The sequence below is a fragment of the Nocardia arthritidis NBRC 100137 genome (assembly GCF_001612765.1).
Lineage (GTDB): Bacteria > Actinomycetota > Actinomycetes > Mycobacteriales > Mycobacteriaceae > Nocardia > Nocardia arthritidis.
In genome coordinates this window covers 1-57671 of sequence record NZ_BDBB01000008.1, presented here as the reverse complement: position 1 = coordinate 57671, position 57671 = coordinate 1, and the positions used below count along the sequence as shown (strand labels likewise).

The 57671-nt window shown below is 67.4% G+C and carries 47 protein-coding genes and 2 pseudogenes (1 of these 49 running past the window's edge); 23 read left to right on the top strand and 26 right to left on the bottom strand.

Annotated features, from left to right (window positions below):
• From NA8_RS08000 to NA8_RS07985, 5 genes and pseudogenes are all read right to left on the bottom strand, one after another.
• On the bottom strand, positions 1 to 668 hold the 5' portion of the coding sequence (locus NA8_RS08000) for an SCO2522 family protein (RefSeq protein ID WP_063049733.1). Its footprint begins 343 nt before the window's first position; only the first 668 of its 1011 coding nucleotides appear in the window; it begins with the start codon at positions 666 to 668; the stop codon falls past the left edge of the window.
• Positions 669 to 1583 carry an SCO2523 family variant P-loop protein gene (locus NA8_RS07995; RefSeq protein ID WP_063049732.1) on the bottom strand — a complete coding sequence of 305 codons (915 nt, stop codon included), beginning with the start codon at positions 1581 to 1583 and terminating at the stop codon, positions 669 to 671. It abuts the gene before it with no gap.
• 8 nt (positions 1584 to 1591) lie between these two features.
• The gene (locus NA8_RS07990; protein WP_063049731.1) at positions 1592 to 3442 is read right to left on the bottom strand and encodes an SCO2524 family protein; all 1851 of its coding nucleotides are present in this window, start codon (positions 3440 to 3442) and stop codon (positions 1592 to 1594) included.
• 182 nt (positions 3443 to 3624) lie between these two features.
• Positions 3625 to 3837, bottom strand: a pseudogene (locus NA8_RS34895) (enoyl-CoA hydratase/isomerase family protein); the annotation flags it as partial.
• 444 nt (positions 3838 to 4281) lie between these two features.
• A complete protein-coding gene (locus NA8_RS07985; RefSeq protein ID WP_063049730.1) occupies positions 4282 to 4752 on the bottom strand; it encodes a DIP1984 family protein in 471 nt (156 codons plus the stop codon).
• 641 nt (positions 4753 to 5393) lie between these two features.
• Between NA8_RS07985 and NA8_RS07980 the strand changes: the two are divergent.
• Positions 5394 to 6422: pseudogene (locus NA8_RS07980) on the top strand (aminotransferase class V-fold PLP-dependent enzyme); the annotation flags it as partial.
• Positions 6423 to 6435: 13 nt separating this feature from the next.
• Positions 6436 to 6864 (top strand): pyridoxal-dependent decarboxylase, encoded by a 429-nt coding sequence (locus NA8_RS35685; protein ID WP_369690248.1) that lies wholly within the window; start codon positions 6436 to 6438, stop codon positions 6862 to 6864.
• A 141-nt stretch (positions 6865 to 7005) separates the two neighbouring features.
• Here the strand turns inward: NA8_RS35685 and NA8_RS07975 are convergent, their stop codons facing one another.
• The gene (locus tag NA8_RS07975) at positions 7006 to 7554 is read right to left on the bottom strand and encodes a hypothetical protein (protein WP_063049729.1); all 549 of its coding nucleotides are present in this window, start codon (positions 7552 to 7554) and stop codon (positions 7006 to 7008) included.
• A gap of 237 nt (positions 7555 to 7791) precedes the next feature.
• Between NA8_RS07975 and NA8_RS07970 the strand changes: the two genes are divergently transcribed.
• The gene (locus NA8_RS07970; protein WP_063049728.1) at positions 7792 to 8550 is read left to right on the top strand and encodes a zf-HC2 domain-containing protein; all 759 of its coding nucleotides are present in this window, start codon (positions 7792 to 7794) and stop codon (positions 8548 to 8550) included.
• Positions 8551 to 8563: 13 nt separating this feature from the next.
• Positions 8564 to 10822: a heavy metal translocating P-type ATPase gene (locus NA8_RS07965; protein ID WP_063049727.1), complete on the top strand. Its 2259-nt coding sequence runs from the start codon at positions 8564 to 8566 to the stop codon at positions 10820 to 10822.
• 18 nt (positions 10823 to 10840) lie between these two features.
• Here NA8_RS07965 and NA8_RS07960 read toward each other — a convergent pair whose 3' ends face one another.
• Positions 10841 to 12793 carry a cytochrome c oxidase assembly protein gene (locus tag NA8_RS07960; RefSeq protein ID WP_063049726.1) on the bottom strand — a complete coding sequence of 651 codons (1953 nt, stop codon included), beginning with the start codon at positions 12791 to 12793 and terminating at the stop codon, positions 10841 to 10843.
• 242 nt (positions 12794 to 13035) lie between these two features.
• Here NA8_RS07960 and NA8_RS07955 point away from each other — a divergent pair, with 242 nt between their 5' ends.
• Together NA8_RS07955 and NA8_RS07950 are read left to right on the top strand one after the other, a co-directional pair.
• Positions 13036 to 14262: an MFS transporter gene (locus NA8_RS07955; RefSeq protein ID WP_218019422.1), complete on the top strand. Its 1227-nt coding sequence runs from the start codon at positions 13036 to 13038 to the stop codon at positions 14260 to 14262.
• Positions 14263 to 14368: 106 nt separating this feature from the next.
• Positions 14369 to 15421 carry a hypothetical protein gene (locus NA8_RS07950; RefSeq protein ID WP_218019421.1) on the top strand — a complete coding sequence of 351 codons (1053 nt, stop codon included), beginning with the start codon at positions 14369 to 14371 and terminating at the stop codon, positions 15419 to 15421.
• Positions 15422 to 15428: 7 nt separating this feature from the next.
• Here the strand turns inward: NA8_RS07950 and NA8_RS07945 are convergent, their stop codons facing one another.
• Complete coding sequence (locus NA8_RS07945) at positions 15429 to 16604, bottom strand: acyl-CoA dehydrogenase family protein (protein ID WP_063049725.1); 1176 nt, start codon at positions 16602 to 16604, stop codon at positions 15429 to 15431.
• A 123-nt stretch (positions 16605 to 16727) separates the two neighbouring features.
• Between NA8_RS07945 and NA8_RS07940 the strand changes: the two genes are divergently transcribed.
• Both NA8_RS07940 and NA8_RS07935 read left to right on the top strand, forming a co-directional pair.
• Positions 16728 to 18527: a CoA transferase gene (locus NA8_RS07940; RefSeq protein ID WP_063049724.1), complete on the top strand. Its 1800-nt coding sequence runs from the start codon at positions 16728 to 16730 to the stop codon at positions 18525 to 18527.
• The gene (locus NA8_RS07935) at positions 18524 to 20161 is read left to right on the top strand and encodes a class I adenylate-forming enzyme family protein (protein ID WP_063049723.1); all 1638 of its coding nucleotides are present in this window, start codon (positions 18524 to 18526) and stop codon (positions 20159 to 20161) included. Before NA8_RS07940 ends, NA8_RS07935 begins: the two co-directional genes overlap by 4 nt.
• A 53-nt stretch (positions 20162 to 20214) precedes the next feature.
• Here NA8_RS07935 and NA8_RS07930 read toward each other — a convergent pair whose 3' ends face one another.
• From NA8_RS07930 to NA8_RS07905, 6 genes are all read right to left on the bottom strand, one after another.
• Positions 20215 to 21003 carry a metal ABC transporter solute-binding protein, Zn/Mn family gene (locus tag NA8_RS07930; protein ID WP_063049722.1) on the bottom strand — a complete coding sequence of 263 codons (789 nt, stop codon included), beginning with the start codon at positions 21001 to 21003 and terminating at the stop codon, positions 20215 to 20217.
• The gene (locus NA8_RS07925; protein WP_218019420.1) at positions 20982 to 21824 is read right to left on the bottom strand and encodes a metal ABC transporter permease; all 843 of its coding nucleotides are present in this window, start codon (positions 21822 to 21824) and stop codon (positions 20982 to 20984) included. The genes NA8_RS07930 and NA8_RS07925 overlap by 22 nt, the downstream gene beginning before the upstream one ends.
• A complete protein-coding gene (locus NA8_RS07920) occupies positions 21821 to 22456 on the bottom strand; it encodes an ABC transporter ATP-binding protein (RefSeq protein ID WP_063049720.1) in 636 nt (211 codons plus the stop codon). Before NA8_RS07920 ends, NA8_RS07925 begins: the two co-directional genes overlap by 4 nt.
• Positions 22456 to 23097 (bottom strand): RNA polymerase sigma factor SigC, encoded by a 642-nt coding sequence (gene sigC / locus NA8_RS07915; RefSeq protein ID WP_084466624.1) that lies wholly within the window; start codon positions 23095 to 23097, stop codon positions 22456 to 22458. Before sigC ends, NA8_RS07920 begins: the two co-directional genes overlap by 1 nt.
• A gap of 403 nt (positions 23098 to 23500) precedes the next feature.
• Positions 23501 to 24007, bottom strand: a complete 507-nt coding sequence (locus tag NA8_RS07910; RefSeq protein WP_157106575.1) for a hypothetical protein — start codon at positions 24005 to 24007, stop codon at positions 23501 to 23503.
• Positions 24008 to 24206: 199 nt separating this feature from the next.
• Positions 24207 to 24842, bottom strand: coding sequence for a DUF8020 domain-containing protein (locus tag NA8_RS07905; RefSeq protein ID WP_157106574.1), 636 nt, complete (start codon positions 24840 to 24842; stop codon positions 24207 to 24209).
• A 436-nt stretch (positions 24843 to 25278) separates the two neighbouring features.
• Between NA8_RS07905 and NA8_RS07900 the strand changes: the two genes are divergently transcribed.
• Positions 25279 to 27291: a polyprenyl synthetase family protein gene (locus NA8_RS07900; protein WP_063049717.1), complete on the top strand. Its 2013-nt coding sequence runs from the start codon at positions 25279 to 25281 to the stop codon at positions 27289 to 27291.
• Between the two features lie 64 nt (positions 27292 to 27355).
• On the opposite strand, the gene NA8_RS07895 is transcribed toward NA8_RS07900, so the two are convergent.
• The 4 genes from NA8_RS07895 to NA8_RS07880 all read right to left on the bottom strand — a co-directional run bounded on the left by NA8_RS07895 (position 27356) and on the right by NA8_RS07880 (position 31064).
• Positions 27356 to 28174 carry a hypothetical protein gene (locus NA8_RS07895; RefSeq protein WP_063049716.1) on the bottom strand — a complete coding sequence of 273 codons (819 nt, stop codon included), beginning with the start codon at positions 28172 to 28174 and terminating at the stop codon, positions 27356 to 27358.
• Positions 28171 to 28776, bottom strand: coding sequence for an ABC transporter ATP-binding protein (locus NA8_RS07890; RefSeq protein WP_063049715.1), 606 nt, complete (start codon positions 28774 to 28776; stop codon positions 28171 to 28173). The genes NA8_RS07895 and NA8_RS07890 overlap by 4 nt, the downstream gene beginning before the upstream one ends.
• A gap of 180 nt (positions 28777 to 28956) precedes the next feature.
• A complete protein-coding gene (locus tag NA8_RS07885) occupies positions 28957 to 29910 on the bottom strand; it encodes a DNA polymerase domain-containing protein (RefSeq protein ID WP_063049714.1) in 954 nt (317 codons plus the stop codon).
• A 227-nt stretch (positions 29911 to 30137) separates the two neighbouring features.
• Positions 30138 to 31064 carry an AraC family transcriptional regulator gene (locus NA8_RS07880; protein WP_063049713.1) on the bottom strand — a complete coding sequence of 309 codons (927 nt, stop codon included), beginning with the start codon at positions 31062 to 31064 and terminating at the stop codon, positions 30138 to 30140.
• A 128-nt stretch (positions 31065 to 31192) separates the two neighbouring features.
• Here NA8_RS07880 and NA8_RS07875 point away from each other — a divergent pair, with 128 nt between their 5' ends.
• Both NA8_RS07875 and NA8_RS07870 read left to right on the top strand, forming a co-directional pair.
• A complete protein-coding gene (locus tag NA8_RS07875; protein ID WP_245663712.1) occupies positions 31193 to 31885 on the top strand; it encodes an NAD(P)H oxidoreductase in 693 nt (230 codons plus the stop codon).
• Between the two features lie 192 nt (positions 31886 to 32077).
• Entirely contained in the window at positions 32078 to 32893 is an 816-nt protein-coding gene (locus tag NA8_RS07870; protein WP_063049711.1) for an SDR family oxidoreductase, read from the top strand.
• 456 nt (positions 32894 to 33349) lie between these two features.
• Here the strand turns inward: NA8_RS07870 and NA8_RS07865 are convergent, their stop codons facing one another.
• The gene (locus NA8_RS07865) at positions 33350 to 34570 is read right to left on the bottom strand and encodes a toll/interleukin-1 receptor domain-containing protein (protein ID WP_063049710.1); all 1221 of its coding nucleotides are present in this window, start codon (positions 34568 to 34570) and stop codon (positions 33350 to 33352) included.
• Between the two features lie 248 nt (positions 34571 to 34818).
• Here NA8_RS07865 and NA8_RS07860 point away from each other — a divergent pair, with 248 nt between their 5' ends.
• Positions 34819 to 35862, top strand: a complete 1044-nt coding sequence (locus NA8_RS07860) for a glycerophosphodiester phosphodiesterase family protein (RefSeq protein ID WP_245663711.1) — start codon at positions 34819 to 34821, stop codon at positions 35860 to 35862.
• A 93-nt stretch (positions 35863 to 35955) separates the two neighbouring features.
• On the opposite strand, the gene NA8_RS07855 is transcribed toward NA8_RS07860, so the two are convergent.
• On the bottom strand, positions 35956 to 36651 hold the full coding sequence (locus NA8_RS07855; protein WP_063049709.1) for a type 1 glutamine amidotransferase domain-containing protein: 696 nt from the start codon (positions 36649 to 36651) through the stop codon (positions 35956 to 35958).
• Positions 36652 to 36952: 301 nt separating this feature from the next.
• On the opposite strand from NA8_RS07855, the gene NA8_RS07850 reads away from it, so the two are divergent.
• The 5 genes from NA8_RS07850 to NA8_RS07830 all read left to right on the top strand — a co-directional run bounded on the left by NA8_RS07850 (position 36953) and on the right by NA8_RS07830 (position 40553).
• The gene (locus NA8_RS07850) at positions 36953 to 37627 is read left to right on the top strand and encodes a PAS and ANTAR domain-containing protein (protein WP_063049708.1); all 675 of its coding nucleotides are present in this window, start codon (positions 36953 to 36955) and stop codon (positions 37625 to 37627) included.
• A 159-nt stretch (positions 37628 to 37786) separates the two neighbouring features.
• Positions 37787 to 38068: a hypothetical protein gene (locus tag NA8_RS07845; RefSeq protein ID WP_245663710.1), complete on the top strand. Its 282-nt coding sequence runs from the start codon at positions 37787 to 37789 to the stop codon at positions 38066 to 38068.
• Positions 38069 to 38230: 162 nt separating this feature from the next.
• On the top strand, positions 38231 to 39436 hold the full coding sequence (locus NA8_RS07840; RefSeq protein ID WP_063049706.1) for a sensor histidine kinase: 1206 nt from the start codon (positions 38231 to 38233) through the stop codon (positions 39434 to 39436).
• 144 nt (positions 39437 to 39580) lie between these two features.
• On the top strand, positions 39581 to 39781 hold the full coding sequence (locus NA8_RS07835; RefSeq protein WP_063049705.1) for a DUF7489 domain-containing protein: 201 nt from the start codon (positions 39581 to 39583) through the stop codon (positions 39779 to 39781).
• 100 nt (positions 39782 to 39881) lie between these two features.
• Positions 39882 to 40553, top strand: coding sequence for a response regulator (locus tag NA8_RS07830; protein WP_063049704.1), 672 nt, complete (start codon positions 39882 to 39884; stop codon positions 40551 to 40553).
• 417 nt (positions 40554 to 40970) lie between these two features.
• Here NA8_RS07830 and NA8_RS07825 read toward each other — a convergent pair whose 3' ends face one another.
• The gene (locus NA8_RS07825; protein ID WP_063049703.1) at positions 40971 to 41912 is read right to left on the bottom strand and encodes an NAD-dependent epimerase/dehydratase family protein; all 942 of its coding nucleotides are present in this window, start codon (positions 41910 to 41912) and stop codon (positions 40971 to 40973) included.
• Positions 41913 to 42065: 153 nt separating this feature from the next.
• Between NA8_RS07825 and NA8_RS07820 the strand changes: the two genes are divergently transcribed.
• Together NA8_RS07820 and NA8_RS07815 are read left to right on the top strand one after the other, a co-directional pair.
• Positions 42066 to 42752 carry a TetR/AcrR family transcriptional regulator gene (locus NA8_RS07820; protein ID WP_063049702.1) on the top strand — a complete coding sequence of 229 codons (687 nt, stop codon included), beginning with the start codon at positions 42066 to 42068 and terminating at the stop codon, positions 42750 to 42752.
• Positions 42753 to 42978: 226 nt separating this feature from the next.
• Positions 42979 to 44643, top strand: a complete 1665-nt coding sequence (locus tag NA8_RS07815; protein ID WP_063049701.1) for a sulfatase-like hydrolase/transferase — start codon at positions 42979 to 42981, stop codon at positions 44641 to 44643.
• Between the two features lie 3 nt (positions 44644 to 44646).
• Here the strand turns inward: NA8_RS07815 and car are convergent, their stop codons facing one another.
• Positions 44647 to 48120 (bottom strand): carboxylic acid reductase, encoded by a 3474-nt coding sequence (gene car / locus NA8_RS07810; protein ID WP_157106596.1) that lies wholly within the window; start codon positions 48118 to 48120, stop codon positions 44647 to 44649.
• Between the two features lie 256 nt (positions 48121 to 48376).
• Between car and NA8_RS07805 the strand changes: the two genes are divergently transcribed.
• The 4 genes from NA8_RS07805 to NA8_RS07790 all read left to right on the top strand — a co-directional run bounded on the left by NA8_RS07805 (position 48377) and on the right by NA8_RS07790 (position 54255).
• Positions 48377 to 49825 (top strand): MFS transporter, encoded by a 1449-nt coding sequence (locus NA8_RS07805; protein ID WP_084466599.1) that lies wholly within the window; start codon positions 48377 to 48379, stop codon positions 49823 to 49825.
• 773 nt (positions 49826 to 50598) lie between these two features.
• The gene (locus tag NA8_RS07800) at positions 50599 to 51093 is read left to right on the top strand and encodes an SLATT domain-containing protein (RefSeq protein WP_063049700.1); all 495 of its coding nucleotides are present in this window, start codon (positions 50599 to 50601) and stop codon (positions 51091 to 51093) included.
• Between the two features lie 39 nt (positions 51094 to 51132).
• Complete coding sequence (locus NA8_RS07795) at positions 51133 to 52365, top strand: methyltransferase domain-containing protein (protein ID WP_063049699.1); 1233 nt, start codon at positions 51133 to 51135, stop codon at positions 52363 to 52365.
• A 93-nt stretch (positions 52366 to 52458) separates the two neighbouring features.
• On the top strand, positions 52459 to 54255 hold the full coding sequence (locus NA8_RS07790; protein ID WP_169810468.1) for a 5'-methylthioadenosine/S-adenosylhomocysteine nucleosidase family protein: 1797 nt from the start codon (positions 52459 to 52461) through the stop codon (positions 54253 to 54255).
• A gap of 78 nt (positions 54256 to 54333) precedes the next feature.
• Here the strand turns inward: NA8_RS07790 and NA8_RS07785 are convergent, their stop codons facing one another.
• From NA8_RS07785 to NA8_RS07770, 4 genes are all read right to left on the bottom strand, one after another.
• Complete coding sequence (locus NA8_RS07785; protein WP_063049697.1) at positions 54334 to 54819, bottom strand: glutathione peroxidase; 486 nt, start codon at positions 54817 to 54819, stop codon at positions 54334 to 54336.
• 105 nt (positions 54820 to 54924) lie between these two features.
• Positions 54925 to 56517: a succinic semialdehyde dehydrogenase gene (locus tag NA8_RS07780; protein ID WP_063049696.1), complete on the bottom strand. Its 1593-nt coding sequence runs from the start codon at positions 56515 to 56517 to the stop codon at positions 54925 to 54927.
• Between the two features lie 139 nt (positions 56518 to 56656).
• Positions 56657 to 56854, bottom strand: coding sequence for a ferredoxin (locus NA8_RS07775; RefSeq protein ID WP_063049695.1), 198 nt, complete (start codon positions 56852 to 56854; stop codon positions 56657 to 56659).
• Positions 56855 to 56863: 9 nt separating this feature from the next.
• The gene (locus tag NA8_RS07770; protein WP_063049694.1) at positions 56864 to 57670 is read right to left on the bottom strand and encodes an SDR family oxidoreductase; all 807 of its coding nucleotides are present in this window, start codon (positions 57668 to 57670) and stop codon (positions 56864 to 56866) included.
• Position 57671: the final 1 nt, after the last annotated feature.

The following is a 57671-nucleotide window of genomic DNA, read 5'->3' as shown; positions in this document are numbered from 1 at the left end:
CAGACGGCGGCCAGGAACGGGCACGACCAACGAGTGACCGTCACCCCGTCGACGACGTGCCTGCTCCACAACTCCACGTCGAGGAAGATCGAATGCTCCCGGCGGCCGAACTCCTCCGGTGGCCGATAGGTACGCCGGCGCATGGCTTGATTGTGTTCGTCCTCCGAGGAGCGGCGTCCGTTGCACAGCCAGCCCGATTCCGCGGTCGGCGGCCTGCGGCCGGTACTCGGCGGCGCGGGTTCTGCGACGATGCGCGCGGCCACCATCTCCGCCACGGGAATCGGCTCACCGAACGCCACACCGTCGACGAACTTCGAGGCCCGCCAGCAGCCGGACTCGCGCGCCAGGTAGTCGATGACCAAGCCGGACTCCTCCGCGGCGTCCAGCAGCTTGGTGAGGATGGCGGAGGGATCGGTGTCGGGGTGGAAGTAGTCGTCGATCAGATAGCAGGTGCTCACACGGGCGTTCGGGCCGAACTGCACCTTGGCCGACTCGATGAAAGCCGACACCAGGGGGACGATGCGGCGGAACTCCGCGGTGACCCGCTCGAGGTCGGAGGTGATCTCGTTGAGGTAGAAGTGCCCGACCTCGATAGATAAGTGCGACAACGGAACCGAAGCGATCCGAGGCTGCTCGGTCGCCTCGCTGTAACCCTGTGTATCCCGCATCTACAGCCTCTCCCACGTGGCGATGTCGACCAGTCGGCGAGCCAGTTCGGCATAGGCCAGCGCGGTCTCGGCGTTGGCGATCTGGGCGTTCACGTCCGCGTCGAGGATGAGCTGTTCGCGCCGCTGCAACACCGGTTCCATCGGAGTGTCGCCGAGCTTCGCGGTCGTGCCAAGCCGTTTGGCGGTGGCCAGCCTTCGCAACGCGGTGTCCTGCTCCTGCAGCCACGCCGCCTGCGCCGGGCGCTGCGCGACCCCGTCCCAGTTGGCGTCGGGTACGGCGGTGCGCACATAACGCACCGAGCCGAGCAACTCCTCCGGGTCGTGGCCGCATTCGGCGCCCGCCTTCAGCAGACCGTGCGGGCCGTACACCAGACCGGCGGCGGCCACGATGTGCTGGCGAGTCCAGCGGTGGAAGATCAACCAGCGGGCGGTGCGCCTGCGCAGTTGCGGCAACGCGGTGGCCTGCAGAGCGATCTGCAGGGCGGCCGACCGGCCCGCGCTGAGATCCACGATCACGACGCGGAACTCCTGATCCAGCGCCACCAGCAGTTCCGCGCAGCGCTCCACCACGGCGTCGTCGCCGGTGAGGAACTCGGCGCCGCCCTCGTCGCCGGGCAGCAGCACCAGCCGGCCGGAGTTGGGACCGATCCGGCGCAGGTCCGGCCGATCGGTCGCCGCGCCCACGTCGATGCGCGCCACGGTGCCGCTCTCGCCGAGCAGGTAGGAATGCACGCCGCCGCGCGGTACACCGCGTTCGGCCGCACCGATCTCGAACAGCGCGCCTGCGGTGGGTGAGCCGAGGTCGAAGTCGGCATAGGCGACGTCGAGGCCGGAAAGACACAGCCGGTAGGCGATGTTGCAGCTGGTCACCGAGCGTCCGGTGCCGCCCTTGTCGGAGGTGGAGAACACCAGCATGCCGGCCCCTACCGTGTCGCGTCCCGGCGGGCGTACGCCAGTTCGTCGAGCTGGACCAACGCCTGGGTGGCGAGGCTGTACGCGGTGCCGGGACGCTCGCGCAGCACACCGCGGGCTCGGTCGAGCGATTGCCGGATCCGGTTGACAGCGGCCTGTTTCGGCGAGAAGTCCTGGCCTTCGACCTCCAGTTCCTCCTGATTGAGCAGATGCTCGGCCTCGCTGAGCAGATCCACCGCGCGTGCGACCATCGCCTGGGGAGCCAGCGGGGGTTGCTCGAAGGTGCTGTACGCGATGACCAGGCACTCCATCATCCGCTCCGTGACGAACCAGGACGGCCCTTCCAGCCGCGTGTCCGCCGCGCCGACCACCCGGCCGATGTCGTCCCACAGGCCGATCACCGAGCCGTCGCGCAGCACTCGCTGATCGAGATGATCCATCGCGGCTTCGGCCAGCGCCATCAGCCGGTCGCGGGTATCCACGTCGGTGCGCAGGCGCGCGGCCTGCAGGCAGCGTTTGAGCAGCATGGTCGCGAAATCCGGCACGTACCAGACCAACTGGGTTCCCTCCGCGGCCTCCTCGCTGCCCGCCAGGTTCAGTCGCACACCCGGATAGTGCAGCGGCGCGGCGGGATCGCCCACGGTGAACCGACTGGTGATGCGTCCGCGGCGGGCCAGTTGGTCGAGCACCGCCACCGTGCGGCTCAGATCCTCGGTACTCTCCCGGTAGACCAGGTCCTGGATCAGCACGGCGGTGACCACGAGACTGAAGTACTCCGATTCCTCGCCGTCGGCGGTGCGCCACGGGATGTCCTCCAGCGGCCAGCGGCCGTTGCCGAAGCGAGCGACCTTCGACCAGTAGTTGCGGGTCAGCTCGAAGCGCAGTTGCAGCGCGTCGGCGAGAGTGCGCTGTTCGTCGGTCAGCAGATCGAGTTCCCGGATGCGCTGCGAGGACAGGTCGATGATGCCGTCGAGAGCGACAGCGGTGAAATACAGATACGGACGGGGTTCGGCGTGCCCGGTCGCGCTGCTGACCCGGCCTGGCACGAGGTCGATGGGTTCGGCGCTGCGCACGATGCCCCAGCTCCAGCCGCATTCGAACAGCCGCCCGTCGTCGGCGATATCGACCTCGGTGGTCTGGCTGAGCCTGACCTCGTTGGCCGCCTGCACCCGCAGGCGTTCCAGCTGGGTCGACAGCCGTTCGATGATCTCGTCGGGCGGCGTGCGCGTCTGGTTGAGCATGTAGATGATCGACTGCCCGAACTCGGTGTTCGGCTCCGGTGTGTGGATGACGAAACTGCGGACCAGGCCCGCCATCGCGGCGGTGAGCCGCTTGCTGACCAGCTCGATCACCGCGGGGATCCGTTCGCGCAATTGCCGGGCCTCCAGCCGGACCTCGCCGCTGACGAAGCGCAGGAATCCGCGCAGGAACCGCAGCGCCGCGATGCACAGACTCAGCGACATCGAGTAGGAGTCGACCACCTCCACCGCCGATTGCGCGGCGGTGAGCGTGCTGCCGTCGCCGGAGCGCAAATAGGAGCCGCTGGCGAAGACCGGCTCGCCATCGGGTCCGGTGTAGCGGCGCAGGTAGTCCTCCACCAGGGCGACCAGAGCCCCGCCGATGCGGGTCTCCTCGCCGAACGGGGCCAGCGCGGACCTGACGTCGGGACTCATGTCGTTCGGTTGGTCCAGCGCGAAGGCTTCGATCTCGGTCGCGGGATACAACAGACAGAGCAGCTGTTCGGCGTCGCTGATGGAATTGGCGCCGTCCCGTCCGCCCCAGATCCACGTTCCGTCCGGATAGGAACAGGCGAGCACCGCTCGCCACAGCTCGAGCAACTGCTGCCTCGGCCGAATCCTCATATGCTGTCGGACCTCGCCCCCGAGTTCGACCGGCCGCGCCGGACGTCGTTACATAGAGTGTGCCCCGCGGAGGTTCACTTGGCCAAGCACAGTTTGCGGGGGCACGGGTTGCTACGAGATATCCTGCGGGGCATGTCCTTCGCGTTCACTCGGTGCGAGCGATCGCGGCCGGCGATCCGGCGTCACTCCCGCCCCGCGGTGAGCGCGGTGATCACCGCCCGGAAGTCCGCGGTCTGGAAGGACAGATCCTCCGCGATGGTCGCGTAGTCCAGGGTTGCCAGCACCCCACGCTCCAGGTGCAAGTTCAGCATCCGCTTGGTGCTCTCGACCGCTTGGCGGGGCAGTTCGAGGATGCGTTTCGCACAGGCCAGCGCTTCGCTGCGCGGATCGGCGAGCAGTACCGCGCCGCCCGGCAGATCGGCATCGACCCGATCGGCTGCGCAAGCGGAACATGTTGCGCCGTAACGCGTTACCGTGGGCGAATCCGAACGGCATGACCTTGGACGTGGTCGTCGAGTCGGGCGCCCACACCAAGTTCGTGATCACCGTCGACGACAACGTCCGCCCCCGGCCTGCGGCCTGCCTCCCCTGCCGTGCGGGGACTGCGGGAATGACGAGTAGTGGAGTGCCCCTTGCCCGCCCTCGTCGTCACGGATCTGCACATGGTGGTGTGCTGTGTGCTGTGCACTGTCTCCTGTGCGCGGTGCTGGGCTGCGGTGTGAGAAGGGGAGTCGAACCCCTCGCACTGCCCATCGTGCGCCGGAAAGTGGCCGGAATATCCCGTCCGGCCCCGGGTTCGCGCACGCCTCCGCGACGACTACCTGCTCCACTACCTCAGGTCAATCCAGCAGCTCGACCTCCCAGTTGGAGCGCTGGATGCGCACGTCGAGTTCACGCAGCTCCCTGGCGAGGTCGTCGGCCTGCCCGCGCAGTTCGGCCACCGGCAACGCCGACAACATCTTCAGCTCCGACCGCAGCTGGCGCGCGTACCCCGGCTGCCCCTTGCCCGCCGCCGCGTCGGCGGCGGCCGTGACCAGGGAGTGCCGCAGGCGCAACGCGTCCCGGCGGGCCAGTGCGTCGGTCAAGGTGCCGTCGGTTCCGATCCGCGCCGCGGCGTTGGTGCGATTGATGCGCCGGATCAGCGTCTCGTACTCGCCGAGCACCTCCTGTGCCTCGATGAGCAGTGCCGCCGCGTTCTCGGCGGGCTCCTCCCCCTCCTGGAATCGCGCATTGCTCACAACGCGAGCGCGCAACTGCTCGATCCGCCGCGCCGCATCCGCGCGCAACGTCAACGCCTCCGCCAGCTTCAAGTCCCTTACCTCCCCGATATCGACTCGTGCGGGTCGAGTATGTGTCATTGGGCGGCACGAGTCACGCGAATTAGTCACCGCCCTGGGCTCTTCGAATCCGCGCTCACTGCCGCCAGGTGCACTGCTCTGTCGCCGAGCCGATCGCCGAGACCGCGGCGGTCAATGCGGCAGCATGTCCGTCCAGCAGCCCCGGCCGGGCGGAAACGCCAGGTCGCTCTGCTGGTAGAGACGGCCGTCCGGACCGAGGTAGTTACCGGTCCGGGGGTCGTATCGGGCGATGCCGATCGAGGGGCGGTGCGGGGTTCGCGGGAGCCCCCGCGGGTGCGCCGGTGGTGGCGCGCCCGGGGACCAGCGTGAATCCGGGGGTATACCCTGCCCTTCCAGGCCAGGATCGCACGGGTAGGGGCCCAGCAGGGGTTGCTCGGTGGCGAGAGGCCGGAACTCCTCGTCGTCACCGGGTGTCCTCGTCGGTCGAATCGTCCGAGCGACACGCCTTGCGGCCGAATCGACAGTCATCGGTGCAGCGACCTCTAGCCTGTGACTGTGGCGACCACCCTCCCAGAACTCCACCCAACAAGGACGTGAGCGCGTCCTGGGCTCCGGGCGCGCAGCCCGTGGACGATGCGCCGCCGCCTCGGCATATGACGGCGGCGGAATTTCGGGAACACGGTCGCGCGGTGGTGGATTGGGTGGCCGACTACTGGGAGCGGGTGGAGTCTCTGCCGGTGTCGTCGACGGTGGCGCCCGGTGCGGTGCGTGCGCGACTGCCGTCATCGCCACCGGAGCAGGGCGAGCCGTTTCCCGACCTGCTCGACGATATGGATCGCATCATCGTGCCCGGCCTGACGCATTGGCAGCATCCCGGTTTCTTCGCCTACTACCCGACGGGTGCCTCGGGCCCGGCGGCGCTGGGCGATCTGCTGGCCTCCGGATTGGGGGTGCAGGGGATGCTCTGGCAGACCAGCCCGGCCTGTACCGAGTTGGAACAGCATGTCCTCGACTGGCTTGCCGGGCTGATCGGCCTGCCCGAACGCTTCACCTTCGCCGGCACCGGTGGCGGGGTCGTTCAGGACGCCGCCACCAGCGCGATGCTGGTCACGATGCTCGCGGCGCTGTACCGGGCCTCCGGTGGGCAGGTGGCGCGTAACGGTATCGGCCGCGGCCGCTACGTCGTCTACACCTCCGCCGAGGCCAACTGCGGCTTCGAGAAGGCAGCGCGCGTCGCCGGTCTGGGCTCCTCGGCGGTGCGCTTCGTCGAGACCGGCGACGACCTGGCGATGGACCCGGAGGCGCTTCGCGCCGCAATGGAACACGACGTGGCCCTCGGTTTCACCCCCGTGCTGGTGATGGCGACGGTGGGCACGACGTCCACCGGTGCGATAGATCCGGTGGCCCTCATCGGCCCGGTCTGTCGCGAATACGGCGCCTGGCTGCACGTGGACGCGGCGTACGCGGGCGTCGCGGCGATCTGTCCGGAGCTGCGGTGGATCCATGCCGGCGTGGCCGAGTTCGCCGATTCGTATGCGACCAATCCGCACAAATGGTTGCTCACCGCCTTGGACTTCGATGCCTGCTACGTCGCCGATCGCGGCGCACTGACCGGCGCGCTGTCGGTGCTGCCGGAATACCTGCGCAACGCCGCGAGCGAATCGGGCGCGGTGGTGGACTACCGGGATTGGGCAGGTGCCGCTGGGACGCAGGTTCCGGGCGTTGAAGCTGTGGGCGGTGATCCGCTGGTACGGCGCGGCCGGTTTGCGCGAGCATATTCGGCACAGTGTGGCATTGGCCCAGCAGTTCGCCTCCTGGGTCGAAGCGGACGACCGCTTCGAAGTGCTGGCGCCGCATCCACTGTCGCTGATCTGTTTTCGGTTGCGCGGCGACGATGCCGCGAATCGGGAACTGCTCGATGCGGTCAACGCGACCGGGCGAGTGTTTCTGTTACACACCAAGGTTCGTGGTGCATTCGCACTCCGGCTGGCGGTCGGCGGTACTGCCACCCGGCGGGAGCATGTCGCCGCCGCGTGGGCGCTGCTCAACGAACGCGCGGACATCGCCCGGCACCGACCCGGCCGCGGTGATCAGGTCGGTGCGGCGTTGCCCGAGACCGTGTAGTACGGCCGGCGGACCATGTGCCGGTCGGTTCGAGGTCAACTGTCCAGCGCTAACACGGCACTCCGGTACGGGCGCGCTGGACACCGCGTGGCGAACGCCGCTGCAGCACCCTTCTGCGGCGTTCGCACCTACCTCGGGAACTCAGTAGACGGTGAATGCACCGATGAGATTCGCTTCGGTGACGCCGGGGCAGGATTGTTCGGTGGTCACGGTGTTGTCATCGGATGCCGTATGTCCCGCGTAGGTGCCCGATTCGATCACGATCGGGAACGAGGCCGGGCCCGAGCCCTTGGATTTGCTCTGATTGCCCGCGGCTGCGCTGCTGATCGTGCTGGTGCTGCCATCGGACCAGGTGATGATTCCGGTGCCCTGGTGGATGCTGACTTTCCCGTCGCACGAGGCGACTTCGAAGCCCCGCTCGGCCATGCTCACCGGGTACGGCTCACCCTCGTCGACGGCGGCCCCGGTACAGTCGGTGAAGTCGGCGGTAGCCGTCCACTCGACCTTCGAGGGCATCGCGCCCAACCCCGATCCGGCCCAGTTGACGGTGCCGTCTTCGGTGCAGGTGACCAGAGGCGCCCTGGTTTCGCCATCGGGCGGCGCAGCGATGCCCGGGGCGGTGGACGAAATCACCCCGAGCGACGCGCTTGCGAGAACAACGGCTCCGGCCAGACGATATCGAGTGAACATGCGTCTCCTTGGTCGTTCCTGCTTGCCTGATGTCCGCTGCAGACATTAACCCGCTACCGACCGCGGACCCGGTTCCCCACGCCCTGCGGCGTTGCGTTGACGCCCGTGCACCGGGCGCACGCAATCGGCCCCGGCCGGGCGGGACTCGCCGCTAGGTTGCACACGACCGGCCGGCGATGGAGCCTTCCCAGCCGTGCGATGCGGCAGTCGTCGTCCTCAGGGAACTTCGGTGTCGGCATGGACGACAATCTGGACGTGGAGTGCGAAGTTTGCCGGACCGCACTGTCGGCCCGGATCGACGGCGAACGCGAAACCGTCCCCTCGGCGCGGGTGGACGAGCACCTGGCGCGATGCCAGGAGTGCTGTTGCTGGTATGTCGCGGCCATGGAAGTCTCGAAGCTGATGCGCAGCAGTCGATCCCACCCGCCCGACCTCACCGATGCGATCTTCGCCGCCGCCGAAATGCAACGTCCGGGCCGATCGGTCCCCTCGCTGTCGCTCGGCGCCGTGCCGAGTTCCCGCATCGGCGTGATACGGGTGCTGCTCGGAGTGCTCGGCGTCCTCCAGGTCGGATTGGCGGCGGCTCAGCTGGCCGGCCTGGACTTCGGGATGAGCCATCATGGCGCGGAGATGACTCGCCACTTGCTCAACGAAAGCACGGCCTGGAACTCGGCGATCGGGGTAGGACTGCTCTACAGCGCCATCCGCCCCTCGGCCACGGCGGGCATGCTGCCCGTGCTCGCGGCACTCGTGGCCACGCTCAGCGCCTTCGTCGTCGCCGACCTGCATTCCGGGGTGGTGTCGGTGTCACGCGTCGCCCCGCACAGCGGATTGGTCGTTGCGCTCGCGTTGGTCACTATCGTCCACCAAGCCCGGCGGCCTGATTCATCTCCCCCGGTCGGCGACCGCGCGCCAAGCGAACTCGTCGTGCCCGCAGGCGCCCGGCTGGGCAGGCGCACAGGCCATCTCCGCTCGACCCGAGATCCCGCTGCGTAGCGAAGGGACTCGCATGATCATCGAGCTCGGCCCGGCAAGCGATGTGCCCACTCGGATCTCCCTGGCGGTCACCGGAATGAGCTGCGCCGCATGCGCGAACCGGATAGAGCGCAGGCTCAACAAAGTCGACGGCGTCACCGCGTCGGTGAACTACGCGACTGGCGTCGCGACGATCGACGCGCCCGACGGCGTCAGCCCCGAACAGCTGTGCGCAGAAGTCGACGCCGCGGGCTACGGCGCGTCGCCCATCATCGACTACGCCGAGGCGATCAGTGCGGCCCCGGAGGACGCCGAGGTCAGGAACCTACTGCGACGCTTGGCCGTCGCGCTGCTGGCGTTCTTCCCGCTGGCCGACCTCTCGGTGATGTTCGCGACCCTGCCGTCCACCAGAATTACCGGCTGGCAGTTCATTCTCACCGCGCTGGCGCTGCCGGTAGTGCTGTGGTCCGCCGCGCCGTTCCACCGCCGCGCGCTCGCGGGAGCGAAAGTGTGCGCCACCAGCATGGACACCCTCGTCTCGGTGGGCGTACTCACCGCCACGCTGTGGTCGCTGGACACGATGTATCTGCATCCATCCAGAACCGGACCGGCGCCGGAGGGAGTTTGGGCCGCGATCTGGGCCAGTGACGCCATCTATCTCGAAGTCGCGGCGGGTGTAACCGCGTTCGTGCTGACGGGGCGATACTTCGAAGCGAAGGCGAAGCGCTCGGCGGGCAGCGCGTTGCGGGCGCTGGCCGCACTCGGCGCCCGCGAGGTCACGGTGCTCACTCGCGACGACCGCGAGATGCGCATCCCGATCGCCGAGCTCGTGGAGGGGCAGCGATTCGTGGTACGCCCCGGCGAGACGATCGCCACCGACGGACTGGTGATATCAGGCGAATCCAGCGTCGATGCCTCGGCGATGACCGGGGAATCACTTCCGGTCGACATCACGACCGGCATGGCGGTGATCGGTGGCACCACCGCACTGACCGGACGGCTCATCGTCGAGGCCGCCACAGTAGGCGCGGACACCAAACTCTCCGGCATGATCAGGCTCGTCGAGCAGGCGCAGACGGGCAAGGCGCGAATGCAGCGCGTGGCCGACCGCGTGTCCTCGGTGTTCGTGCCCATCGTGTTCCTGGTCGCGGCCGCGACCTTCGGAGCCTGGTGGATATGCGGGAACGGAGGTGACCGCGCGGCCTCCGCGGCGCTGGCGGTGCTGGTCGTCGCCTGTCCGTGTGCGCTGGGCCTGGCCATACCGACCGCACTGCTGGTGGCATCGGGACGCGGTGCGCAGCTGGGCGTGTTCATCAAGGGCCACCGAGCGCTGGAGGCCACTCGCGATGTCGACACCGTGGTACTGGACAAGACCGGCACGGTCACCCACGCGGCGATGAGTGTCGTCGCCGTGACCGTCGAGGGCAGGTACACCGATACCGAGGTACTGCGCCTGGCCGGGTCGGTGGAAACCGCCTCCGAGCACGCGGTCGCGGCGGCGATCACGCGGCGCGCACTACAGTTGCACGACACTTTGCCTCCGGTCGAATCATTCGAGGCACTACCGGGATTGGGCGCGCGCGGAACCGTCGAAGGCGCCCGGGTGTCCGTGGGAAGGCTCCGGCTCCTCCACCAGCAACGCATCGACGTGCCGCAGACCCTGGTGCGGGAAGTCCACCGTCAGGAGCGGGCCGGACGCACCGTTGTGCTGGTCGCGGTGAACGGCTCGGCCGTCGCGCTCGTCGCCGTGGCCGACACCGTGAAAGACACCGCGACCACCGCGGTAGCGCGATTGCATCGGCTCGGATTGCGGGTGCTGATGTTCACCGGCGACAACCCGTATGTCGCGCAGTCCGTCGCCGATGAGATCGGCATCGACGAAGTCGTCGCCGAGCTGCTGCCCGAAGGCAAGGTCGAATTGATCGCGCGGCTGCAGGAGCACGGACATCGAGTCGTCATGATCGGCGACGGCATCAATGACGGCGCGGCATTGGCCACCGCCGACCTCGGCATGGCGATCGGCGCGGGCACCGATGTGGCGATCGCCGCCGCCGACGTCATCCTGGTGCGCGACGATCTCGCCGCGGCCACCGATGCCATCGAGCTGGCGCACGCGACTTTGCGCACCATCAAAGGAAATCTGTTGTGGGCCTTCGGCTACAACGTCCTCGCGATTCCGGTTGCTGCTCTCGGGCTGCTGAATCCTCTGATCGCGGGCGCGGCGATGGCGTTCTCGTCGTTCTTCGTGGTCTCCAACAGCCTGCGCCTACGCCGGGTACGGCTGGGTGGCTGACCGTTTGCCGGTGCGAGGTCACCGACGGGTGCGGGCCAGCTGCTCGAGCATCGCGTTGTAAGCGGCGAGGTCGGAATCGCCGTACTCGTCGTCCTTGCGATCGGAGCGCACCGCGATGCGCCGATCCTGCGCCACCCACTGCGTGAGCAGCGCACCCACCACAAGCAGAATCGGGACCTCACCGGAAACCCACGCGATGCCACCGCCGACGCGCTGATCCGCCAGCAGATCGATCGTCCACGGCAGCTGGAGATTGCTGTAGAGGCGTTGGCCGACAACGGCGTTCATCGACATCATCGCTATTCCGAAGAACGCGTGAAAGGGCATCACCGCGAACAGCATCCCCAGCCGCCCGATATGCGGCAGCCTGCGCGGACCCGGATCGATGCCGATGATGCCCCAGTAGAACAGGTATCCGACGACCAGGAAGTGCACGTTCATCACCACATGCCCCCAGTGATAGCGGATCAGGCTCTCGAACAGCGGAGTGAAATACAGCCCGTACAACGAGACAACGAACAACGCGATCGCGGAGCCGGGATAGGCCAGCACGGCGGTCGGCCTGGCATGCAACAGGGCCAGCACCCACTCGCGCGGCCCGTGCACCGCGCCCCGAGCGGCCGGCGGGACAGCCCGCAGCAGCAACGTCACCGGTGCGCCGAGTACCAGAAGCACCGGCACGAACATGTTCAGTGCCATATGGGTGATCATGTGCATGCTGAACATCGCCAGACCGTAGGTTCCGACGCCCGAGGACGTCGCGACCAGTAGAGCCAGGCAGCCACCCGTCCACGACAGGGTGCGCCAGCGCGACCATCGGTCGCCGCGGCGACGGAGCCGCAGCACACCGAGTATGTATGCCATGACCCCGACCAGCGCGACAGTGCCGAGCACGAAGTCGAAACGCCACAGGGCCAGCAGCCGCCACAGGGTCGGCCGATCCGTCAGCTCGAATCCGAGGAACACCTCCTGGGCCGTGAAGGACCGGTCGGCGAAGGCGGGCGCCGGTTGCACGGCCATCGCCACCAATCCACTGAGCGCGACGGCGGAAAACGCTGCGCCCCAGATAAATACGGAAACCGTCCCGCTATTCGGCACGCGTGTGCGGTAGACACACCACAGCATCCGCCCGGTCGCGACCAGCCCTGCGGCCACTAACAGCGCCAGCCTGCCGTACCCGGTATTCACCACACACGACCATGGCAACAGCACGACTACGAGCACCAGCCCGCTGAGCACCGTGCTCACCAGGCACAGCACACCGATGACCGTTGCGCGCCGGACCGCGACCGCCGTGTCCGAACCACCGCGCCGCAGTTGCTCGGCCACGCACCAGAACAACCCTGGCACAACCGACACCGCGATCTGGAAGATGATCATCGCGCCCGTGCTGTAGTCGTGGCCGGGCCCTTCCCCCGCGTTACCGACCAGCGCCTGCGGCAGCACGGCCGCGGCCGCGGGCATCGTCAGCACGGCGGCGCCGGTCCAGGACAACGTCAGCCGCGCCCCGAGACTCACCACCGCGGCCGACACCGCGACGGCGATCCACGCCTTGGGTTTCTCGCTCGCCTCGATCAGGGCACCCAGCGCGCCCGTGCGCACCAGACCCGAAACGCTCAGCCCGCCCACATTCGCCGCCGTCACCGGTATCAACACCAGGGCCGAGACCGACCATATCCAGCCTGCGCGCTCGGCCAGCAGCACGCCCGCATAGCCGTCCACCAGGATCTTCCCTTGCGCGGAGACCCGCGTGCAGCACACCGCGTAAACCAGGGCGCCCAGCGTAACCGCGCCTGCCAGCGCGGTCACCGTCCGCAGCAACGCGTAGCACAGCGCGGACGCGAGCCCGGGATAGGCCGTGCCCGCCGCTCGATAGGGTGCCTCACCCATCGCCACGACCGCGCCGACGACCAGCGACAGCGACACCACGACGGCGATGAACCGAATACAACGGACATCCCAGCGATTCATCTCCACCGTGGATCCACCCGACCTTCCAACCGAACAGCGGAAACAGCTCGCGCGTATTGGTCGGGGCGGGCGCACCGAAAGTTCCCGGAGCTTGCGTACCGGCGACAGTGCTCGAACAGTAGTTCCCTCGGCCCAGGGAATCAGGCAGTCGAGAACTCCCATACCGGCGGAACTGCCCGCGCCTGCCCCACGACTACCTGAGCTCAGGGCCGCTTGCGTGCGGCGTGGCCGGGAGGACAGCAGTGCAGAAACACCCCACGATCGGACGGGACCGGCCGACAACCGTCTCGGTGACCGGCGTGCTGACGGCAACCATGGCCTTTTCCATGCTGCAGTTGTTCGTCATCGGTGCGCTGGGCCCGCGAATCGTGCCGGATCTCGGCATGTCCACCACGGCATTGGGCTCGACGACCACCATGGGCTTCGGGACGGCGGCTCTACTGTCGCCGCTGGCGGGCCGCGCGGTGGACTTGCTCGGCCCCCGACGATGCCTCCTTGCGCTTCTGCTGGCTGTCGCAGTCGCTCTGGGGTCGATCGCCGCCGCGACCGGCTATGCGGTGCTCCTGGCGGCGGTGGCGCTCGGCGGTGTCCCGCAGGCATTGGCCAACCCCGCGACGAACAAAGCGATTCTGGCGACGATCTCACCGGCCGACCGGGCAGGGGTAACCGGCGCCAAGCAGTCCGGTGTGCAACTCGGCGCGGTCGCGGCCGGGTTGCCGCTGACCGCGCTGGCGGCCTCGGCAGGCTGGCGTGCGGCGGTGTGGGCAGCTGTGGGCGTGGCGCTGCTGGTCGCGCTCTGGGTGTGGCGCACTCTGCCCGCGGACCCGCCGCGACGTCAAGAGGCCGGGTCGAATCCAGGCTCCGGTGACGGCCAGCAGCGGCAAGGTACCGACAGCGTTGTGCGCTGGCTGGCGGGGTACTCATTGTTCCTCGGGGCCGCGATGGCGTCGATCAACACCTATCTGGCGCTGTTCGGCGAACGACGGCTCGGACTCGGTGCGGCAGCGGCGGGAACACTGGTGGCCGTGCTCGGCGTAGCCGGCATCGCGGGCCGCATCGGCTGGGCTCGCGTCGCGGGGAATCCGCGTGTTGCTGTGGTGCTGCCTGCGGGCTTGGCGTTCGGGTCGGGAATCGCGGCGCTGCTGCTGGCTGCCTCGGCGCTGGTGACCGGGGTGGTGTGGGTCGCGGTGATCGCAGTAGGCATTTTCGGCATGGCGGGCAACGCCGTGTCCATGGTGCTGGTAATCCAGCGCTCGGCTCCCGGACGCGCGGGACAGGATTCGGCACTGGTATCAGCGGGATTCTTCGCTGGATTCGCCAGCGGGCCATTAGTTTTCGGCATCGTTGTGCCCTCGATCGGATACAGCGGCAGCTGGCTGATCGTCGCAACGGAATTCGGTGTCGCGGCGACGATCGCGGCGCTGTGGGCGGTGCGCGCCCGAGCTTTCAGCGTTGGGGCGCGGGTATGACGGCATGGCATCGCATCTGCGGCCTGGATGACGCAAAAGTATCGCGACCGCAGACGGAGTCCTACCGACGTGTGCATTCGCGAGAATGGCGATGGAGTGCGGTTTCGTGACGGATTGGGCGCGAGCGGCTCTCGAAGCCGTGTTGCACCGTGTATCGAGCACATATGACGCTGTCGGCGCTCGGTTTCCGCTGTACGCCGACAGCACGTCGGGAGTATGGACGACGACTTCCCGCGGTTCCTGGACCGGCGGCTTCTGGGCGGGCCTGCTGTGGCTGCGCGCGTTGAGCAGCGGCGAGCCCGCAGACCGGAGCGTCGCCGCGGAAACGACGGCACGGCTCGCCGATTGGGTGACCGCGGACACTTCAACCCGTGGGTTGATCCTCTGGTACGGAACCGCTCTGGCCACCGGGCCAGGTGGAGACCCTGACGCCCTGATACTTCGCGAGGCTGCCGCACGGCACATCCGTGCCGACTTCGACCACGACCTCGGGATGCTGCCATGGGGTTCGGCCTTCGGTGGCCCGCGTCTCGTCGCTCGCGTGGACGGAGTTCCGGGCGTTGTGCCGCTGCTGGCCACAGACCCGAGCCCCCGCAGCGGCGACATCGCACGACGGCATCTGCGCACCCACTCGAGCCGCTGGCATGCGAAACCGGTCGCCACCCCGGCATGGACATGGTCGAACGGCGAATGGGTCCCCGGTGCGCAACCGCGACCAGGGTGGAGCCGAGGCCGGGCTTGGCTTCTGCTCGCCCTGGCCGATGCCTGCTGGCATCTGTCCTCGGAGTTCATCGTCGACGCGAAGGTACTGGTGGACATCGATCGACCGCTGGTGCCTGCCGCGGAAGATCACCCCGACGCGCCACCGGACACCTCGGCCGCCGCGATCGAAGCGGTAGCGCTGCTCAAACTCGCGGCGGCCCAGCCGCTCGCGCCGCATGTCCCGGCTTTGCGAAACAGAGCCACCGAGATCATCCGACGGCTCGCGACGGAACATCTGAGCGGCCCAGGCGCGCCGGGACCGCTGGGCAGGTTGTGCGGCGGATGCTACGACTTCGAGCGCGGACTGGCCACCAGCCACGAGTTGATCTGGGGCGATTTCTTCTTCGCACTGGCCTTGGCCATCCATACCGGATCGGTCGGCGCATTCGACATCTGAAGCGACGTCAGCGCAGTACCGATCCGGCCACGGAGGCGATGTGCCACTCGTCCGGACCATCCAGCAACCGCGCCGTCCGCCCCATCCGCAGCAGCCCCGGCAGCGCGGTGTCCGGCCCCAATCCGGCAGCGCCGTGCACCTGGACCGCGGAATCGACCACTTGCTGGAGCGTCCGCGCCGCGGCCACCTTGGCCAAGCCGGATTCCACGCGGGCGTCATGGCCCGCGTCCAGGAGTGCGGCCGCCTTGTGCACCAGAGGCCGGGTGCTCCGGATGGCCAGCAGCGACTCGAAAACATGCTGCTGCACCAACTGCCGTTCGGCCAACGTTCCCGACGACTGCCTGCGCGTCCGTGCTCGCGCGCACATCAGGTCATAGGCGCGCTGCGCCTGTCCGAGCCAGCGCAGGCAGCGCAACGTCCGGCCGAGCTGCAGTCGCTGCCCAGCGATCGGCAACGCGCGGCCCCGCTCGCCGATGAGATGGTCTTTCGGCAACCTGACCTCGTCCATGGCGATCTCCCACTGCCCACCCACGCCCAGAATCGGCAGCTCACGCACGAGCCGGAAGCCCGGTGCATCGGTGGGCACGAGCAGCAGTGAGAGCCCCTCGCGGTCGGCTGCCCGCCCCTCGGTGCGAGCCAGCACAGTGATCACGTCGGCGTCCCCGGCTCCGCTGACGAACCATTTGCGGCCGGACACGATCCAGGATCCGTCGGGAGCCGTCGTCGCTCGTGTCGCCGTCAGGGTCGGATCGGTGCCCGGTGTGTCGGGTTCGGTCATCGCATACGCGGCACGCAGCTCGCCCGAAACCAAGCGCTCGAGGTAGGTCTCTCGAACACGGGCACCGCCATGACGCTGCAACATCCGCACATCCAGCAGCGACGCCGAGCCCAGCACCGACGGCCCGTGATCACTGGCGCCTTCTGCCTCGGCCAAGCACACGTACTCGGCGAATGGGAGCCCCTGGCCGCCCAGCTCCGTGGGCAGCGGCAAGGCCCACAGTCCCGCCGCCCGGGCGGCCTCGGTCAACTCCGAACGCGCTGCCGCAGCGACGGCGCCGCCCGCGTCGAGACGGGGCTCCTGCGGCATTACACGGTCTGTCACAAAGAACTCGACGCGCTCGCGTAGTGACGTGCCGTCGACGGCCGCGTCGGAGATACCGGTGTGAGATGCGAACGAGTCCATGGCTTCTCCTGGTCTGCCGGGAACTCGATGTCCCCGCGCTGCGACTGCTGTTGTCCGCGGGAGTGGTCGGGGGCGATCGCCACCGAGTTCCCGCGGCGGTCACTCTGTTCGAAAAGGAGAGCCATGACACTCGGCGCTACCCGGACCTCCGACAACAAAATGACGGCGAAACCTCTCCAGGGGGCGCGGGTTCGGACCGGCGGTCCGCCGGGACCGAACTCGGTGGCCACGTGGCACCTGCGGTCGCTGGGCGCTGAAGCTTCCCCGGACGACCACGACGCGCTGACCCTGACCGATCCCGACGGCGCGACGATCGAGACCCACCTGTCCTGGAGCAGCACCACCAGCGAGGTATGCGATGAGGCGACCGCCCAGGCCGCGGCCGGGCTGATGCTCGTGCACGGACGCCGCGACGGTGTTCCGCGTGGCCTGGCCGTGGACTACGTTTCCACCGCCGCAGGCGTGCTCGCCGTTCAGGGCTTGCTGGCCGGGCTCATCGGCCGCGCGAGGGGCGCATCGGTCACCGCTGCGGGTGTCTCGCTCGATCACGTTGCGCTGCTGACCATCTCGCAGTACCTCGCCGCGGCATGCGCCGACGACGACGAAGCCAGCCCCCTGGCACCCGGTGGGCCACCGTTCACCACCTCCGACGGCATCCGATTCGAACTAGAAGCGCTGGACGTCGCGGTATGGGCGGACTTCTGGCAGGCCATGCGAGCACCGATCGCCGCGGCACGAAAAGGTTGGCGACCCTTCCAGTTCCGATACGCCACCGCGTGCGCTCCGATCCCCGAGGAGTTGCATCGGACGACACTGAACCGCACATGGGCGCACGTGCAGGCAGCTGCGGACGAATCCGGAGTGGATGTCTGCCGGTTGCATACTCTCGCCGAACGCGCCGGGGAACTCCACGGTGGCGCGGAATCGACGCGACCGTGGGAACTGGCCCCGAACCCGGCGATGCCGGCGGCAGCGCGGGCACGCAGCCGATGTAGCGCCGAGCGCCCGCTGGCAGGCTTCACCGTGTTGGAGGCAGGGCGTCGGGTGCAGGCTCCGCTGGCCGCGCATCTGTTGGGACTGCTCGGCGCGAACGTCGTACGAATCGAACCGCCCGGGGGTGATCCACTACGCGGCATGCCACCCACCACTTCGGACATCTCCGCACGCTGGCTGGCGCTCAACCGGGGCAAGGACGCGGTCGAAATCGACATCAAGTCCGCTGCCGACCGAGATCGACTGTGCGAACTCGCCGCAGACGCCGATGTGTTCTTGCACAATTGGGCGCCGGGCAAGGCCGAGCAACTCGGACTCGACGCCGATACGTTGTCGGCGGCCAATCCCGGCCTGATCTATGCCTACACCAGCGGGTGGGCAGGCCGGATCGTCGGTGCGCCCATGGGCACCGACTTCATGGTGCAGGCCCGCACCGCTGTCGGGGAAGCGGTCCGCCCGGCCGACGAACCTCCGACACCCTCACTGATGACGCTGCTCGACGTGCTCGGCGGCATGCTGGGCACCGAAGCGATACTGGCCGGACTGCTCGCCCGTGAGCGCACCGGCCGAGGCGTCCGCGTCGAATCCTCGCTCCTCGCCGCAGCGCAGGTGCTCACCGCGCCGGCACTCGACCGCGCCCGCCACGGTCGTCCACCACGACGCCCCGCGGGATTCCGTCGACCACTACCGACCGCCGATGGATTACTCGCACCCACCGATGAACATGCCACGGCAGCAGCCGGGTATACCGCGCGGGTGCGTGCGCTGTCCACCGACGACGCCTGCGCGATGCTTCGCGATCACGGCGTCCTCGCCACTCCGGTGACCACCGATCTCACCACCTTGCCCGACGATCCGCGCTTCACCGGGGCCATGACGCGCGACGAACACGGCGCGGTCGCGGTCTCGACGCCGTGGAGGTTCCGATGAGCGTCGTCCTGAATGATCTGGTTCCTCGGGCACTGCGCCGATCCTGGGCTGCCGACGGCAGTTACCCCGATCTGGACCTGTATTCGCTGTTCCGGGCACGCCGCTGTCAGGACCCGCACCGGACGGCGTTGTCGGACCACCAGGGCGAGTTGAACTACGCGCAATTGGATACTCTGGCGCGGAAGCTGGCCGCCGGTCTGGCTGCCCGAGGCGTTCGTTCGGGCGATGTCGTCGGCGTTCAGCTGCCCAACTGCCGTGCCGCTGTGATCACCGACCTGGCGTTGGCCGCACTGGGCGCTGTCGCCCTGCCCTTTCCCGCGGGGCGCGGCATGCGCGAGGCCGAGTCACTGCTGCGGCGCGCGGAAGCGGTGGGTGTCCTGGCCGCCGCGCAGTTCCGCGGAAACGCCCATGCCGCGGAACTTGCGCAACTGCTCGACCGGTTGCCCGCGCTCCGCTTCGTCGTCGCCGTCGGCACCGGCCCGGCGGCCGGTCGTTGTGTGCCGTCCGCTGAGCTGTTCGAGTACGACGATCACGACTTCGTCCCGACCCGCCCCGATCCGGACTCGGCTGCTCGCATCCTGGTGTCCTCCGGGTCGGAGTCGGAGCCGAAAATGGTCGCCTACTCCCACAACGCGCTCGCCGGCGGGCGTGGCAACTTCATGGCCTCGTTGTTGAGCGACGGCCGACCGCCGCGCAGCTTGTTCCTCGTACCGCTCGCAACGGCGTTCGGCAGCAACGGCACGGCCGTCACACTGGCCCGCCATGGTGGCTCGCTGATCCTTCTCGACCACTTCTCGCCGGTAGAGGCGCTCGCGTACATCGAACGTCACCGTCCCACCCACGTGCTCGGCGTCCCAACCATGATCCGGATGATGCTCGAGCACGGCGCGGCGCAGACCGACACGTCCTCACTGACGGCGCTGGTCCTGGGCGGTTCGCAACTCGACGCCACCACAGCGCAGGAGGCGCAGCGAGCATTCGGATGCGCGGTGGTGAACCTCTACGGTTCGGCCGACGGCGTCAATTGCCACACCGAGCTCGATGAAGTAGACGCCCACAGAGCGGCTTCCGGAGTTCTCGTCGGGCGGCCAGACCCGCGCGTCGCTCAGATCCGCATCGACCGAGTCGACACCGGTCAGACCGCGGCGCCAGGGGAAACCGGAGAGATAGTCGCCAGGGGTCCGATGACGCCCCTGTGTTACGTCTCGGACCCGCGGTTGGACGCGCGCTACCGCACCAGCGATGGATGGGTTCGCACCGGCGACCTGGGCGTACTCGACCTCGAGGGGCGCTTGCACGTGGTCGGACGGCTCAAGGAAATCGTCATACGCGGCGGCGCGAACATCAGCCCCGCCGAGGTCGAGCGCGTACTGGCGACCCATCCCGACGTCCGCGACGTGGCGTGCCTCGGTGTCCCGCACGACGTGCTCGGTGAACGCCTCGCCGCCTGCGTCGTTCCACGGCCGGGCAGCGCGCCCGACCTGGCAGGGCTGTGTGCTCACCTGGCAGCCAGTGGCATGGAGCGCGGCAAACACCCGGAATCGCTCCTGCTGCTCGAGGCCCTGCCGTTGACACCGGCAGGAAAACCCGACCGGGCGGCGCTGCAAACGCAGTTCACGGCGATCGGGCACTGAATGTGCTGCGGGGCAGCCGCTTTCACGGCTGCCCCGGCACTCTGTGGGTGTTGTCAGGAGCCGGACAGCGCCTTCTTCAGCGCGGTCGCGGCATCACGATAGACGGACAGCAGATCCTTGCCCTGATCGGGGTAGTTCACGATCGACACCTGTTTCACGCCAGAGTCCGGCAATACTGTGCCGGTGGACATGTGCGCGTTGTCGAGAACGAACTGAGGCTTCTTCGCGGTCAACTCGGCCAGCTGACCCGGGGTGACCGCTTCGGGCCCATAAGTGCCGAGAATCCGCGCGCCCGCCAGGTCGGCGGCCCAGGTGGAGAACACTTGGGCGATGACCGTCGGCTGTTTGCCACCCGGCCATTCCGAGCTCACCTCACCCCTGAGTCTGTCGTACTCGGTGCCGAACGTCGCGATCCACGCCTGCGCTGCGTCGGTGGTGCCGAAGCGCAGGCCGAGCGCCCGCACCTGGGCTTTCACCTTCTCCGCCGAATTGTCCAGACCGACTTCGACCAGTTCGGCCGTCGATCCGGCGGCCTCCTTGATCTTGGCCGCGAACGGTTCGAACGGCGCGTAGAGCACGAAGTCCGCCTCCGCCACCGCAGTCAGATCAGAAGGCTTGGGATCGTAGTCCGGAGCATGATGAACCGACGGCGGCACAATGACTTTCACGTCCGCCGCGCCTGCCGCTCTCGCGAAAGCCGCCTCCCAGGTGGTGGTGGCCACGACCACAGGGTGAGCATGGTCGTGCCGGTGCTCGCTCTCGGCACCGGAACATCCGCCGAGGAGCACGGTCGCTGCCGCGACCAGCGTGATGCCGGCCGTCAATGGCCGGAAGCGTGCCATGAGATCGTTCTCCGTTCAGGAATCAAATGAGCCGCGAAGGCAACTGCCCCGGCGGCAAGGACCAGCACTGGGCCCGGGGGTAGATCGAAGGCCAGCGCCGAAAGGAATCCGACGAGATTCACGCAAACGCCGATACCGACAGACCAAGAGATGATCGACGTCAGCGAGCGGCCCAACCGGCGCGCAGCCAACGCGGGCAGCAAAGTGAGCGCGTCCACGAGAAGCGCCCCGGTCAGCCGGATCGCTCCCGCCACCGCCACCGCGATCAACACCAGCAGAACCAGCGTCAGCCGCCCCACCGCCACGCCGGAAACCAACGCCAATTCGCGATCATGCAACAGCAGCGAGAGATCGCGCCTTCGCCGCCAGAACAGCGTGGACACCACCGCCGCGAGCACGGCCAAAACGACGACGTCCTGAACCCGAACGGCGAGAATGGAACCCCACAGCAGCGAGAAGGCCGCCGAGGCGTTCACTCCCGCCACCGCCAATACCAGCAGCGCCGCCGCGACAGCCAGACTCATCAGCAAACCCATTGCGCCGGACAATGTTTCCGGCGCGCGGGCCAGGGGGCTGATCGACGCCCCGGCGGCCGCGCAGGCGAGCAGACCACACAACGCCGGATCCAGTCCAGTGAGCATGCCGACCGCGGCGCCCAGCAGCGCGACGTGCATCATGGCGAACCGGACCGCAATGATGTCCAACCCCACGATCGCGACACCGATCATCGGTAACCCGACCGAGCCCACCAGCAGCGCCACACCGGCGCGGCGCACCGACTCCATTGCCAGCAAATCGATCACATCAGCAGGCCCGTTCACGACAGCTCCCGTACCCGGCCCGCGGCCATCTCGAGCACGCGGTCGCAACGTCGTGCCAGTGCCCGGTCATGGGTGACCACGATGAGGGTGACCGGCAATTCCGCCAGCACCTCTGCGGCTTCCTCTTGGCCCGCGAAATCAAGTGCCGCCGTAGGCTCGTCAGCCAGAACGATCCCCGCACCGGCCGCAACGCATCCGACCGCCCGGGCCAGATGCATACGCTGTAGCTGCCCGCCCGAAAGCGTGTCGAGTGGTCGATCAAGGAACCCACCCACGCCCAGCCGCGTGGCCATCGCCCGCGCGTGCCCGGCTTCTCCGCTACTGGCCAACAGTTCACCGGCCAGCAGCGGGAAGCGGCCCGCCGCCGGCCGTTGCGGAATCCAGCCGCACACCCGTCGCCGCCACGAATAGTCCGCCGGCGCACGGCCATCGCGGCCATCCACGGAGATTTGGCCCCGCACGGCCGCGTGCAGGCCGATCACCGCTCGCAGAAGCGTCGTCTTGCCCGAACCGTTCGTGCCCGTCAAAGCGACCCGCTGGCCGGCGCGCACGTCGAGGTCGACATCGCTGACGACGTCGACACGTCCATGTCGGCACGAGACCCCTTGAAGACGAATGTCCAGCCCCGCCATCACCCCACCTCCTTATCGGCCGCCGGCCGCAGGTCGACCGGTGCGCCCGGAAGTAGTCGCACCTCGGCCCCTATCGGTTCCACGACAGCACCGTCCGGGGATACATCGATCCCCCGCACCACCGAGACCAGAGTTTCGCGGGCACGGGCCACCCGAGAGCGGATCGTCCCGACCGGACAACCCACCGTCTGCGCCGCCTCGGCATACGACATCCCCAAGACCTGGGTCAGGACGAACGCCTCGCGCCGCTCTTGCGGCAGGCTGCACAGCAGGTCGTTCAGCGCGACCTCCTCGGAGAAATCCGGTGTGCGCCGATCGGGACGCTGGTCGAGAACTTGTGACCACTCCGGCAGCTGAGTGGTCCTCGGACGGGCGGCGATACTGCGGAACCGGTCCACGACGACACGGCGCGCGATCGACAACAACCAGGTACGTGCCGTCGACTTCCCGGCGAACCGCGGCAGGCTGCCCATGGCCCGCACAAACGTCTCCTGAGTCAGGTCGTCGGCGGAATGGACGTCGGTCAGGTGCGCGACGAATCGCCACACATCCCGCTGCGTCGACCGAATGAACTGCTCCAACGCCTTTCGATTACCGGAACCCGCGGACAACGCCAGCGCGGTCAAATATTCGTCGGACATGCGGGGCCTCCACGTCGACACATCCGGCACACGCGAGAGCGCCCACCGCTTCGAGGCGATCGAGGAGAAGGACCGTTGCCGCGGCAGGAAACCCACGGCGGGGAAAGAGACAACATTCGCACAATTTCTGTTCGCGACACCACGACTCGGTGGTGCGGAGAGACCGGCAGTCGGACGCGCGCTATGCGCACACCGGCAGAGAGGACCGATTGCCGCTGGACAGGAAGGCCGACTGTTCCCATCGGCTCGTGGGACGGCGAACTGGCCGCTGACGAGCATGGATGAGACGAGAGGCTACATTCGCCACGGGCATACGGGTCCACTGCACGACGCCCGATCGGTCAGGCGAGGCAGCGTGCACACCGCAGCAGTACAAGGCATGGCTGCCTGCGCCGGCGAACTCTCAGAACCGAACCACAGCCACCGGAGGCCCACGCCGCGCCACCACATGACGCAGCACGCCCTGGCGGAGAATCTCTACGCGCGGGTCGGCTGCCACCGAGATTCGTGGGTCGCTGCCGACCGAGGAATGGACGAGAAGCAGGAGCAGAGGAGCCAGAATCCGGGTGTAAACCACCGCCAGCAACTCGAAGAAGACGATCTCCCCCCGCCACAGCCACAGGGCACACAGCAGCGCGGCCGCCGCGTGCGCGGCGAGCATCGTGCTCGGATCGCCTTGCGATACAACGGATTCGGGCACGGCGCTGTGGCCGGTCGACATCGACACCATCCCGAACCACAGGTGCAGGGCCGTCTGCATCACCACCAGTCCACCGCCGATGGCGACGAAGCCACGCTGACGATCTGCCACCGCCCACGCGATCGAACCCATCGCCGCGAACGCCACAATCAACGCCGACGCAGACACACTGTGACCCGCCGACGCCGCATGCCCCAGCGCCGACAACAACACCGCGATCCCCGCGAACAAGGTGGCACGCGCCGCCCGTGCGTCTCCGGGCACGGGCACAGTGTTCATAGCGTCGTCCATCATGACACTCGGTCGCCGACCTGCATCAGCGCCATACTGCTTGCCGTAGCCATGGGGGCCGGGAGGTCGTGGAGGGTCCGGCATACCCCGACCACGACTTCCGGACCGATCGGGTCGCTCAGTGAGTGTCGTTCCAGAACTGGATACCGGCCGCGATCAACGCCGGGACACCGACGATGACGGTGCCTGCGACGGCGCCCATGCCGGCCAACGCCGCGCCGGTGATGAGGCAGCCTCCGATCGCGGCCGGAACCGCCAGCAGGCCGATCGACACCACTCCACCGGTCGCTCCGCCGACGATGCCTCCGGCGACACAGCCGATGCCACCGCCGATCGCGCTACCCAGCAGGCTGCCGACCGTCGCGGCCGCCATCATCGACATGCTGAAATTGCCCAGGGCCGCGTTGTAATTCGGATGCGACAGTGCGTCGATCTCCTGCGCTGTCGAGGCGCTCACGGGTCGCGCGTCCGCGGGATCGGTGCTCGGGGTGAGAGTGACGGTATCGCCGTCGAGTTGCGCCGCGATCGGCAACGCGCTGTCGCCGCGGACGTAGGTCAGCGGAAGAGTCGCGACCGACGCTCCGTTCCGGTCGATGAACCGCAGATGGCCATCGCTGACAGCCAGCGCCCCGGCGTCCATGGTCACTACGACCGAACGGTCGACCACGTCGGCCTGGAAATGGACATCCGGAGTGTCCGGAGCGGGATCGGCCGCCGCGGTACCCGCCGAGATACACAAAGCCGAGATGGCCATGGCGGCCACCGCAGCGCCTTTTCGGAACATCACTGTCGTCTCAACTCCCGATTCGTTCTAGCAGCGTGGATTCGCAGCCGACAACAGGTCGCGCGAGCCGCTGAACCGGTTCCCGACCCGGAAGTGATGCACATCACACATCGGTTTTTCGAGTTGAAGAGTCCCGCCGAGTTCGGCGTTCCCCACCGAGGGGTACCGGTGAGCTCCGGCCATCCCGCGGCGCCGGCCGCCTCGGGGTTCGTGGCGTTGACGCGATCGTGCGCACTCATGTAGTCGACGGTGCGGCACACTGCCGATGTCCGGCCGAGCATTCACCGCAACGGCGGAAAAGTCATCAATTTTGGCCGATCCCAACATCTTCCGTGTCAGCGTGGTGTCGAATGGCCTTGATCGGCGGTGTTCTGGATGACCGATGCAACCAGTCAGGAGTGCCCGCGTGCCACGTGAAATAGATTCGGCTGTCTTCCCCCATCTGGATGCGGACCTGGACCGTGTCCGTGACGTTCTCGGACCCATCCGACTGGAGGGCAGGCCTGAACTGGCCGCACTCACAGACGAAGGGCCGGACACCTCTCGCCGCCTGGTCCGTCCCACATTGACCCTACTGTCTTACTACCTGCTCACCGATCCCGCGGCGCCGGCCGACGACCGGGTGGTGCGCGCCGCCGCTGCCGTGGAGTTGCTGCATCTGGGCTCGCTCTACCACGACGACGTCATCGATCACGCATACGAACGTCGAGGCCGTCCCAGTGCCAATGTGGTGTGGGGTTCGCATATGGCGGTATTGGGTGGGGATTCCGTGATGCTCACCAGTGTGCGCATGCTGGCGGAACTCGGCACGCGCGAGGTTCTCGCGGGGGCGATCGCGGGTGAGCAGATGTGCGCGGGCATGGTGATCGAGGCCGCCGACCTCTACGCGGCCTCCCGCAGCGAGCAGTCCTACCTGGACGCGATCGACGGCAAGACGGCGGCGGTGCTCTCGCTGGCATGCCGGGTGGGCGCGATACAGGCCGAAAGACCCGACGATCAGCTAGAGGCGTTGGCCCGGTTCGGCCGATACTTCGGGCTGGCCTACCAGTTGTACGACGACATCCTCGATCTGACCTCCACCGCCGCAGAAATGGGCAAGCCGGTCAACGCGGATCTGCCCGCGGGCATCTACACACTGCCGGTGATCCGCGCGGCCGCCCGCGACGAAAACCTTGGACGCCTGCTGCGCAGCAGGATGACGCTCGAGCAAGCCGCGCGTGCCCGTGAGCTCGTCATCGCCTGCGGCGCCGTGGACGAAGCGCAGGCGATGGCCGACGATTTCATGGACCGGGCCGCCGGTCAGCTCACCACTCTGCCCGTCGACCCGCCCGCCCGCCGCGCGATCACCGCCTACGCACGGTCCATCCTCGACCGGCGAACTCCTGGTCCCGCGGCCCCCCAGCGGTCGACGCAGCCGACTCGAACCCCTGGTGATGGGCTTCCGCCGCAGCTCGCGCGATGGTTGCGGAACTGGCTGGTGGACACCGGTCTTGCCGTCTCCTCAGCCGAGGCCGACTACCACCGGTGGACGGGGGCGATCCAGATCCCGGCGCAGACCTTGGCCCCAGCGGCGAATGCGGCTCGTGAACAGACCGCCTACGGTATGGCCGTGCTGGTCCTTGCCTGGGACGACCTTTTCGAGGATCCGCAGCTGAAGGACCCGGAAGCGGTGACCGCGTTGCGGCGTGGCATGGTGGCAACGCTGCGCCAAGACCCGGAGAAACCGTGGCGGCCCGGCGCGATTCCGACGGCTTGGGCGAGTATATGGCCGCGGCTGCGCGAGGGCCGGACCACCCGCTGGCAGGAGCGGTTCCTCGATGGCCTAGAGGAGTGGTTCGAAGCCGCCGAACGAGAAGCGCATCATCGCATCAGCGGCTACATCCCTTCCACGGCCGACTACCTGCCGCTGCGGATGTCGACCAGTGGGATCGAAACCGCCATCGCCTGCATGGAGGTGTATCACGACCGGGAACTGCCATCGAAGCTGCGCGAACACCCCGTGATCCGCCGTCTCGAGGAACTCGCCTTCTGGGTGACCTTCGTGGAGAACGACCTGGTGGGGCTGGATCAGGACGAGGCAGACCGAGTTCCCTACAACCTGGTGCGGGCGGTGCATCACGAAACCGGCTGCACCCGCGGCGAAGCCGTGGAGCAGGTACAGCGCCAAGTGGCGGATCAGCGCGCCCAGCTCGAGGCGGTGATCCACTACGTCCCCGCGCTCCTGCGCGTTCTTCCCGGCCTGGCGGGTCAGGGGAAGGACTACGCGGAGATGTACGTGAACATCACGAGCGTGGGGCTCTGGGGGCGGGAGAGCGATCGGTACGCGCAAAAAACCTCCGCCCCCGCAGCACCGGATCTCGAACGCTTGCGCCGTGAGGTCTACCTCCCGGCCGCCGAACCGGCTCACATCGCGTCGTAAAACCCCGGCAGGCAGAACAGGAGATGTCCCGCGCCTCCACCGTGTGGTCGCGCGGGACGTCTGGTCAGTGCTTCGCCTGCTGTCCGAACCTCGTCGAGCCGGGGATGCGCATCCACATCGTAGGCCGGAGAGAGGATCGGGTGCGCTGATGGAAAGCGATCAGCCCGACGAGTGCGCTCGCGGTGAACCAGGCCAGTTGCACGGTGAAACCCGTCAATGGCGTGGCCTCGGAGAAACCGGCCGTGGTCGAAGCCTGCATCGCCCCATAGGAGGGCAGCCAGCGCACGAATTCGCTGTCGGCACCAGCACTGGCGATGGGGTTCTGTACGGCCATGTCGAAGCAGCTGATCATCGCGATGGCGAACATTCCCTCCACCTCGCGGCGCAGCAACGCGCCGAGGGCCACACCCAACGCCCCGTAGGTCATCGCCGCGCCGAAAAGCGCCGCGGCGAGCAGGACAGGTTGCCGCGGTGACCAGTAGCCGCAGATGACCGCGGTGGCGTACACGCAGACCACCACCGAGGCCACCACAAGGCAGGCGATCTTCGCCAGGCCCAAAGCGACCCGCGGATACCCGGCCATCGACAGGCGCCGGTCGAATGCTCCGCTGCTGAAAGTCGCCGCGAACATCATGAACCCTATGATCAGCGAGACCGCCATCAGGGCGCCGCTGATCTGAGCGAGTTCATTGCCGTTGGCGCGCAGAACCAGGCCGGTGTCTCGAAGCCGGAACGGCACCTCGATGTCCGTGACCGCCACGCGGACAATGGTGATCAATATGGGAAGGAAGACAGCCACCAACAGCATGGCGAACCGGTTACGAGCATGCTCGATGAGGCCGTAGCGCGTGGCGATCACGAACAACCGCGCACCGTCACTCATCCGGCCTTCTCCTGTCCGCCTCGTAAGACGCCGTCGCACAACCGCCACACCTGATCCAGCTTGTCGGTGTCGTGAGCCAGATGCGAGACCACCAGAACCGACCGGCCGGTGTCCCGGAACTCCGCGACCAGATCCCAGAAACGCAGATACGTCTCCCAGTCGAAGCCCTGATACGGCTCATCGAGCAGCAAGACCTGCGGATCATGCATTACCGCCAGCGTCAGGTTGAGCTTTTGCCGGGTGCCGCCGCTGAGCGTGCCGACCCGCTCATCGGCATACCCGGAGAAGCGCAAGATCTCCATGGTCTCCTCGGCCCGCCGCAGGTCCGGGATCGCATAGGCCGCGGCGAAGAAGTTCAGGTGCTGACGCACCGTGAAGGCGTCGTTGAGGATCACCTGCTGAGGGCAGTAACCGAACCGCCCACGGTGCCGGACCATCCCCCTGTCCGGTCGCAGCTCTCCGGACAAAACCTTCAACAGCGTCGACTTACCCGCCCCGTTCTCACCGACGATGCCCACCAGCGCCCCCGCAGGCAACACGATGTCGATGCCACGCAGCACCGACCGTCCGCCGTATGAGTGGTGGACGTCCTCCACCTCCATCAACGCCCCTTACCCGCCGCCGATGTAGTGGCCCGACAGCGGCTGGAATGCTACCAACCGACCGCGAAACCCCGTGCCGGAACGGCTATTTCGTGATGCTCGCAAACAGACGGTCATCCCGTACATCTCTCGACTTTCGCAGTTTCGGCGGCATAGACGGGGCGCTCGATCCTGCATCGATCATTCGCTGCGCCGCGCCCTGGCACGTCGTTTGCCCTCGTGCATGGCCTGAACCCGGGCGACTGGAATCGTGTGTCCCTCTTCGACCAGATCCGCAGGAAGATGCTGCGGGGCAGGCATCTCCGACTGCCATGGATCACTGTCGCCGAGCAGGTCCGGCACGGTCCGCACAGTGAAATCAGTCGGCGTCACCTCGTCGAGGTCCGACCAGCGCAGCGGGAACGACACGGTGACACCCGGACGGATACGCGGACTGTAGGCGGCGGCCACGGTGGCACCGCCCGCACGGGTGGCGTCGAGAAAGACCTTGCCGTGGCGGTCTTCCCGGATGAACGCGGTCGTGCCGACCGACGGATCGATCCGCTCGGCTCGCGCCGCCACGGCGCGCGTCGCCGCGGCCGCGTCCTCGACATCTATCCCCGGGACTACGGGCACGAACACATGTAATCCCTTGGAACCGCTCGTCTTCACCGCTCCGGACAACCCGTCCGCAGTCAGCGCTTCCCGGATCAGTAGGGCACCTACCACCACGTCGGCAAAAGTCTGTCCCGGTGAGGGATCGAGATCGAGCACAAGATGTGTGGGTTCCGGTGCGGATTCCGCGAGGAACAGGGTCGGGTGGTATTCGACCGCCCGTTGATTACCGAACCAGATCAGAGTCCGCAAGTCGTCACAGAGCGCGTAGGAGATCTCCCGCCGCGAACTCGCCGCCCAAACCTTCGTCCGCGCCACCCACTCCGGCGTGTACTTGGGGAGGTTTTTCTGTGTGAACGGCGCCTGTCCCGGCCGCACCCGAACCACCGAGAGCGGCCGTCCGCGAAGCACCCCCAGCAACCGTTCCCCGGCGAACTCCAGATAGTCGACCAGATCCCGTTTGCTCGCCTCGGCCTCGTCGAACAACGGCTGATCGAGATTGGACAGTTCGACCCCGTGACGCAGCTCGCCTCCCGCCATCGCTCCACCCTCCCCCACCGCCGGGCGCCGGTCAATCACCGGCAGCGAGACACTCGCCTCCGAAAGGAGTCTGGATGCCACGCTGCATGGCCTTGCGCCGCAGCCCAGAGACACCAGTCGCTTCAGGTGGCTGTGGCTGGGAGGCCCGGGGTCAGCTGTTGTAGGCGGTTCCCGGCCTTCGAGGCGGCTGATCTCGGCAATTGGCTCGGCCGAACGTCTGGCGTTTGTCATTTCGATGTGGCGCGAAACTCGCTCGGACGTACGCCCCGGTGCCGTTTGAATGCCGCGCTGAAACCGAAAGCATCCGCATAGCCGACGGCCTTCGCCACCTGCGCCACGGTGAGAGTGCGGTCGGAGAGCAGTTCCTCCGCATCGTCCATCCGGCATTCGGTGAGATATGCCAGTGGCGACTGGCCCATCACCTCGGTGAAACGCCTCGCGAACAGTGCCCGCGACACGCCCGCCGCGGCCGCCAGGGACGCCACGGTCCAGCCGGCGGAGGGTTGCCCGTGCATCGCCTCCAGCGCAGGCCCGACCACCGGGTCGGCGGGTCCGCGATACCATCCCGGCGCCTCGGCGGCCTCCCTTTCGAACCAGTCGCGCAGTGTGCACACCAGCGCCCAGTCGAGCAGGCGGTCCATCAGCGCCTGGGCTCCGGCCGGCCGCGCGGCCGCGTCCGCGGCGACGGATTCCATCCAGGCGCATACCTCCACGTCATCCGACACCACCAGAACGGGTGGCACCGCACGCAGAAGCCGTTCATGACGCCGGCCCGATGCCCGATAGGCACCGACGATCAGAGCCGTCTCGCCGGCCGGGTCGTTACCCCACCGTCCGCCTTCCAGACCGGCCTCGCATTCCGCATCCGCCACGAAGCAGGCGACCTCGTATTCGGCGTGTGGCAGGTCGGCCGAATCAGGTCGGTCGGCGAGGAGGAACGGTTCGGGACCGCGCACGATCGCGGTGTCTCCGGCCGAGATCCGTTGCTGCGCACCGCCGGAAAGCAGCAGCGTGCCACCGCCGCGCAGCACCGTCACCATGGTCAACGGTGCACGGTCGGCGAAGCGGATGGTCCACGGCGCCTCCAGAACCGCGTGGGTGAGTACGGCTCCTTCGGCACGTATTCCACCCAGCAATTTACTCAAAGGATCCACGCCATGAGGGTAGACGAACTCCTATCGGATGTAGATCTTTACCCATAGATCGTCTACCGGATCGGGTGTGGAATACAACTCGACCGCACAACCGATCGTCCGGATACCGGACCGCAATGGAGGACCCCGTGCCGAGCAACTCCGTCGAAGACGCTTCGACCACTCCCACCGCGCTGGTCGTAGTCGCCCACCCCCGCCCCGACTCACTGACCGCCCATATCACCGCGCTGACCGTCCGCAGACTCACCGCGGCGGGCTACCGGATCGACCTGCTCGATCTGCACGCCGAGGGATTCGATCCCCGCATGACGGCAGCCGACCTACCGGACTGGAACAACCGGGACAAGACCTACTCCCCCGAGGTCGAGAACCATATGCGGCGCATCCTCACCGCCGATGTCATCGTCGCGGTGTTCCCGGTGTACTGGATGCAGCTACCCGCGATCCTCAAAGGCTGGATCGATCGCGTGTGGAACTACGGATTCGCCTACGGACGCAGCAAACCCCGGCTCGCGGGCAAGCGGATGCTGTGGCTGGGCCTGGCCGGCGCGGCGGACGACGACGCAGTCGTCGACCTCATGCAGCAGGCACTGAGCTCACAACTCGACGACGGAATCGCCTACTACTGCGGCCTGACACAGTCGACGGTGGGACTGCTGCCAGGAGCCGAAGAAAAACCGCAGCGCCTGGACGCCAACGGCAATCTGCTACTCGACAACGCGCTCACCGGCGCCGCGCGCGACGCCCACTTCGCAGCGCTGGAGGACCGGGCCCTGCGCTTCGTCGACGAATTCCTCACCGGCGACCGGGTACCGGCCTGAACCTCGACAGGTTGCCCCGGGGCGCAGCCGGTGGACGACGCGCCCGCGCCTCGGCATACAGCGGCGCAGTTCCGGGAAAACGGTCGCGCCGTGGTGGATCGGGTGGCGGACCAGGTACCAGGGCAACGACATCAAGCGCCCGCATCGGCTGGCAGGATGGGTTGATCAGCATTCACACCGGAGAGGGCGCAGATGACCATCCTGGTAACCGGGGCCACGGCAAACATCGGCCGCAAGGTCGTCGACCACCTGCTTGCCCTGGGAGCCACCGATATACGCGCGCTCACCACCAACCCGCGGAAGGCCGCACTCCCCTCCGCGGTGCAGGTGATCGAGGGTGACTTGCGGCGACCGGAGGCACTGGCCGCGGCGTTCGCGGGTGTGCAGCGGATGTACCTGGCACCGGCACCGGACAGTGTCACCGAGGTGCTCGCGATGGCCCGCGCGGCCGGTGTGCGGCATGTCGTCGACCTGTCCGGTGAACCGGAGAGCTGGTGGGGCAGCGTCTGTACGGCTGTCGAGGACAGTGGCCTGGCCTGGACCCACTTGTGGCCCGGCGATTTCATGGAGAACACCATGACCTGGTCGCACCAGATCCGCGAATCCGGCTCCATCCGGGAGCCGCGGCCCCACGCGGCGAGCGCGCCCATCGCCATGGACGACATCGCCGCCGTCGCCGCCACCGCCCTGCTGACCGACACCCATCTCGGCCGCGCGTTCCCGTTGGCGGGGCCGGAGATTCTCACTCGCGCCGAGTTGGTCCGGCACCTCGCCGACGCACTCGACCGCGAGATCGTCCTGCACCGGTCCTCGCGCGAGGAGACCATCACCGCCCTGGCCCCCACCATGGGCGACAGCGCGACCTGGTATGTCGACAACGTTCTCTGCGGTTTCGACCCGGACCCCGCGACTCTGCCCATCACCAGCGTCCGAGACATCACCGGCCGACCCGCGACGACGTTCGCTCGTTGGGCCGCCGCCAACGCCCCGCGCTTCGCCGCCGACTGAAACCACGCTCGCCGGCGGGCGTTCGATCCCGTGTACGTCGGAACCTTTGTCGCGGAGCATTCGGTCAGTTGTCATCTCCCGCCCTTTCCGATCGGTACGCGCAGTCGAGGCCGACATGGCCACCCACTCACCCGAGTGCCGTCGCTGTATCGGATGAATTCGCTTCTCTCGCCGAGACCGTGGCGACGCGGCGGTGGTGCGTCCATCCGCGGACGCCGATGGCCAGGGGCACCAGGACGGCGAGGCGGCGAGTGCCGACAGCACATCCACTTCCGCGCAGACACGCCCGGGCCAGCATACGTCGGCAGCTGAGCGATGCCGTCGAGGACTACCTCGCCCGTGTCGGTGTCGGTGTCGGTGTCGTCGATGATGGGCCGCGCGACTCGCACAGCTGCGGCCGCCGACAACGCGCCGCATCGCCCGGAATCCCGTGGCCACGAAACGCTGTTCGGCATCCTACGCCTGCGTACCGGTCACCAGCGGCATCGTCCGAACAGATTGTATTCCGACATGCCGGCTTCTGGTCGGCCCGCTATCCGTCGATCGGGAGACCGACACGGCCATGAGCGTGACGAGGACGGCCAGCACAACAGCGAATGCCACGCCGATCATTCTGCGCGGAATCGGATCCGTGTTCGGAGTAGGCGGTGGTAGGCCACCGAAGCCGCCGTAGGGTCTGTAGCGCTTCACCGATTCCAATACATATTCGCTCCCACCCGAATATCGGTCGGTGGTGAAGGAGATGGTTCCGCCGTCTTTACCCGCGCTGCGGTAGGCCTCGACTTTCAGATCGCAAATGAGGAGTTGGCGCGTGCTCGCATCCCAGCGGGGCCAGCCGCCGGTTTGGTTGTACTTCTCTTGCAGCAGGGGATCGACCATCCGCGCGACGAGAAAGACACTTTTTCCGGTGGGATAAATCGCCAATCGGTCGATTTCGCGCCACGAGAAGCGGTGGACGACGCCGACTTTCCGGACCTCCACTCCGCCCGCATCGATCGCCAGTTTGTCACCGCGGCTGAGCATGTAGAAGTATCCGGCGACGACGGAGACACCGAAGAGTACCGAGAGCAGATCGCGCAGTCCGCCGTGCACTCGGAATACGAACCAGACGAACAGTGGGATCGCTATGCCCGCGATCGCAACACTGAGATAATTACTGGCATTCTCGCCGGTATCGGGAAAGACGGTACCGCTGTCCACCCTGCGATCAGGGACCGCTTGGGCGACGAGACCGTCGACGATGCGGATCAGCCTGTCGGTGTCGTCGTCGTACACCTCGGACCTGATCCTGGCCGTGTTGTGCTCGAGCAGATTCCGGATACTCGGCGGCAATTCGCCCGGGTGGGGCAGTCCCGCGTCATCCACCAGGAGAGGGAGTATCACCTTCCTCAGACGCAGTGCGGTCTCGATTTCCATGCGTACCGGGTCGTCGGGGGCGTGCAACCGGCTCCTGTTGTGGCCGCTGAGCCACTCCGATCCGATGACCACGATCACCACGGTGGCCCCGGCGATGGCTTGAACAATCGCCTGACGGAAGGGCACCCCGGCGTCGATCGAGTCTCTGTCGAAGAAGGTCAGATCGTCCGGAAGCTCCTTTTCAAAGGTAGCTCGAAGCCGGCCGACGAAGTGATGCGTGCCGTCCCTGCGATAGCTGAGAAATATCCGATAGCGATTCACGTACCCCCGGCCTCCCCCCGCAGGAGGGCTGCTACCGAGCCCTCGGCACATGGCGAGATCTTCAACGGCCATCATTATGGCGTAGCCGGACAGAAATTGTCAGCCGGTGGCGATTTTCCCGCTATTTACCGAATACCCGAAACTACATCTGCGTCCCGACCGCGGCGGCGGTGAAGTTACGCCCCTTACCGCTTCTTCACCCGGGTGTGACCCTCCAGCGAGAGGATGGGCCGGTGTGGCGGATATGCGTGGCAGGGGTTCTGACGGCCGGCGTTCTGACGGTCGGCGCGGGGCCGGGAGCGGCCGATGGTCCGGCCGCGTTCGACCTGCAAGCCCATCGGGGCGGGTTGGGGCTGGTGGCCGAGAATACGTTGCCCGCGTTCGCGAACGCGTTGGAGCTCGGGGTTAGCACGCTGGAGCTGGACGTGCAGATCACCGCGGACGGGTATGCGGTGGTCACGCACGATCGCGATCCGAATCCGGCGAAGTGCACGGACACCACGCCCGCCGCTCCGGGCGACCCGAAGTTCCCCTATGTACCGGGAACCACCTACATCCGGGATCTGACCCTGGCTCAGGTCCGGACGATCGACTGCGGCTCGGTGCCGTCCGCCGAGCAACCCGAGCAGCGGAGGGCGCCTGGAGCACGAATACCGCTGCTGGCGGAGGTTTTCGACCTGGTGCGCGCATATCACGCCGATCAGGTGAAGCTGAACATCGAGACCAAGGTCGAGGCAGCCGCCCCCGAACAGACCGCGCCGCGCGAGCAGTTCGTGGACGTCGTGGTGGCGGAGATCCGCCGGGCGGGAATCGGGCGCCAGGTCACCATCCAGAGTTTCGACTTCGGCACCCTCATACGGCTGCGGGAGGCGGCGCCCGACCTGCCGATCATCGTCTTGACCGATGGTCAGCCGAAGTTGCGCGCGGGCGAACCCGGCGGCTCCCCCTGGCTGGGCGGCATGGATATAGACGACTTCCCGGGATCGTTGCAGGAAAAGTTCGTCGCGGCGGCGGCCGCAATCGGCGCCGCCGCGGTCTCGCCGGTGCACGGCACTCCGCAGAACGCCACCGTCACCGCTCCGGACTACCAGCCTTTCACCACGATGGACCTCGTCCGCGCCGCTCACCGCCGCGGTATGCGAGTGGTGCCGTGGACGGTCGATGACCGGCCCACCATGATCGCCCTGCTCGACCTCGGCGTGGACGGCCTGATCACCAACCGACCGGACGTGCTGCGCGCGCTGCTTTCCGACCGCGGGTATCGCCTGCCACCGGCCTGTCACCGCCCCTGACAGGTCCGTCGACCGGACCGTAGGGCGCTGCGTCGGTGCCGTCGCATTCGCACGCCGCGCCCGCTCAGCGGCCGGACCGACAGGTACCCGTGGTCAAGAAAGCGCTTTCAGCAGCTCGTCGGCCACGCCTGCGGAGGATGCCGGATTCTGGCCGGTGATCAGAGTGCGGTCCACGACGACCTTCGGGGCCCACGGATCGCCCTCGCGGAAGTCGGCTCCGATCGCGACGAGCCGATCCTGCAACAACCACTCGGCCTTGTCCGCGAAGCCCGCCTGGGTCTCTTCGGCGTTGGTGAAGCCGGTCAGGGCGTAGCCCGCGAAGATGTTCGCTCCGTCCGCTCCCTCCGCGGCGAGTAGAGCCGCGGGCGCATGACACACTACCGCCAGCGGCTTGCCGGATGCCAGAATGTCGGCGAGCAACCGACCGGAGTCGGCGTCGACGGCGAGGTCTTCCATCGGCCCGTGCCCGCCGGGGTAGAACACCGCCGCGTAGTCGGCGAGATCCACCCCCGCCAAGTCCACGGGGTTGTTCAGTTCGGTGCTCGTGCCGATCACGTGCACTCGATGGTCGGCGTTCTCCTGACCGCCGTTGACCTCGGGCGCGAGACTGCTCTTGTCCACGGTCGGTACGACGCCACCCGGGGTGGCCACCACGATCTCGTAACCCGCCGCTTTCAGTTTCTCGAAGGGCACCACGAATTCCTCGGCCCAGAAGCCGGTCGGGTGCTGGGTCCCGTCGGCCAGAGTCCAGCGATCGGCTCCGGTCATCACGAAAAGGATTTTCGGCATGGTCTGTTGTCTCCTCGTCCGGAACCCGGCCGGCCGGGTTCGGTCATCGAGTCCTGTCACGCTGGTCCGAGTGCTGCCGGACGCCGACCCCGCACGCCGGGATCGTCAGCGACGACACTGTCGACGCTAGCCTTCCCAATCTTCGGGATATCAAAAGACCGGGTTCGCGGCCATTCCTGTTTCACTTTTCGCCCCTACGCGGCGATGCGGCGGACCCGATCCGGGAGGTCCGCGCCACACAACGCCACACCCTCCGCCTGACCTGGGGTTGTATTCGGGCCATACTGGACCGGTGACTGAGATGGGACAACGCGAGCAGGAGACTGCACGCAGGATGCTCGGCGGTTGCCCCGATATCGGCAACTTTCGATTCTGGTTCGCAGACCAGCGGTGGGAATGGTCCGAGGAAGCCGCCGGGATCTTCGGGTACACACCGGGCGAGGTCGAGCCGTCCACCGAACTCTTGCAGAGCCACCAGCACCCCGACGACCGCCAGCGGGTCGCCGGCGCCCTCGCCGAGGCCATCGAGACCGCGACTCCGTTCTGCACCCGCCACCGGATCATCGACACCGAGGGCGAGACGCACGACGTGATCGTCATCGGCGACCAGCTGTTCGACGAGCAAGGCACTGTGGTCGGCTCCGCCGGTTACTTCATCGACGTCACCGAGACACTCGAGGGCAACCTCCAGGAAGCCCTCGACGACCTGCTGCCCGACGTGATCGACGCGCGCGCGGTGATCGAACAGGCCAAGGGCGTCCTGATGTTCGTCTACGGCGTCAACGCCGATCAGGCGTTCCGGGTGCTGCGCTGGCGCTCGCAGGAGACCAATGTCAAGATCCGCGCACTGGCCGAGCAGCTCGTCGCCGACGTCGTCCCGATGGGCGGTGCGCTGGTTCAGCAACGCACCCGTTTCGACCATCTGCTGCTGACCATCCACGAGCGGGTGGCGCCTCCGGAACCCGTCGCGGACTAGCGACGATTCCGCCGCCCCGCCCACGACGCTGGCCCTCGCTTCCAACCACTATCGTGTACGCACTGTCAGCGATCGGAATAGTTGAGGAGAACCGATATGGGACGTTTTGTCCCTCGTGTGTTGACCGCAGCGGTTTGTGTGGGATGGGGCGGTATCTGTATGGCCGGCCTCGCGCCGACCGCCGCGGCCGCGCCCTCGATCTACGAACCGAGCATCACCCCGTGCGGTCACCTGTTCACAACCCCGATCGAACCCGGCCGCCCGGGTACGAGCACCTATTGGAGCCCGTTCGGCACTGCCGACATCGTCTGCTACGACGTCGGTTCGCTGCCGGTGACCTACTACCAGCGTGACCCGGCGGGACAGTGGCACGCGATGAACCAACTGATCCCGGGCAACTACTTCATCAACATCTTCGGCTACGGCCACCTGCCCGCATAACGGTGAACACGACGGGGACCACGCCTCCTGCGCCAGGCCTGGGTCGCTGATCAGCACCGCGGGCCCCGCAGGTCGGCGAACAAATCGGCTGCCTGTCGGCGAGGGGGCTGGATGCGATGTCCGGCTCGGTCGTTTTCGACCGCCCGCCATGGCGAGATCGAGATGCTCACGTACTACCGGCTTTTCCATTCCGGGCAAGACGAGCTGGGCTTCTCGGTCCTCGTCGTGGGCGGTCGAGGCGCCCGGCCCGGTAGCGTCGGTGACGTGCGGGATCAGTGCGAGATGCGGCTGTCGCGGCGTTGGAGGGTACTGCTGGTCGTCTGCTCCCTCACCACGTTGTTGCCGGTAGCGCTGTTCGTTCCGCCCACGGCTGCCGAGCGCATCGCCGTAATCGGGCTGGTGGTGTGCCAGGCAGCCGCCTTCTGGTGGTTGGACCGCCGGCCCGTTTTCGTCACGATTGTCTCCCTGTTCATGGGAGCGTCGTTGGAACTGCTGCACGTTCGGGTGGGGCCGGGCATCGCCCTCATCGTGCTGACGACCTTTTCCTGGCTGCGCCCCGCCCGCACGTCGTTGTGGGGCCTTGCCGCGGCGGTGTTGTTCTTCGCGCTCGCGTCGGGGACCACCGGGCAGTGGCTGCACGCCCTACTGTGGTCCGGCGCCGCCCTGCTGGCCTGGAGCTGGGGCGCACTGGGACGCGCCAGATCCGCCCAGCGGGACTCCGAAGCCCGGCATCTGGTCCAGCAGGAACGTGCCCGCATCACGCGCGAACTGCACGACGTGCTCGCTCACACGGTGTCGCTGATGGTGCTCCAAGCCGCGGCGGCCAACGACGTTTTCGACACGCACCCGGACAAAGCGCGAGAGGCCGTCGCCGCACTGGAGTCCGTCGGCCGACAGGCCCTCGGCGAAGTACGCCGGCTGCTCGAGGTGATCGACCGGGAACCGACCGTTCCCTCGCCCGGACTGAAGGATCTGGACAGGCTGGTGGAGTCGATGTCGCTGGCGGGAATCGAGGTGGTCGTGAACCGGCACGGGACGGACGACACCGCTGTCGCACCGAGGGTCACCGAAACTGCCTACCGGATCGTGCAGGAGTCCCTGACCAACGTTTTGCGCCATGCGAGAGCCGATCGAGCCGAGGTCGACGTCCGGATCGCCGCCGGGCAACTCACGGTGGCGATCACCGACAACGGCGGTGGCAGCCGGCTCGATCACGGTAGCGGTCGGGGACTCGATGGCATGCGTCGTCGCGCCACCGAGCTGGGCGGACGATTCGAGGCAGGTCCTTCCACCGCTGGTGGCTTCCGCGTCGCGGCGTGGCTTCCGGTTCAGCCGTCGTGGCCGATGCCATCACCCGCTGACCGGTAGTCCTTTCGACAGCGGTCTCCGACTTTCGACAGAGGCGAATACACCCCTGCAAGGCGATGTTCCCACGGCGGGGACAGTAAACACTGGAATCACGCCATACGGGATCCCGCGGCGTGAACGCTCACCGAAACCAGGAGTCGACCAATGCAACAGCAGGAGTGGCGAGGGACGGTTGTCAAGAAGTCGCGCGGGTTGTTCGACGGGGCGAACCTGTACCGGCGCTTGACCGTCCGGCTACCGGACGGCAGTACCGTGAAGGTCCGGGTCGACCGGGAACTGTGGAAATCAGTGCAAGCCGGTGATTCGGTGACCAAGCACGTGGGAGCCGATCCGGTGAAGGAATGACGCGTCCGCAGGGCGGATCCGAACACTCGGAGGATTGGATGCTCGCCATGAACCGGCCGCCGCGACACGCGTGCACCCGGCAGACCGGATGGCGGCGGGGATGACCGTCACCGTACTGGTCGCCGATGATCAGGCTCTTGTCCGCGCAGGGCTTCGGATGATTCTGCAAGCACGTGAGGACATCCGGGTCGTCGGCGAGGCCCGGGACGGGGAGGAAGCGATACACCTGGCCGCGCGGACACTGCCCGACGTCGTGCTGATGGATCTGCGGATGCCGCGCGTCGACGGTGTGCAGGCGACGCAACGCCTCTCCGCATCCCGGCACAGGCCCGCGGTCATCGTCCTGACCACCTTCGACGAAGACGAACTGATGTACGCGGCGCTGCGCGCCGGTGCGGGCGGGTTTCTGCTGAAGGACGCCCGGCCCGCCGAACTGGTCGAGGCGATCCGGGTGGTGGCCGGCGGCGAGGCACTGCTCGCGCCGCGGGTGACGCGCAGGCTGCTCGATCGGTTCGTCGCCGACATACGCCCGGAAACAGCGGCAATGCCGGATCTCGCCGATCTCACCCATCGAGAGGTCGAGGTCCTCACACTCATCGCGCAAGCAGCATCCAACGCCGAGATAGCGGCGAAGCTGGTTGTCACCGAAGGCACTGTGAAGACCCATGTCTCGGCGGTCCTGCGCAAACTCGGCCTGCGGGATCGAGTGCAGGCGGTGGTACTCGCCTATGACATCGGCCTGGTCCGGCCACGGCAGTCCCCGAGTCCGTAACGCCGGGGCAGTGGAAGTCCTCGGCGTCCCTCCCCCCTGGTTGCATTGTCTTCGATCGATGTGGGATTGTCCGGATTTGGTGTGCGCCGACGTATTTCTCACTCCCCGGCACTCCGCACGGTACGCGGTCGGTGGACTCGATATCCTGCTCGAGGAAAATCTGGCGATGGCCGCCCGGCTCTCCGTGGCGGGCAACGAGGTGGACATCCGGGTGATCCCGAGTCCCCGCACGCGTTCACCTATCGCCCGGCCGGCATGGCCGCGGTCGCCCGTCGGGGTATCGAAATGTGGCTTGAAGACCGCTTGGCCAGGGCGTAACTCGTCGCCGACCTCCGCCGGATCGCACCGCCATTCGTCGCAGCGCCGACACATAGGGCGTCGCAAGGCTCGAGACGACCTCGCTGCTGTCCGCGTCGCTCAGCCTGTGCTCGCGGATTCTTCCGCACGAAGCGCGGCGATCGTCGCGCGCAGGGACTCCGCGGTGGGTGTCGGTTCGATGCCGAAGGCCGCGGTCGCGGCGGAGGAGTCGATGACGAACGGGCGATCGAACTGGTAGCGCATCTCGCGCATCTCGCGGGCGTTGGGATCGAACAGCCCTGCGGCCCACAGCATCGCGGTGGGCATCCGGCTCACGCGCGCGGGCGGCGCGTCCGCCACGGTCGCGGCCAGTCCGGCCAGTTCACGGATGGACATGGGCGGCGGGGTCGGCGTGTGCCATGCTCGGCCCCAAGCACTTTCGTCGGCGGCGACCGCGACCAGCGTGCGGGCGGTGTCACCGACATCGGTCCAGCTGTGCGCGGCGTCCGGGTCGGCGGGGAACTGCACCCGGCGACCCGAGAGCACGGCGGGCAGCGCCACCATGGTGAACGCCGATTTCGCTCCCGCGCCGAGGTAGTCCGATCCGCGCACCTCGGCGGCGCGGACGCGGCCCGCCTCGTGCGCGGCCAGCGCCTCGGCCCATATCTCCGCCCGAACCCGCCCCTTCACGCTGTTGGGGCGCAGTGCGTGCCGCTCACTGATCGGGCCGTCGACCGGTCCGTAGCCGTACAGGTTTCCGACGCCGAGCAGCGCGGCGCCCGTCGCTTCCGCCGCCCGCAACGCGGCGGCGGCCAGCGGCGGAAAGTCGGTCGCCCAGCGATGATACGGCGGCTGAGCGCACTGGAAGACGACCTCCGCGCCCTCGCAGTGCGGGATCAACGCCTCGGAATCGGTGGCGTCGGCGGCGACGCGTTCGATCAGCGGGTGGTCCGGACCGCTACCGCGCCGGGTGATCACGCGCACCCGGCTGCCGCATCCGGCGAGCAACTGGGCCGTGGCCGTTCCGACCGGACCGGCTCCGATGACGACGTGCAGGGACATGGCATTCCAACCTGTCTGGCGTTCTTTATAGAGAACACTGCTCTCTCATTGACAGCTAGAGCCTAAAACAGAACACCTATCCGAGTCAAGAACACTGTTCACAATCCGTGCAGACGTTCTCCTATCCGTCCTTTGTTCCCTACACTGGGAGGAATGTCCGCCCAGTCACTACGCGCCCGCGTCCGCTCCGAGATGATCGAGGAGATCAAAGCGGCCGCGCGCAACCGGTTGGCGGTGGACGGCGCGAACTTGTCCCTGCGCGGGGTCGCCCGGGACATGGGGATCGTCGCCTCGGCGCTCTATCGGTATTTCCCGAGCCGCGACGACCTGCTGACCGCGTTGATCATGGAGGCCTACCAAGCGCTCGCCGCCGAAGCCGAAGCCGCGGATACGAGGCTGCCTGCCGCCGATCTGCGCGGCCGGTGGATGGCGGTGTGCTCGTCCGTTCGGGACTGGGCGCAGGCTCATCCGGCCGAATACGGCCTGCTCTACGGCAGTCCGGTGCCCGGATACGACGCCCCGGACGACACCGTGGCCCCCGCCGCGGCCGTGGTCTTCCGGCTTGTCGCCATCGCGCAGGCGGGTGCGGAAAAACTGACGCCGCCGCCGCTTTCGTTCGCGCTGCCCGCACCCGTGCACGCCGACCTGCGCCGGCTGATCGAGCAGCAGTCCTCCGACTTGCCCGAGGACGTGCTCGACCGGGTCTTCGTGGCGTGGACCCAGTTGTTCGGCCTGCTCAACTTCGAGGTCTTCGGCCGGCTGAACGGCATCATCGATGCCCGCGCCGACTACTTCGCCCACCACATGAACGTGATGGCCGACCTGGTCGGGCTGCCGTAACGCCGGATTCCGGCTGTCGCGTCGTTCCCACCGTCGCAAGCGTCCCGACCGCAACGGGAACGGGCTCCGCAGGGTGAACCTGCCCCGACCGGCTCACCTGCGGCGATCAGCTGGCGGCGTGTCCGCGCCGGAGTGCGGCTACCGCGAGCCGGGCAGCGCTACGGTGACAGCACCGAGATCTCCGCGTGCCATTCGCCAGACGAAATCACTCATTCGTGGAGGAACATTGCCGAGCTCGTTCACTCGCAGGGGTTTTCTCTCCAGTGCGGCCACCTCGGCGACGGCCGCGGCCGCCGTCTCGACCGGAGCCGCTCCGGGCAGAGCGCGTGCCGACACCGATCCGGACAAGCCGAACATCCTGGTGATCATCGTGGATGAGATGCGGACGCCCGTGTGGTTTCCCGATCAGCAGACGTTGGACACCGTCCTGCCGAACATCGCCCGGATCCGCCGGGGCAGTGTGTCGTTCGAGAATCACTACACGGCGGCCAACGACTGCACGCCCGCTCGCGGCTGCCTGCTGACCGGCCTCTACGCGCAGCAGACCGGGGTCATGGTCGTGTCGGAGTCGACCTTGTCGCCCCTGTTCCCGACGTGGGGATCGATGCTGCGCGACCACGGCTACGACACCACGTACTGGGGAAAGTGGCATCTCGGCAGCTACCCGGATCGCACGCCGGGCGCGCTGGAAGCCTACGGTTTCCACGGCGGCACCTATCCCTCCCCGAACGGCGCGCCGGGGCAAGGGCTGCAAGCGGACCCGAAGATCGTCGACCAGTTCGCCGACTGGTTCCACAACGATTCCGGCGCCGCGCCATGGTGTACGACGGTGTCGCTGGTCAACCCGCACGACATCCAGTGGTGGCCACGCTGGACCCGGCGCGACCAATTCAACGCCGACATCCCGCGGTGGATGAACGAACTGCCGCCCAACTTCGAATCCCTCGAACAGCTCTCGCGCAAGCCGCGCCTGCAGATGGCGCTGGTCGAGGTCTCGGCGGTGGCGTTCGGGGTGGCGCCCTACGGGACACCGGAAGCCATGCAGGCCTGGATCGAGATGCGCAACCTGTATCTGTGGGCGCAGCAGCAGGTCGACATCCAGATCGGTCGCGTGCTCGACACCTTGCAGTCCCGTCCCGATGTCGCCGCCAACACCGTCGTCGTCTTCACCTCCGACCACGGCGATTACGCCGGTTCCCACGGCCTGCACGGCAAGGGCGGCGCCGCCTATGACGAGGCGCTGCGGGTACCGCTCTATGTTCACGACCCGCGCGGATACCTGAGCCCGGTGGACGGCACGACTACCAGGGACCAGCTCACCTCCAGCGTCGACTTCACTCCCCTGCTGCTCACCATCGGCACCGGCGGCAACGAATGGCGCGGCGACGGACGTTACGAACATCTCAGCGGGCGCTTCGACATCGCCGCGGTCTGCCGCGACGCGGGCGCGGCGGGCCGCCCGTGGGTCGCGCACACGACCGACGAGGCGTCGATCGAGGAAGCCGCGATCCTGTTCAACCAGGACGCCCCCGGCCACGTCGCGATGGTGCGCACCGCCGAGGCGAAGTTCGCGTCCTACTCCCAGTGGGTGCACGGCCGGATCCAGATCGATCCGACGCGCGAGCAGGAGTTCGAACTCTACGACTACAGCACCGACGGCGGACGGCTCGAACTCGACAACCAGGCGGCGACCGGGAATCCGCTGCGCGGCGACATGGAACCGCTGCTCGACAACGTCATCCGCACCGAGATCCAGCAACCGCTGCCGCCTTATCTGCGGGCCGCGCAGGACGAAGGCATCGGCGACTATATCTCGGCGCAGACGAACATCTTGGTCCAAGCCGAACGGATCGGCAATGCCCTGCTGGATGCCGTGCCGAAACCGTCCTGACTCCTACAACAGGCCCCGTAATCGCAGGTCCGTCGCGTATTTCTCGATCAGTTCCCGGGATATCCGCGGAATATCGTGCTCGGCGCCGATTTTCGCGGCTCGGACGGCGGAGCGGAATCTCTCCGCGGGAAGTGCCGAGCCGCGAACGGCCGGGGCCGGCCGCCGATAGGCGTGCAGCAAGGGCAGCACGGAGGCCTGGCGCTGCCATTCCGGGAGCGCCCGCAGGGCGGTCTCGAACCGGATGAACCACTCCTGATAGTCGGCGATCCGCTCGATCCGGTGGCCCGCGGCGATCAGCCAATCGACGAACTCGTCGAGCGACCGGCCGTCGTCGTGGGGGTTGAGTACATCGAAACTCTGGAAGCCGGTGCCTGCCGTCGCGCCGAGGGCGGTGATCGCGTCCGCGGTGAAATCGACGGGCAGGCCGTCGTAGTGGGCGCGCGAGCGGTTGCCGTCGGCGTCGGTGCGGTAGAAGGAGAACGGCGCGATCCCCGTGACGATCAGGCTCAGCAGCAGACGGGTGAAGATATCCGGCACATTGAGCTGGCCGGCGTAGCGCCGGTCGGCGAGGATCATGTCCGACCGGAATACCGCCACCGGCAGTCCGCACAGGTCGTTGGCCTCGCGCAGCAGCACCTCACCCGCCCACTTGCTGTTGCCGTAGCCGTTGGCGTAGCTGTCGTCCACCGCGCGGACCGGGCTGATCTCGCGAATGTCCCCGTCCTCGGCGAAGACGGCCGGATCGATCTGCGCGGCCACGGCGACCGTGGACAGATAGCTGAACGGCTTGAGCCGCGTGGTGAGCGCGAGGCGGATCAACTCGGCGGTGCCGACCACGTTCGGGCCGAACAGTTGCCGGTACGGCAGCACGTGATTGACCAGCGCGGCGGGATGCACGATCAGGTCGACGCGTTCGGCCAGCCGATCCCACGTCCGGTCGTCCAGGCCTAGGTTCGGCTCCCCGATATCGCCGGGGATCACCTCGAGATGCGCGGCGGCCAGCTCGCGGAATTCCCGGATGAGTGTGGGATCTCCGGAGTCGAAAGCGCTGTCGAGGCGTTGGCGCGCCGCGGCGGCGTCGGAGCCACGGACCAGGCAGACGAGTGTGCCTGCGGTGTCGTGCATCCGCCGCAGCCACTCCAGGCACAGGAAACGCCCGAGGTAGCCGTTCGCGCCGGTGAGCAGTACCGTCCGCGCGGTCTCCGTGGGACGCGGCAGCGACGGCGCCGCGGCGAGTGTGCGGGCGTCGAGGAACTTGTCGAGCGTCAGATCGGCGGCCCGGACCTGCGGCCCGGCACCGTGCACCGTGGTGTACGTGACGCTTCGTCCGCCCGAGACACGCACGGCCGCGATGTAGTCCGCCACCTCGCGCAGATTGTTGGCCGGGCTGATCACCACCGACACCGGCACCTCGACCTCGAAGATCTCGTGCAGCAGGCTCGATAGCGACAGCGCCGACAGCGAGTCGCCGCCGAGATCGGTGAACTGCGCGTCGGGACGCAGATCGGCGTCCGCGCAGCCCAGCACGGCCTTCGCCGCGCGGCTCACCGTCTCCAGCACGGGCAGATCGACCGCGGTACGGCGCAGATCGAGCAGTTCGTTCGCCTGCCCCGCGTCCAGGTCGGCGTACAGCTGCTGCAAGCGCGGCTCGTATCGCTCTTTCAGCTTGGGGCGCAGCAACTTTCCGATGCCCGACAGCAAACCATCGGCGGTGGTGAACGGCTCGGGCTCGATCAGAAAATCGCGCGGGATCTCGTAGGACTGCAGTTCGGCGTCCTTGGCGAGCCCTCGCAGCGATTCGCTCAGCGCCGTCTTCATCTTCTCGGGGTCGCCCCAGCCCAGCACGTCCTCGGTGGGCACGATCACGGCCAGGAGATAGGCGCGTTCGCTGTTGCCGTACACGAAGATCTGCTGGATCAGCGGACTGGTCGCATAGACCGCCTCCAGGTGCGAGACCGCGACGAATTCGCCCTGGGAGAGCTTCAGCACGTTGTTGCGCCGATCGACGTAGACCAGGCGATCCGGGGCGAGCTCGGCGACGATATCGCCGGTCTTGTAGAAGCCCTCGGCATCGAAGATCTCGGCCGTGAGCTCCGGCCGCTTGTAGTAGCCGGAGATCAGGGTGGTGCTCTTCAGCAGCAGCTCGCCGCGTGGATGGGGTTTATCGGTCCGGAAGTAGCCCAGCTCGGGGACGTCGGCGAGCTTGTAATCGAGCACCGGCGGCCGCTGCACCCGTTCGTCGATGACGACGACGCCGCCCGCCTCGGTGGACCCGTACCCGTCGTGCAGTTCCAGCTCGAGCACCGACTCGACGAACGATTTCATCTCCGCCGACACCGGCGCGCTTCCGCAGATCGCCATGACCATGCGTCCACCGAGGAAGTGCTCGCGCAGTTCGGTTTTCACCTGCGCTTCCAGCGCGGCCCGGTCGACGCCCGGCCCGTCGCGCCGATCCACCTCGCCCCGGAAGCGCTGGAAGATCATGTCGCACACCCGTGGAACCAAGAACAGCTCGGTGGGCCGCGCCAGCGCGATGTCGTCGAAGAGCGTGGACATATCGCTCTCGGCGGTGAAATAGGCGGTGCCGCCGCGGGCCAGTACGCCGGTCAGCGACCCGCGACCGGCCACGTGGCTCATCGGCATGTAGTTGAGGTTGATCGCGGCGACATCGCGCTGGTTCACCCATCCCCTGGCGACCAGCCGCTGGGAGTACATCGCCCCCTTGGGGGTCCCGGTGCTGCCCGAGGTGTAGATCAGCAGCGCCAGCGGGTCCGCACCCGGCTCGGCGGCGAACAACGGCGCGGGCGGCAGCGACCTACCTCGCGCGAGCACCTCGCCGAGCGGTTCCACGAACACGGAGCTGCCCGCCTCGGCCAGGCGGGCGCGGGCCGCTTCGAACGCCGAGCGCTGGTCGTCGTCTCCCGGGTGGTAGTCGAAGACGATCAGCCGTTGCGGCCCGGCCTGCGACAGCGCACACGTCACCGCGGCGTCGAGCAGCTCCGGCGTCGCGGCGAGCACCCGCGGCGCGGTCTCCTCGACGATCGCCGACAGCTGGGCGACCGGCGCACTGGATTGCAGCGGGACCGCGACCAGCCCCAAGTGGATGCAGGCCAGGTCGACAGTGGTGTAGTCGCTGCTGGTAAAGCCGAGAATGCCGACGAAATCGCCCGCCCGGAGCGGCTCGCGCGAATCACCGTGCCATGCGGCGGCCACGGCGCGCACGCGCTCCCACAGCTCGCCGTAGGTGATCGTGTCGAACGCCGGCAGCAGGCTCAGCGTCGTGCGGCCGGTCTCTCCGGTGCGGAGTTCGGTCGCGCGCGTGCCGAGGGCGGGCCGGTCGGCGTAGCCGACCATGATCGTCTCGACGATCTGCGCCAGCCCCGCGCCGGGCTCGCGAATCTTCTCGGCGACCTCGGCACGCGGGATGGCGTTGCGGATGTCGTCGTTTTCGGCGTACAGCCGGGTGATGCGGCGCATGAGCCGCTCCCCGCGTGTTTCGAGTGCCACGACGACCTCCTTCGTCCGGGAAACGCGCCTTCACCAAACACGTTAGCTCGTCTAAATAGTTCGGACGGTCGATAGCGGAGGCAAGTGTCTGTGACACCGGACACAGTGTCGGATATGTCCCAAAATTGTCCGGTATTCCCTTGCGGCACACGCTCAGCCTGGTGCTGCCGGTACCAGTGTCAACGGGCTCCTGTTACCGGTGCCCGGCGCACCGCATGCTCGGAGCATGACACAGACCATATCGCCGGGTCCGGCGGCAACGACGCCCGCCGCCGCTCCGGCCGCCCCACCCGCCGCGCTGGGAGCGCGGCGTTCGCTCGCCGTCCTGGCCGTCATCCTCACCGGCCAGTTCATGGCGGTGCTCGATTCCTCCATCGTCAACGTCGCGATCCCCTCCATCCGGGGTTCGCTGCACACCAGCGGCGCGGCCCTGCAGCTGATCGTCGCCGGATACGTCATCGCCTACGCCGTGCTGCTGGTCACCGGCGCACGGCTCGGCGACCGGTTCACCCAGCGCCGCACGTTCGTCACCGGACTGGCGCTGTTCACCCTCGCCTCGCTGGCTTGCGGACTGGCCTGGAACGAGACGTCGCTGATCGTCTTCCGGTTCGCCCAGGGCGTCGGTGCGGCCGCGATGGTGCCGCAGATCATGACGCTCATCCAGCGCACCTTCACCGGTCATGCCCGCGCGCGGGCGCTGAGCGTCTACTCGGCCATCATCTCCGGCGGCATGGTCGCCGGGCAGGTGCTGGGCGGGCTGATCGTCAACGCGGACCTGCTCGGCAACGGCTGGCGCGGAGTGTTCCTGGTGAACGTGCCGATCGGCGTCGCGCTGCTGGTCGCGGCGCCGCGCATCCTGCCGCCCTCGGCCCGGCGTCTGGAGCGGCGGCTCGACCTGCCCGGGCTGGCCACGCTCACCGCCTCGGTGCTGTTGCTGGTGTTGCCCCTGGTGCTCGGACGCGAGCTGGACTGGCCGATGTGGTCGTGGATCGCGTTGATCGCCAGCGCGATCGGCTTCGCGCTGTTCGTGGTGATCGAGCGAATCGTCGCCTCCCGTGGCGGCGAACCCCTGTTCGCGCGGGGGGTGCTCACCGCACCGGGTCTGATACCCGCCGCCGTCGCGTTGTTCGTGATCATGGCGACCTTCGGCGGCTGGATGTTCGTCATGGCGATCCACTTGCAGAGCACGCTCGGTTACAGCGCCCTGCACGCGGGCCTGCTGTTCGTCCCGCTCGGCGTGACCTTCGCGGTCGCCAGCCTGAACTGGGAGCGCATCCCGGCTCGTTTCCACCCGACGATGATCCCGCTGGGGCTGGTTCTCGGCGCGGCGAGCATGGTGACCCTCGGCGCGCTGCTGCGCGAAGGCGCCGAGGTCGGGCCGCTCGCGCTGACGCTGCTCGGCTTGTGCGGCGCGGGCAACGGCATCGCGTTCAGCCCGCTGATGACCCGCACGCTGGCCAAGGTCCCGATGACTTCGGCCGCGGACGCGAGCGGGATTCTGGTCACCAACGTGCAATTGGGCATTGTGGTCGGGATCGCCACCTTCGGCTCGCTGTTCCTCGGCCTCGCCGGCAGCACGGTGCGCAGTGCGGCGCACGCGCTGGGCGGCACGGCGGTCGCCGAAGGTGTCACGGTCCTGCTCGCGGCGGCTTTCGCCGCGCGCGCGGCGCGGTAGCCCGCCGCTGCGTTCGAAAACGTTCGACAACCTTGGAATCATCGCGATGCAAACCATCGCGGTCGACCACCCGCCGCGCGCATGCTCGCACAGGGTGGGCCGCCGGTGGCCCGAGCCGGCTCGTACCCGGCTCGGGCCATCGCTCGTCACCTCATGGTTCGCGGGTTGAAAGAGGATGCGGAATGGGCGTTTTCGCGCTCGGTGTAGAGCTCGACGGGGAGGGGTTCCACCCCGGGGCGTGGCGGCGGGCGACACACGCGCCGCGTCTACCGCAACGAGTACACCGGAACCACCCTCCGCTCCCACCTCGGCCTCCGCGAACCCCTCACCCGGCGACCTCGAAGTGATCGGCAGGACCACACACCATAAGCCCCATCGGAGATCGAAGTTCTTGCTGCCGCGATTTTGTGGGAGTCGTCCTTCTCGGTGGTGAGGAAGGGGAGTACCTCCGGCGCCTGCAGCCCTCGAATCGCCAGTTCCGCGCAACAAACAATTGCTGAGCAAAAGCAATTACTCGACGTCGTAAAGTACCCGAAATTACTGTCTCTCAAACGATCCCAGCGCCGACGCACGGTTGGTATCGTGTCGGGGGGACTACAGTTGCCGACGCCAGACACGCCACCGGCGTGGATCGGCTATCGCATGCGGGAGGCCGGGGCGGACCGACGAAGAAGGACAAAAGCGCCGAGATGACGCGGCGGAGTCCATCATCGAGCGGTCGACCCCTCGATGATGCTGATACGTCACGCGTCGGATTCGGAACGGGGAAGAACATGGCAGGCGCTGAACAAGCCGAGTTTCTCGCAGCGGAACTGGCGGCCCAAAAAGCGCTGTTCGAACGTCGCCGTTCGCGTGACAAGCGAAAAGCTTTCACCTTGCGCATGGCTACGGTCTGCTTCTCGGCGGCGATCACGATCCTTCTCGGCCTCCAAGTAAGTCTCGACGTCCGTCCGATACTCTCCGACATCGCTTTGACGCTCGGCGCTCTCACCACTGTCCTCGCCGCTTACGAAGCCTTCTACGACCATCGCGGACTCTGGATCGGACGCACCGTCACCGTCGACCGAATCGCCGAGTTGGAACGCAATCTCGAATTCCGCCTGCTCGGCCGCGATTCGGATCGAAGCGAAGTGGTTGTCGACGACTTACTGCAAGGCCTCAATACGATCATCAGCGATGACCGGCAAGGGTGGCTCAAATTGCGTGCGAGCCGGGAATCCTCGTCCGAGCCGGACGGCAACGGCCCCCACCGTGCAAATACGCGATAGTCAGCACTCCGCTGCCTTCACACGATTCGGAGATGGCACATGGTCGGCGATACCCGCTACGACATCACATCGGCAGTAACAGCGGTGCAACGCTTGGTCCAGACGTTGGGCTGGCAGAAGTTCCACCGGCCTCGATATCTCGTCTCCGCGCTGTGCACCGAAGCAGCCGAACTACTCGACACCACACTGTGGCGGACACCCGAGCAGATCGACGAGATGTTCAAAGGTAATTCGGTTGTCGAAGGCGAAGTCGCCGACATAGCCATAAATCTGCTGTCCCTGGTCGAATTCGGCGGTATCGATCTCAACGAAGCCGTTGTCAGGAAGGTCGACAAGCTGCTGGTGCGGCATCGGGACACCAAGCACGGTTTCGCCCGCGCGGATGCGGTGAACTGCATCCGATGTGGCCACGAAGTCGAGCCCTCGTGGCATTGGTGCCCGCTCTGCGGCACCGCAGTCCATTCCGGCCGACAGCTCCCCCAGCGGGACGGCGAGCCGAGCGAATCCAGCGAGGACGTGGCCCGCTGGGAGCAGGTGGCCGCCAGCAGTTGGAATACCCGGCCCGGCAAACAACGTTGGCTGCACGAGTACCTAATGGGTCCGGCGATCTCCCGCCTTCTCGGTGCGGATACGCGAACCGTGGTGGACATCGGATGTGGCGACGGCTGGCTCAGCGAGAGATTGCGCTCTTCCGGCTCCGTCGAGGTAGTCGCGTACGACCCCGCCGAGCAGATGCGCGCGTTGGCGACCGCTCGCCTCGGAGAATCAGCGGTGGTGACCGATCCCGATCTCATCGCGGCGGAGTCGCTCGATGCCGCTGTGGCGAACATGGTGCTCTCGGCAACTGTCACTCCCGAGCTGGTCTGCAAGCAGGCGCACCGAGTGCTCCGGCCAGGCGGCCAGCTCCTGGTCAGCGTTCCACACCCGTGCTTCACCCTGTTTCGCGAATTGCACACGACCACCGACCGGGCCTGGACCCAAGACGAACTCTCCGACGAGCTTCCGATGCCGGACTGGTTGCGGACGATCGCACGCTACTATCACGCACCCACCGAAGAGGTCACCTGGCAATCGGGCATGGCCGGTACGCGACTCTACAACCGGACACTGACGCAATATTCACGCATGTTCGCCGACAACGGATTCTCGATCCACCGGTTGGTGGAGCCGCAGCCGGCGAGCGAGGGCAGGGAAATCGACCCGCGGCTGTTCACGCTGCATTCACTGCTTCCCGGCGTGCTGATCTTCGATATGCGTAGATGCGAGAACTAGTGGAAAATGAGCGCTTCGAGAAGGTGTGTGGTCTGCGGTCATCCTGCCACGGCATCCGCATCGACGGGGCCGCCCCTGTGTTCTCCGCACGACATGGCAGCAGAGCTCGGCCTGGTCGAGGATGATCCCGTAGAGGCGCTCGGGAAATCGGCGATGCTTATTCTGTCCCGCCTCCAGAGCCGCGTCTCCACCCGGGATACACAGTTGGCCATGCGACTGCTCGCCTCGATGTCGGCCAGAGCAATGGATCCTCGATTACGCGGCAGACTCGGTCTCGCCATTCTGTACGGCCAGACCGCCATGGCGAAACAAGGTTCCGCAGTGGTGGTCGGCGCGCAGGAGTTCATCACGCAAGCCGTCTACGAGGTCCGTGCGAGCGGAGATGCCGACTCGAGGCTGACCGCAGCGGCGATGGATACGCAACTGAAGAGAACACTGGGGCAGGTCACTCATCAGCGCGGCGATCATGCTCTCGCCGCCGCCTACCTCGCCACGTCGCTGGAATCCATGGATCCGGCGATAGCGCAGGTGCTCGGCTCGGAGATGGATCTGCATCGGTCGCTGCTGTCATCGAGTCTGTATCTGAGTGGAGCGGCGAAGGAATCGTTCGAGCTGGCCTCGGAGCTCTACAGCGCGACCTCCGAGGACGAAGAGCGCTCGGCTTACCGGTCCATCATTTCGGCCCGGCTGATAGAGCATCATTTGGAGCGAGGGCAGATCGCCGAGGCGATAGATCTTGTGGCGAAGACACCGAGTATCACCGAATCGGAGCCTCCCACGGATGTCGGCGCAGCGGTGAATTCCGTTATCCTGGCCCGAGATCGCGCCCAATCGCTGCTGCGTTACGGCGAATACGAGTTGTCGGAAAGTCTGATACGCGAGGCTCACGACGTCGCCGTCGAGCACGGACTGTCGGATCAAGTGGCGAAGTTTCGCGCGATGTATCACGAAGCGACCGAAAGAGGACATCGGAATGCGGTGCCCCTCCTGACCGATCGGTCGGAGCCGTCGTCACCCGAGACCGACTTCGTCATCGTCACGGTGCGCGACGACGAACTCGCCGCTGTGCTCGCGCATCTCGGGGGTGTGCGGGACGCGCCGATCACCAATCACCTCTGGGACGCGCGACGCCTGGAGACACTCGACGGGAGAACGATACGGGTCGTCACCTTGGCATTGGGCAAGCAGGGAAACTCCAGAGCCCACAGCGTAGTGGACATCGCGGTGCGAAGGCTGCGGCCTCAACGGGTGATATTGGTGGGCATCGCCGGCGGAGTTCCCTGCGCGGACATCACTCTCGGTGACGTAGTGATCGCCCGGGAGATTCTGGATTTCTCCGTCGGCGCCGCGTTGCCCGGTGGTGCGGTGCAGTTCGCGGTAACCGCCCGTAGCGGGCTCGACGGCTTCACCGATCTCGCAGGCGCGATGGTTTCCTCGTGGCAATACTCGCTGCCCGGATGGCCGCACATCACAGATCCGTTCACCGGCGAGCCACTGCCGAAGCCGCCCGTCGATCCGGAAGGCGACAGTATCGTCGGCATGGGGGCGTGGGAAAAGCGAGTACGGGATGTCCTGAGATATCACCAGAGCGCAGGCAACTCGGCGGGGCCTCCCCGTGCTGTCTCGGGGACGATCGCGACGTCGAACCAGCTGATCAAAGATCCCTCGGTGCTGGAGTTGTGGCTGGACGCTGCTCGAGACCTGCTCGCGGTCGAGATGGAAAGCGGAGGAGTGCTGGCGAGCACATCCGCCGGCAACTGCCCGTGCCTGGTGATTCGAGGTATCAGCGACATCGTCGGTCTCCGGCGCGACGAGCGATGGACGAAGTACGCGTGCCATAGTTCGGCGGCCTTCGCGGCGGCGCTGATCCGATCCGAACTACTACGCTGAGCCTGCACCGCCGACCGGTTGCCTGCCGTCGAGAACGTCAGTGTTCCCGTACGCAATCGACCGGAACTACGGCCTACCTCAGAGCACGGCTTCGATGGCCGCGACCAATTCCGGCGCCTCGGGGGTGGTGCGCGGACGGAATCGGCCCGCGACCTTCCCGTCGCGGTCGATCAGGAACTTCTCGAAATTCCACTGGATGTCGCCCGCGTTGCCTTCGGCGTCGGGAGTCTCCACCAGCTGCTGGTAGAGGGCGTGGCGCTGGTCGCCGTTGACGTCGGTCTTCTCCAGCAAGGGGAAATCGACGCCGTAGGTGGTGGAACAGAACTCCTGGATCTCCTCGGCGGTGCCGGGCTCTTGGCCCATGAACTGGTTGCACGGCACGCCGACCACGCTGAGACCGCGCGGACCGAAGGACTCGTGCAGCTCGACCAGACCGGCATACTGCGGCGTCAGGCCGCATTTCGAGGCCACGTTGACCAGCAGGACGGCGCGGTCACCCGCCAGGTCGGCCAGCGTCGTCGATTCGCCGGACAGCGTGCGTAGCGGAACTTCTCGAAGACTCATGCGTATCCGTTCTCGATGCCGTGGATCCACCCCGACGGCCACGCTACCGGATCGGCGGGGGCTGTGACCGCTGCGGGCGCGGCGGTTCCCGCGGGGAAACCGCGCTCAGCGCAACCTGGTTCGGCGCATCAGCCGCAGCGACGTCAGGGTCATCTTCAGCTGCTTGTCATAGGGCTGACCTGCCCGTGCGGCGAGCACCTGTTTCTTGAGCACGCCGACGTTCACCGTGTCGGTGTACTTCAGCAGGCCCTGGTCGCCGTGCCGGGTGCCGACGCCGGACTGCTTCACACCACCCGAGGGCGTGCCTTTCGCGGCGTAGGTCGCGACGAAACCGTCGTTGATGTTGATATTGCCCGCCTGTAACTGCGCGGCGATCCGCTCGGCGCGCGCGAAGTCCCGGGTCCAGACACTGGCGTTCAAGCCGTAGTCGGTGGCGTTGGCCAGGCGCACCGCCTCCTGCTCGTCGTCGAATGGGTACACGGTGACGACCGGGCCGAAGGTTTCCAGCGTCGCGTGGGTCATCTCGGGGGTCACGCCGGTCAGCACGGTGGCCTCGTAGAACGCCGGGCCGACATCCGGCCGCGCCTGCCCGCCGACGTGCACGGTGGCCCCTTTCGATCGCGCGTCCTCGACATGGGCGGCGACCCGTTCCAGGTGCTGCGGGGAGACGAGGGAGCCGAACTCCGGCGTGTAGTCGTAGGCCGCGCCGATCTTTTCGTTCAATTCCGCCGCGGCGGCGACCAACCGGCGGAGGAACTCGTCATGGATGGAGCGGTGCACGTAGATCCGCTCGATGTGCATACACGCCTGCCCCGAGTTGGCGAACACCGCGAACACCGCGCCGGGCACGACCTCGTCCAGGTTCGCGTCGGCGAGCACGATCATCGGATTCTTGCCGCCCAGCTCCAGGCTGCACCCGATGAGGTTGCGGCCGGCCTGCTCGCCGACGATCCGGCCGGTGGCGGTCGAGCCGGTGAACATGACGAAGTCGACATCGTCGATCAGGGTCGGCCCGATATCGGGTCCTTCACCACACACCACCTGCACCAGACCGCGGGGCAGCCCGGCCCGGTGCAGCAGCTCGACGCCGAACAGCACGCACAGCGCGGTCTTGTTGTCCGGCTTCAGCACCACGCCGTTGCCCGCCATCAGCGCGGGCATGGCGTCGGACAGGGCGATGGCGAAGGGAAAGTTCCACGGCGCGATCACCGCGACCAGCCCCTTGGGACGGTGCTGCTCGGTGGAGGTGGTCAGCAGCGGCATCGGGCCGCCGCGCCGCTTCGGCCGCAGCACCCGGCGCGCGGTCTTGAGATAATGGCTGACCACCATGGGCACGTCGCAGGATTCCTCGACGGCCATGCGACGAGTCTTGCCGCATCCGATCTGGATGAGGTCGGCGATGGTCTCCACTTCGCCGAGGATCAGCTCGTGCAGCCGCTCGAATACCCGCAGTCGTTCCCGCAGTGGCTGCGCGGCCCATTCCGTCTGCGCGGCCCGGGCGGCGGCGCACGCGCGCGAGACGTCCTGCGGGGTCGACTGCGGAAGCGCACCGACCGGAGCGCCGGTGTAGACCTCGGTCATCTCGAACGGCGCCGCGCTACCGTCGGCGGCGACCAGGCCGGTCAGCCGGGTGATCAGCTCCCCGGTGATCCTGGCGGGCAGGGCGCCCGTCGCCTTGTCGGTGTGTGCTGTGCTCATCGGATCATCTCCATGACGTCGGACATCGCCGCAGGCGCCGGGCTGGACAGTGCGCTTGAATTAGAACACGTTCCGGTTTTGGGTTCATCGTATTCGTCCCCGCCCGCCCTGCCTACCCACCACGTGCGAAGAATTCCGCTCACTCGTCCGCGGCGATCGTCAACGCCTGGGTGGGGCAATAGCGGACCGCGCGCTGCACGTCGGCCTGCGCTTGCGGGTCCGCGACGGCATCGAGGATCTCCACTTTGCCGCGCTTGGGGACATGGAACACCTCGGGCGCCTCGTCCTGGCACACCGCATGTCCCTGACACAGATCCAGATCGGCCAGCACTCGCATCGTCGCTCCTTACTGTTCGTTCGATCCCGGGTCGTCCGCGAGCGGACGCACGGGCGCCTCGGGCTGCACCTCGACGAGCACCAGGTGTGCGCCGCGCGGCGTGGACACCACCGCCACCACCGCGGCGGCCAGGTCGCCGGCGCGCAGCATGTACGGGTGCCTGGCGAAGCCCCATGCCTTCCAGTCCTCCAGCACCGGGCCGACGATCTCGGGCGTGGAGTCCATGCCCATACCGGTCAGGGTCGGGCCGGGCCGGACCTGCGACAGGCGAATGCCGGTGCCCTCGAGCTCCATGCGCATCTGCGCGGCCATCGCTTCCAGACCCGCCTTGGCGGCACTGTAGGCGCCGGTGCGCGGACGCGGTTCGGATGCGCAGTCCGAGCTGATCAGCACCACGTCGCCGCGCTGCCTGCGCAGCATGCCGGGCAGCACCCGGTGCACGAGGCGCTGCGCACCGACGAGATGCACCTGCACTTGGCGCACGAACCGTTCCGGATCCATCGCGTGCGCCTGTCCGAACTCGATGTCGCCCGCGCTGGACACCAGGATCTCGGTGGGGCCGAGCGCTTCTTCGGCGGCGCGCACGAACTCGTCGACCGAGCCGGGCTCGGTGACGTCGAGGCGGTGGGCGAAGGCTTCACCGCCGTTGGCGCGGATCTTGTCCGCCAATTCGGCGCACTGCTCGGCGCGGCGCGCGCCGAGCGCGACCGGGTGGCCCAGCTCGGCCAAAGCGACGGCGGTGGCCGCGCCGATCCCGGAGGAGGCGCCGGAGACGAGCGCGGGCCTGCGCTCGGGATGGGGTGCGAATCTTGGCATT

Coding starts and splice junctions, on each gene's coding strand:
- NA8_RS07995 (WP_063049732.1), bottom strand. CDS start 1,583: ATGCTGGTGTTCTCCACCTCCGACAAGGGCGGCACCGGACGCTCGGTG.
- NA8_RS07990 (WP_063049731.1), bottom strand. CDS start 3,442: ATGAGGATTCGGCCGAGGCAGCAGTTGCTCGAGCTGTGGCGAGCGGTG.
- NA8_RS07975 (WP_063049729.1), bottom strand. CDS start 7,554: ATGTTCACTCGATATCGTCTGGCCGGAGCCGTTGTTCTCGCAAGCGCG.
- NA8_RS07970 (WP_063049728.1), top strand. CDS start 7,792: ATGGACGACAATCTGGACGTGGAGTGCGAAGTTTGCCGGACCGCACTG.
- NA8_RS07965 (WP_063049727.1), top strand. CDS start 8,564: ATGATCATCGAGCTCGGCCCGGCAAGCGATGTGCCCACTCGGATCTCC.
- NA8_RS07960 (WP_063049726.1), bottom strand. CDS start 12,793: ATGAATCGCTGGGATGTCCGTTGTATTCGGTTCATCGCCGTCGTGGTG.
- NA8_RS07945 (WP_063049725.1), bottom strand. CDS start 16,604: ATGGACTCGTTCGCATCTCACACCGGTATCTCCGACGCGGCCGTCGAC.
- NA8_RS07940 (WP_063049724.1), top strand. CDS start 16,728: ATGACACTCGGCGCTACCCGGACCTCCGACAACAAAATGACGGCGAAA.
- NA8_RS07935 (WP_063049723.1), top strand. CDS start 18,524: ATGAGCGTCGTCCTGAATGATCTGGTTCCTCGGGCACTGCGCCGATCC.
- NA8_RS07930 (WP_063049722.1), bottom strand. CDS start 21,003: ATGGCACGCTTCCGGCCATTGACGGCCGGCATCACGCTGGTCGCGGCA.
- NA8_RS07920 (WP_063049720.1), bottom strand. CDS start 22,456: ATGGCGGGGCTGGACATTCGTCTTCAAGGGGTCTCGTGCCGACATGGA.
- sigC (WP_084466624.1), bottom strand. CDS start 23,097: ATGTCCGACGAATATTTGACCGCGCTGGCGTTGTCCGCGGGTTCCGGT.
- NA8_RS07905 (WP_157106574.1), bottom strand. CDS start 24,842: ATGGCCATCTCGGCTTTGTGTATCTCGGCGGGTACCGCGGCGGCCGAT.
- NA8_RS07895 (WP_063049716.1), bottom strand. CDS start 28,174: ATGAGTGACGGTGCGCGGTTGTTCGTGATCGCCACGCGCTACGGCCTC.
- NA8_RS07890 (WP_063049715.1), bottom strand. CDS start 28,776: ATGGAGGTGGAGGACGTCCACCACTCATACGGCGGACGGTCGGTGCTG.
- NA8_RS07885 (WP_063049714.1), bottom strand. CDS start 29,910: ATGGCGGGAGGCGAGCTGCGTCACGGGGTCGAACTGTCCAATCTCGAT.
- NA8_RS07870 (WP_063049711.1), top strand. CDS start 32,078: ATGACCATCCTGGTAACCGGGGCCACGGCAAACATCGGCCGCAAGGTC.
- NA8_RS07855 (WP_063049709.1), bottom strand. CDS start 36,651: ATGCCGAAAATCCTTTTCGTGATGACCGGAGCCGATCGCTGGACTCTG.
- NA8_RS07850 (WP_063049708.1), top strand. CDS start 36,953: ATGGGACAACGCGAGCAGGAGACTGCACGCAGGATGCTCGGCGGTTGC.
- NA8_RS07845 (WP_245663710.1), top strand. CDS start 37,787: ATGGCCGGCCTCGCGCCGACCGCCGCGGCCGCGCCCTCGATCTACGAA.
- NA8_RS07840 (WP_063049706.1), top strand. CDS start 38,231: ATGCTCACGTACTACCGGCTTTTCCATTCCGGGCAAGACGAGCTGGGC.
- NA8_RS07835 (WP_063049705.1), top strand. CDS start 39,581: ATGCAACAGCAGGAGTGGCGAGGGACGGTTGTCAAGAAGTCGCGCGGG.
- NA8_RS07830 (WP_063049704.1), top strand. CDS start 39,882: ATGACCGTCACCGTACTGGTCGCCGATGATCAGGCTCTTGTCCGCGCA.
- NA8_RS07825 (WP_063049703.1), bottom strand. CDS start 41,912: ATGTCCCTGCACGTCGTCATCGGAGCCGGTCCGGTCGGAACGGCCACG.
- NA8_RS07820 (WP_063049702.1), top strand. CDS start 42,066: ATGTCCGCCCAGTCACTACGCGCCCGCGTCCGCTCCGAGATGATCGAG.
- car (WP_157106596.1), bottom strand. CDS start 48,120: ATGCGCCGCATCACCCGGCTGTACGCCGAAAACGACGACATCCGCAAC.
- NA8_RS07805 (WP_084466599.1), top strand. CDS start 48,377: ATGACACAGACCATATCGCCGGGTCCGGCGGCAACGACGCCCGCCGCC.
- NA8_RS07800 (WP_063049700.1), top strand. CDS start 50,599: ATGGCAGGCGCTGAACAAGCCGAGTTTCTCGCAGCGGAACTGGCGGCC.
- NA8_RS07795 (WP_063049699.1), top strand. CDS start 51,133: ATGGTCGGCGATACCCGCTACGACATCACATCGGCAGTAACAGCGGTG.
- NA8_RS07790 (WP_169810468.1), top strand. CDS start 52,459: ATGGCAGCAGAGCTCGGCCTGGTCGAGGATGATCCCGTAGAGGCGCTC.
- NA8_RS07785 (WP_063049697.1), bottom strand. CDS start 54,819: ATGAGTCTTCGAGAAGTTCCGCTACGCACGCTGTCCGGCGAATCGACG.
- NA8_RS07780 (WP_063049696.1), bottom strand. CDS start 56,517: ATGAGCACAGCACACACCGACAAGGCGACGGGCGCCCTGCCCGCCAGG.
- NA8_RS07775 (WP_063049695.1), bottom strand. CDS start 56,854: ATGCGAGTGCTGGCCGATCTGGATCTGTGTCAGGGACATGCGGTGTGC.
- NA8_RS07770 (WP_063049694.1), bottom strand. CDS start 57,670: ATGCCAAGATTCGCACCCCATCCCGAGCGCAGGCCCGCGCTCGTCTCC.